Source organism: Streptomyces sp. GbtcB7, assembly GCF_019091445.1.
Classification (GTDB): domain Bacteria; phylum Actinomycetota; class Actinomycetes; order Streptomycetales; family Streptomycetaceae; genus Streptomyces; species Streptomyces mirabilis.
The window spans coordinates 1-55,019 of record NZ_JAGXJM010000008.1 but is presented as its reverse complement, the minus strand read 5'-3'; the positions used below and the strand labels follow the sequence as shown (position 1 = coordinate 55,019).

General features: G+C 69.3%; 55 protein-coding genes and 3 pseudogenes (1 of these 58 running past the window's edge). 29 read left to right on the top strand and 29 right to left on the bottom strand.

The window, feature by feature from the left end; all coding sequences use genetic code 11:
* Positions 1-85, bottom strand: the beginning of a protein-coding gene (ispD, locus tag KVT44_RS15240; protein WP_217567446.1) for a 2-C-methyl-D-erythritol 4-phosphate cytidylyltransferase. It extends 668 nt beyond the left edge of the window; the window shows 85 of its 753 coding nt (coding positions 1-85); its start codon is at positions 83-85; the stop codon falls past the left edge of the window.
* Positions 86-511: 426 nt separating this feature from the next.
* Positions 512-994 carry a CarD family transcriptional regulator gene (locus tag KVT44_RS15235; protein ID WP_003953493.1) on the bottom strand — a complete coding sequence of 161 codons (483 nt, stop codon included), beginning with the start codon at positions 992-994 and terminating at the stop codon, positions 512-514.
* A gap of 646 nt (positions 995-1,640) precedes the next feature.
* Here KVT44_RS15235 and KVT44_RS15230 point away from each other — a divergent pair.
* Complete coding sequence (locus KVT44_RS15230; RefSeq protein WP_217567445.1) at positions 1,641-2,330, top strand: copper chaperone PCu(A)C; 690 nt, start codon at positions 1,641-1,643, stop codon at positions 2,328-2,330.
* A 112-nt stretch (positions 2,331-2,442) separates the two neighbouring features.
* Here the strand turns inward: KVT44_RS15230 and KVT44_RS15225 are convergent, their stop codons facing one another.
* Together KVT44_RS15225 and KVT44_RS15220 are read right to left on the bottom strand one after the other, a co-directional pair.
* Positions 2,443-3,123: a response regulator transcription factor gene (locus KVT44_RS15225; protein WP_009340348.1), complete on the bottom strand. Its 681-nt coding sequence runs from the start codon at positions 3,121-3,123 to the stop codon at positions 2,443-2,445.
* Positions 3,120-4,397, bottom strand: a complete 1,278-nt coding sequence (locus tag KVT44_RS15220; protein WP_099921944.1) for a cell wall metabolism sensor histidine kinase WalK — start codon at positions 4,395-4,397, stop codon at positions 3,120-3,122. Before KVT44_RS15220 ends, KVT44_RS15225 begins: the two co-directional genes overlap by 4 nt.
* 239 nt (positions 4,398-4,636) lie before the next feature.
* Here KVT44_RS15220 and phoU point away from each other — a divergent pair, with 239 nt between their 5' ends.
* Together phoU and KVT44_RS15210 are read left to right on the top strand one after the other, a co-directional pair.
* A complete protein-coding gene (gene phoU, locus KVT44_RS15215) occupies positions 4,637-5,326 on the top strand; it encodes a phosphate signaling complex protein PhoU (protein ID WP_067371613.1) in 690 nt (229 codons plus the stop codon).
* A 188-nt stretch (positions 5,327-5,514) separates the two neighbouring features.
* Positions 5,515-5,667, top strand: a complete 153-nt coding sequence (locus tag KVT44_RS15210; protein WP_167552125.1) for a hypothetical protein — start codon at positions 5,515-5,517, stop codon at positions 5,665-5,667.
* 207 nt (positions 5,668-5,874) lie between these two features.
* On the opposite strand, the gene KVT44_RS15205 is transcribed toward KVT44_RS15210, so the two are convergent.
* Entirely contained in the window at positions 5,875-6,147 is a 273-nt protein-coding gene (locus KVT44_RS15205) for a hypothetical protein (protein WP_217567444.1), read from the bottom strand.
* A gap of 752 nt (positions 6,148-6,899) precedes the next feature.
* Between KVT44_RS15205 and KVT44_RS15200 the strand changes: the two genes are divergently transcribed.
* The 3 genes from KVT44_RS15200 to KVT44_RS15190 all read left to right on the top strand — a co-directional run bounded on the left by KVT44_RS15200 (position 6,900) and on the right by KVT44_RS15190 (position 8,712).
* Positions 6,900-7,310, top strand: coding sequence for a cupin domain-containing protein (locus KVT44_RS15200; RefSeq protein WP_099921942.1), 411 nt, complete (start codon positions 6,900-6,902; stop codon positions 7,308-7,310).
* Positions 7,311-7,503: 193 nt separating this feature from the next.
* On the top strand, positions 7,504-7,800 hold the full coding sequence (locus KVT44_RS15195; protein WP_217567443.1) for a lysine transporter LysE: 297 nt from the start codon (positions 7,504-7,506) through the stop codon (positions 7,798-7,800).
* A gap of 348 nt (positions 7,801-8,148) precedes the next feature.
* Positions 8,149-8,712 carry a hypothetical protein gene (locus KVT44_RS15190; protein WP_217567442.1) on the top strand — a complete coding sequence of 188 codons (564 nt, stop codon included), beginning with the start codon at positions 8,149-8,151 and terminating at the stop codon, positions 8,710-8,712.
* Between the two features lie 263 nt (positions 8,713-8,975).
* Here KVT44_RS15190 and KVT44_RS60570 read toward each other — a convergent pair.
* Positions 8,976-9,164: pseudogene (locus KVT44_RS60570) on the bottom strand (DUF4265 domain-containing protein); the annotation flags it as partial.
* Between the two features lie 357 nt (positions 9,165-9,521).
* Between KVT44_RS60570 and KVT44_RS15180 the strand changes: the two are divergent.
* On the top strand, positions 9,522-9,908 hold the full coding sequence (locus tag KVT44_RS15180) for a VOC family protein (protein ID WP_099921939.1): 387 nt from the start codon (positions 9,522-9,524) through the stop codon (positions 9,906-9,908).
* Positions 9,909-10,919: 1,011 nt separating this feature from the next.
* Here the strand turns inward: KVT44_RS15180 and KVT44_RS15175 are convergent.
* Complete coding sequence (locus KVT44_RS15175; protein ID WP_217567441.1) at positions 10,920-11,417, bottom strand: hypothetical protein; 498 nt, start codon at positions 11,415-11,417, stop codon at positions 10,920-10,922.
* A gap of 90 nt (positions 11,418-11,507) precedes the next feature.
* On the opposite strand from KVT44_RS15175, the gene KVT44_RS15170 reads away from it, so the two are divergent.
* Complete coding sequence (locus tag KVT44_RS15170) at positions 11,508-11,933, top strand: hypothetical protein (protein WP_217567440.1); 426 nt, start codon at positions 11,508-11,510, stop codon at positions 11,931-11,933.
* Positions 11,934-12,129: 196 nt separating this feature from the next.
* Here KVT44_RS15170 and KVT44_RS15165 read toward each other — a convergent pair whose 3' ends face one another.
* Complete coding sequence (locus tag KVT44_RS15165) at positions 12,130-12,375, bottom strand: transposase (protein ID WP_217567439.1); 246 nt, start codon at positions 12,373-12,375, stop codon at positions 12,130-12,132.
* Between the two features lie 236 nt (positions 12,376-12,611).
* Between KVT44_RS15165 and KVT44_RS15160 the strand changes: the two genes are divergently transcribed.
* Complete coding sequence (locus KVT44_RS15160; protein ID WP_217567438.1) at positions 12,612-13,310, top strand: SDR family oxidoreductase; 699 nt, start codon at positions 12,612-12,614, stop codon at positions 13,308-13,310.
* A gap of 354 nt (positions 13,311-13,664) precedes the next feature.
* Here KVT44_RS15160 and KVT44_RS58045 read toward each other — a convergent pair whose 3' ends face one another.
* Together KVT44_RS58045 and KVT44_RS60565 are read right to left on the bottom strand one after the other, a co-directional pair.
* Positions 13,665-14,042, bottom strand: coding sequence for a hypothetical protein (locus tag KVT44_RS58045; protein ID WP_308314010.1), 378 nt, complete (start codon positions 14,040-14,042; stop codon positions 13,665-13,667).
* The gene (locus tag KVT44_RS60565; protein ID WP_308314009.1) at positions 14,039-14,197 is read right to left on the bottom strand and encodes a hypothetical protein; all 159 of its coding nucleotides are present in this window, start codon (positions 14,195-14,197) and stop codon (positions 14,039-14,041) included. The genes KVT44_RS58045 and KVT44_RS60565 overlap by 4 nt, the downstream gene beginning before the upstream one ends.
* Before the next feature lie 151 nt (positions 14,198-14,348).
* On the opposite strand from KVT44_RS60565, the pseudogene KVT44_RS15150 reads away from it, so the two are divergent.
* Both KVT44_RS15150 and KVT44_RS15145 read left to right on the top strand, forming a co-directional pair.
* A pseudogene (locus KVT44_RS15150) lies at positions 14,349-15,419 on the top strand (tyrosine-type recombinase/integrase); the annotation flags it as partial.
* 487 nt (positions 15,420-15,906) lie between these two features.
* Positions 15,907-16,086, top strand: coding sequence for a hypothetical protein (locus KVT44_RS15145; protein WP_190170855.1), 180 nt, complete (start codon positions 15,907-15,909; stop codon positions 16,084-16,086).
* 100 nt (positions 16,087-16,186) lie between these two features.
* Here KVT44_RS15145 and KVT44_RS15140 read toward each other — a convergent pair whose 3' ends face one another.
* Complete coding sequence (locus KVT44_RS15140; protein WP_217567437.1) at positions 16,187-16,948, bottom strand: phosphoglyceromutase; 762 nt, start codon at positions 16,946-16,948, stop codon at positions 16,187-16,189.
* 152 nt (positions 16,949-17,100) lie between these two features.
* On the opposite strand from KVT44_RS15140, the gene KVT44_RS15135 reads away from it, so the two are divergent.
* Entirely contained in the window at positions 17,101-18,354 is a 1,254-nt protein-coding gene (locus KVT44_RS15135; RefSeq protein WP_217567436.1) for an MFS transporter, read from the top strand.
* Positions 18,355-18,512: 158 nt separating this feature from the next.
* On the opposite strand, the gene KVT44_RS15130 is transcribed toward KVT44_RS15135, so the two are convergent.
* Positions 18,513-18,938, bottom strand: coding sequence for a DUF2000 domain-containing protein (locus KVT44_RS15130; RefSeq protein ID WP_254649426.1), 426 nt, complete (start codon positions 18,936-18,938; stop codon positions 18,513-18,515).
* 49 nt (positions 18,939-18,987) lie between these two features.
* On the opposite strand from KVT44_RS15130, the gene KVT44_RS15125 reads away from it, so the two are divergent.
* On the top strand, positions 18,988-19,788 hold the full coding sequence (locus KVT44_RS15125; protein WP_217567434.1) for an AraC family transcriptional regulator: 801 nt from the start codon (positions 18,988-18,990) through the stop codon (positions 19,786-19,788).
* 64 nt (positions 19,789-19,852) lie between these two features.
* Here the strand turns inward: KVT44_RS15125 and KVT44_RS15120 are convergent, their stop codons facing one another.
* From KVT44_RS15120 to mshA, 3 genes are all read right to left on the bottom strand, one after another.
* Complete coding sequence (locus tag KVT44_RS15120; RefSeq protein WP_217567433.1) at positions 19,853-21,535, bottom strand: glycoside hydrolase family 55 protein; 1,683 nt, start codon at positions 21,533-21,535, stop codon at positions 19,853-19,855.
* 138 nt (positions 21,536-21,673) lie between these two features.
* A complete protein-coding gene (locus KVT44_RS15115; protein ID WP_054232421.1) occupies positions 21,674-22,165 on the bottom strand; it encodes a YbjN domain-containing protein in 492 nt (163 codons plus the stop codon).
* Positions 22,166-22,218: 53 nt separating this feature from the next.
* Positions 22,219-23,556, bottom strand: a complete 1,338-nt coding sequence (gene mshA, locus KVT44_RS15110; protein ID WP_190170861.1) for a D-inositol-3-phosphate glycosyltransferase — start codon at positions 23,554-23,556, stop codon at positions 22,219-22,221.
* A 267-nt stretch (positions 23,557-23,823) separates the two neighbouring features.
* Here mshA and KVT44_RS15105 point away from each other — a divergent pair, with 267 nt between their 5' ends.
* The 3 genes from KVT44_RS15105 to KVT44_RS15095 all read left to right on the top strand — a co-directional run bounded on the left by KVT44_RS15105 (position 23,824) and on the right by KVT44_RS15095 (position 27,818).
* Complete coding sequence (locus KVT44_RS15105) at positions 23,824-24,645, top strand: class I SAM-dependent methyltransferase (protein WP_190170862.1); 822 nt, start codon at positions 23,824-23,826, stop codon at positions 24,643-24,645.
* A gap of 409 nt (positions 24,646-25,054) precedes the next feature.
* Complete coding sequence (locus KVT44_RS15100) at positions 25,055-26,137, top strand: C40 family peptidase (RefSeq protein ID WP_217567432.1); 1,083 nt, start codon at positions 25,055-25,057, stop codon at positions 26,135-26,137.
* A 346-nt stretch (positions 26,138-26,483) separates the two neighbouring features.
* Positions 26,484-27,818 (top strand): PP2C family protein-serine/threonine phosphatase, encoded by a 1,335-nt coding sequence (locus tag KVT44_RS15095; protein WP_099921924.1) that lies wholly within the window; start codon positions 26,484-26,486, stop codon positions 27,816-27,818.
* Between the two features lie 158 nt (positions 27,819-27,976).
* On the opposite strand, the gene KVT44_RS15090 is transcribed toward KVT44_RS15095, so the two are convergent.
* From KVT44_RS15090 to KVT44_RS15080, 3 genes are all read right to left on the bottom strand, one after another.
* Positions 27,977-28,312: a DUF2516 family protein gene (locus tag KVT44_RS15090; RefSeq protein WP_075026970.1), complete on the bottom strand. Its 336-nt coding sequence runs from the start codon at positions 28,310-28,312 to the stop codon at positions 27,977-27,979.
* 138 nt (positions 28,313-28,450) lie between these two features.
* Entirely contained in the window at positions 28,451-29,041 is a 591-nt protein-coding gene (locus tag KVT44_RS15085) for a hypothetical protein (protein ID WP_217567431.1), read from the bottom strand.
* A 99-nt stretch (positions 29,042-29,140) separates the two neighbouring features.
* The gene (locus tag KVT44_RS15080; RefSeq protein ID WP_099921922.1) at positions 29,141-29,668 is read right to left on the bottom strand and encodes a helix-turn-helix domain-containing protein; all 528 of its coding nucleotides are present in this window, start codon (positions 29,666-29,668) and stop codon (positions 29,141-29,143) included.
* Positions 29,669-29,925: 257 nt separating this feature from the next.
* Here KVT44_RS15080 and KVT44_RS15075 point away from each other — a divergent pair, with 257 nt between their 5' ends.
* Genes KVT44_RS15075 through KVT44_RS15055 form a run of 5 tightly spaced genes read left to right on the top strand, consistent with a single transcriptional unit; the run spans position 29,926 to position 35,667 of the window.
* Positions 29,926-30,717, top strand: a complete 792-nt coding sequence (locus KVT44_RS15075) for a TnsA-like heteromeric transposase endonuclease subunit (protein ID WP_308314008.1) — start codon at positions 29,926-29,928, stop codon at positions 30,715-30,717.
* Entirely contained in the window at positions 30,683-32,785 is a 2,103-nt protein-coding gene (locus KVT44_RS15070) for a transposase family protein (RefSeq protein WP_254649424.1), read from the top strand. The genes KVT44_RS15075 and KVT44_RS15070 overlap by 35 nt, the downstream gene beginning before the upstream one ends.
* A complete protein-coding gene (locus KVT44_RS15065; RefSeq protein ID WP_217567430.1) occupies positions 32,751-33,806 on the top strand; it encodes a TniB family NTP-binding protein in 1,056 nt (351 codons plus the stop codon). The genes KVT44_RS15070 and KVT44_RS15065 overlap by 35 nt, the downstream gene beginning before the upstream one ends.
* Positions 33,803-34,774 carry a hypothetical protein gene (locus KVT44_RS15060; protein WP_217567429.1) on the top strand — a complete coding sequence of 324 codons (972 nt, stop codon included), beginning with the start codon at positions 33,803-33,805 and terminating at the stop codon, positions 34,772-34,774. The genes KVT44_RS15065 and KVT44_RS15060 overlap by 4 nt, the downstream gene beginning before the upstream one ends.
* Positions 34,771-35,667, top strand: coding sequence for an aminoglycoside phosphotransferase family protein (locus tag KVT44_RS15055; RefSeq protein ID WP_217567428.1), 897 nt, complete (start codon positions 34,771-34,773; stop codon positions 35,665-35,667). The genes KVT44_RS15060 and KVT44_RS15055 overlap by 4 nt, the downstream gene beginning before the upstream one ends.
* Before the next feature lie 315 nt (positions 35,668-35,982).
* Here the strand turns inward: KVT44_RS15055 and rox are convergent, their stop codons facing one another.
* A complete protein-coding gene (gene rox / locus KVT44_RS15050; protein WP_217567427.1) occupies positions 35,983-37,422 on the bottom strand; it encodes a rifampin monooxygenase in 1,440 nt (479 codons plus the stop codon).
* A gap of 322 nt (positions 37,423-37,744) precedes the next feature.
* Positions 37,745-38,521: an SDR family oxidoreductase gene (locus KVT44_RS15045; RefSeq protein ID WP_217567426.1), complete on the bottom strand. Its 777-nt coding sequence runs from the start codon at positions 38,519-38,521 to the stop codon at positions 37,745-37,747.
* 72 nt (positions 38,522-38,593) lie between these two features.
* Between KVT44_RS15045 and KVT44_RS15040 the strand changes: the two genes are divergently transcribed.
* The 4 genes and pseudogenes from KVT44_RS15040 to KVT44_RS15025 form a co-directional block, all read left to right on the top strand.
* A complete protein-coding gene (locus KVT44_RS15040; RefSeq protein ID WP_217567571.1) occupies positions 38,594-39,490 on the top strand; it encodes a sigma-70 family RNA polymerase sigma factor in 897 nt (298 codons plus the stop codon).
* Positions 39,491-39,811: 321 nt separating this feature from the next.
* Positions 39,812-40,660 (top strand): nitroreductase/quinone reductase family protein, encoded by an 849-nt coding sequence (locus tag KVT44_RS15035; protein ID WP_217567425.1) that lies wholly within the window; start codon positions 39,812-39,814, stop codon positions 40,658-40,660.
* Between the two features lie 134 nt (positions 40,661-40,794).
* Positions 40,795-41,190: an SDR family NAD(P)-dependent oxidoreductase gene (locus tag KVT44_RS15030; RefSeq protein WP_217567424.1), complete on the top strand. Its 396-nt coding sequence runs from the start codon at positions 40,795-40,797 to the stop codon at positions 41,188-41,190.
* A 218-nt stretch (positions 41,191-41,408) separates the two neighbouring features.
* Positions 41,409-41,716, top strand: a pseudogene (locus tag KVT44_RS15025) (SDR family NAD(P)-dependent oxidoreductase); the annotation flags it as partial.
* A gap of 43 nt (positions 41,717-41,759) precedes the next feature.
* Here the strand turns inward: KVT44_RS15025 and KVT44_RS15020 are convergent.
* Together KVT44_RS15020 and KVT44_RS15015 are read right to left on the bottom strand one after the other, a co-directional pair.
* Positions 41,760-43,823 (bottom strand): AAA family ATPase, encoded by a 2,064-nt coding sequence (locus KVT44_RS15020; protein WP_217567423.1) that lies wholly within the window; start codon positions 43,821-43,823, stop codon positions 41,760-41,762.
* An 83-nt stretch (positions 43,824-43,906) separates the two neighbouring features.
* Positions 43,907-44,512 carry a TetR family transcriptional regulator gene (locus KVT44_RS15015; protein WP_099921912.1) on the bottom strand — a complete coding sequence of 202 codons (606 nt, stop codon included), beginning with the start codon at positions 44,510-44,512 and terminating at the stop codon, positions 43,907-43,909.
* Positions 44,513-44,650: 138 nt separating this feature from the next.
* On the opposite strand from KVT44_RS15015, the gene KVT44_RS15010 reads away from it, so the two are divergent.
* Positions 44,651-45,631 carry a zinc-binding dehydrogenase gene (locus KVT44_RS15010; RefSeq protein ID WP_217567422.1) on the top strand — a complete coding sequence of 327 codons (981 nt, stop codon included), beginning with the start codon at positions 44,651-44,653 and terminating at the stop codon, positions 45,629-45,631.
* On the opposite strand, the gene KVT44_RS15005 is transcribed toward KVT44_RS15010, so the two are convergent.
* From KVT44_RS15005 to KVT44_RS14995, 3 genes are all read right to left on the bottom strand, one after another.
* On the bottom strand, positions 45,576-45,947 hold the full coding sequence (locus tag KVT44_RS15005) for a hypothetical protein (protein ID WP_217567421.1): 372 nt from the start codon (positions 45,945-45,947) through the stop codon (positions 45,576-45,578). The two genes, KVT44_RS15010 and KVT44_RS15005, sit on opposite strands and share 56 nt — an antisense overlap.
* 26 nt (positions 45,948-45,973) lie before the next feature.
* Complete coding sequence (locus KVT44_RS15000; RefSeq protein ID WP_229889096.1) at positions 45,974-48,118, bottom strand: aminoglycoside phosphotransferase family protein; 2,145 nt, start codon at positions 48,116-48,118, stop codon at positions 45,974-45,976.
* A gap of 317 nt (positions 48,119-48,435) precedes the next feature.
* The gene (locus tag KVT44_RS14995; RefSeq protein ID WP_190170869.1) at positions 48,436-49,350 is read right to left on the bottom strand and encodes a GntR family transcriptional regulator; all 915 of its coding nucleotides are present in this window, start codon (positions 49,348-49,350) and stop codon (positions 48,436-48,438) included.
* 193 nt (positions 49,351-49,543) lie between these two features.
* On the opposite strand from KVT44_RS14995, the gene KVT44_RS14990 reads away from it, so the two are divergent.
* A complete protein-coding gene (locus tag KVT44_RS14990; protein WP_190170870.1) occupies positions 49,544-49,744 on the top strand; it encodes a hypothetical protein in 201 nt (66 codons plus the stop codon).
* A 63-nt stretch (positions 49,745-49,807) separates the two neighbouring features.
* Here the strand turns inward: KVT44_RS14990 and KVT44_RS14985 are convergent, their stop codons facing one another.
* Both KVT44_RS14985 and KVT44_RS14980 read right to left on the bottom strand, forming a co-directional pair.
* A complete protein-coding gene (locus tag KVT44_RS14985; protein ID WP_099921908.1) occupies positions 49,808-50,596 on the bottom strand; it encodes an HAD family hydrolase in 789 nt (262 codons plus the stop codon).
* Entirely contained in the window at positions 50,545-51,426 is an 882-nt protein-coding gene (locus KVT44_RS14980; protein ID WP_099921907.1) for a GntR family transcriptional regulator, read from the bottom strand. The genes KVT44_RS14985 and KVT44_RS14980 overlap by 52 nt, the downstream gene beginning before the upstream one ends.
* Positions 51,427-51,641: 215 nt before the next feature.
* Between KVT44_RS14980 and KVT44_RS14975 the strand changes: the two genes are divergently transcribed.
* The gene (locus KVT44_RS14975) at positions 51,642-51,830 is read left to right on the top strand and encodes a hypothetical protein (protein ID WP_054232404.1); all 189 of its coding nucleotides are present in this window, start codon (positions 51,642-51,644) and stop codon (positions 51,828-51,830) included.
* Positions 51,831-51,848: 18 nt separating this feature from the next.
* Here KVT44_RS14975 and KVT44_RS14970 read toward each other — a convergent pair whose 3' ends face one another.
* Positions 51,849-52,769 carry a winged helix-turn-helix domain-containing protein gene (locus KVT44_RS14970; protein ID WP_099921906.1) on the bottom strand — a complete coding sequence of 307 codons (921 nt, stop codon included), beginning with the start codon at positions 52,767-52,769 and terminating at the stop codon, positions 51,849-51,851.
* A gap of 170 nt (positions 52,770-52,939) precedes the next feature.
* Between KVT44_RS14970 and KVT44_RS14965 the strand changes: the two genes are divergently transcribed.
* A complete protein-coding gene (locus KVT44_RS14965; protein WP_217567420.1) occupies positions 52,940-53,125 on the top strand; it encodes a hypothetical protein in 186 nt (61 codons plus the stop codon).
* Between the two features lie 219 nt (positions 53,126-53,344).
* Here the strand turns inward: KVT44_RS14965 and KVT44_RS14960 are convergent, their stop codons facing one another.
* Positions 53,345-54,601 carry a GNAT family N-acetyltransferase gene (locus KVT44_RS14960; protein WP_217567419.1) on the bottom strand — a complete coding sequence of 419 codons (1,257 nt, stop codon included), beginning with the start codon at positions 54,599-54,601 and terminating at the stop codon, positions 53,345-53,347.
* Positions 54,602-55,019 lie beyond the last annotated feature (418 nt).

Below are 55,019 nucleotides of genomic sequence, written 5' to 3'. Positions count from 1 at the left end.
GACCGAGGCGCACGCCCCGTCCGGCGGCCGGAATCACGGCCGCCGTGCGGCCTCCGGACAGCGAGGAGCGCGAATCGTCAGACATCGGTTCCTGTCAGGTTTGTGTACTCGGCGTGCTTGGGTATGGCCTGGGCGTGCCCCTTGCTCGAGCGAAGCCGAGAGCTCGGGGCAGTGCCGGGCGCGAGCCCTGACCGGACCCTTCCGTGACATCCGGTCGAGCAAGCTGTCCGGGCCCGGCACGCCAAGTATCGGGGACGCGGGTATCGACGCGGCATCGGGGACGCAGGCGCATGGGACACAGGTGTATTCCATGGGACGCAGGTGTATTCGGGGCCACGCGTTTCCGAAATCGCGCGGGTACGAACATGCCGCAGCGCCCGGCGACAGCCATCGTGTGGAGCGACAGCAATTACGTCATCGGGCACCGCGGCATTTCATTGCGCAGCTGTGCGGCCTTGTGTGGACGCCGGGACGACCGCCGGGTGAGCGGCCACCGTCTCGACTGTCTGCGTCAGGACGCGAGAACCTCGTCGAGCAGGGCCTCGGCCTTGTCCTCGTTGGTGTTCTCCGCGAGGGCGAGCTCGCTCACCAGGATCTGGCGGGCCTTGGCGAGCATGCGCTTCTCTCCGGCGGAGAGTCCGCGTTCGCGCTCACGACGCCACAGGTCACGCACGACTTCCGCGACCTTGATGACATCGCCGGAGGCGAGCTTCTCCAGATTTGCCTTGTAACGACGAGACCAGTTCGTGGGCTCCTCGGCGTACGGCGCGCGCAGCACCTCGAAGACCCGGTCCAGCCCATCCTGACCGACCACATCACGCACGCCGACGAACTCCGCATTGTCCGCTGGCACACGCACCGTCAGGTCGCCCTGGGCGACCTTCAGCACCAAGTAGGTCTTGTCCACGCCTTTGATCTGGCGAGTTTCGATGGCCTCGATCAGCGCGGCCCCGTGATGGGGATAGACCACGGTGTCGCCAACCTTGAACGTCATGTGACAGGTACCCCTTCCGTGGCTATCCAGGGTAACACGGAAACGGCGTCTTCTGAATGGCGTTTTCGCAGGTCAGGGCATATCTCGGGGCTTGACAACCGCGACAGGAACGTGCTGCGAAGGGGGAGCGGAAGAGGGTATTCGCAGGTGGGAGCGGCTGTCCAGGGCAAGAGAAACGCGTACGTTACACACACCGGACGTTCCTGACCAGGGTCTGAACATCCCGGTTTGTCCCGCTCCAGGAGCTCGACTTCCGCTACTCCGTTCGGTGAGCGGAGTCGGGTACGAGACGAATCCGGAATTGATCACGGACCGCGCCGATCTACCGATGATCAATTTTCCGGACCGCCGTGGATTCCTTACCGGAAAACCCCAAGCGGATCTCGTCACTACTCTCGCGGCAACACGTACAGCCGCTTATGTGAATGGCAGACGAACGGAAGCTCAAAGTAGCTGATGAGGCGGACCGGAACCACTCGAGGACCGGGGCGCACGAGCGGCGCAACGGGGCTCGCGGGCGTCAAGGGGCGGGTCGGGTGCGGCGGCGTGGGAACGGCTCGGTAACCTAAGGCCGCTGACAGACCCTTAGGGCGGCTTTACACCGGAGCCGCTCTGCTTCGCCCACGTTCAAGGAGTTGCCGCCGCCGTGAGCAGCAGCCTTCGACGCGGCGCTCTCGCCGCCGCCGCCATTGCGTTCTCGATCGCCTCGCTCGCCGCATGCGGCGCCGGCAACAACGCACAGACGCTGGAGGTCAAGCCGGACAACGCGGCGACCAGCGTCGGCGACATCAAGATCCAGAACGCCCTCGTCATCACCCAGCCCGACACGACGTCCACGGGCCCGGCGGTGGTCTCCGCGACCGTCTTCAACAACGGCCGCACCCCGCAGACCCTCGACTCGGTCAAGATCGGCGGCGACGGCGTCGCCCAGATCACGCCCGCCAAGGGCGGCGGCAAGCTGACCATCCCCGCCGGCGGCCACGTCATCCTGGGCGGCGAGGGCAACGCCTCCGCGGCCCTCAGCAACCCCGGCGCGGCCGTAAAGGACGGCAACGCCCAGCCGATCACCTTCACCTTCAGCAAGACCGGTGACGTGAAGCTGCGCGCGTTCGTCGTCCCGGCCGAGAGCTACTTCACCAAGTGGGGCCCCACCACCATCCCCGCGGCGCCCGGCGCGGCGGCCACCGGCTCCGCGACCTCCTCGAAGTCGCCGAAGACCTCGAAGTCACCGAAGGCCTCGACCTCGCCGTCCGACTCCGTCTCGGGCACGCCCACCGACGCGGCCTCGGCGAGCGCGACGGCCACCGCGACGGCCTCCTCGTCGGCCGGCAACTGATCCAGCACGCACGAAGGGCGGTACCCCGAAGGGTGCCGCCCTTTGTCGTACGTGCCGCCCTTTGTCGTACGGGTGGGTCGCGTCGTACGTGCCGCCGTGAGACGGGTTCGGTTTACGGCTCGAACTTGTATCCGAGGCCACGCACCGTGACCAGGTACCGCGGGGCGCCCGGGTCCGGCTCGATCTTGGCGCGCAGACGCTTCACGTGGACGTCCAGCGTCTTGGTGTCGCCCACGTAGTCGGCCCCCCACACCCGGTCGATGAGCTGCATACGGGTCAGCACACGGCCCGCGTTCCTGAGCAGCATCTCCAGGAGGTCGAACTCCTTCAGGGGCAGGTCGACCTTGGAGCCGGAGACGGTCACCACGTGGCGGTCGACGTCCATCCGGACGGGACCCGCCTCGAGAGCGGCCGGGGTGACCTCCTCCGGCTCCCCGCGGCGACGCAGGACGGCCCGGATGCGGGCGACCAGTTCGCGGGAGGAGAAGGGCTTGGTGACGTAGTCGTCGGCTCCTATTTCCAGCCCGACGACCTTGTCGATCTCGCTGTCCTTGGCGGTGACCATGATCACCGGGACGTTGGAGCGGCCGCGCAGCTGGCGGCAGACCTCCGTGCCGGGCAGCCCCGGCAGCATCAGGTCGAGGAGGACGAGGTCGGCGCCGTTGCGCTCGAACTCGTCGAGTCCGTCGGGCCCGGTGGTCGCGATGGCGACCTCGAAGCCCTCCTTGCGGAGCATGTACGACAGGGCGTCGGAGAAGGACTCCTCGTCCTCGACGACGAGCACACGGGTCACGGAAGGACCTCCGGAGCGGGAAGCGGTTCATACGGGGATGTGACGGTGGTCGTCCCGTCGGGCTGCCCGTTCTCGTCCTCATCGTCGAGTCCGGGCATGTCGTGGTCGATCCCGCGGTCGCGGGCCGCGGCCGCCTCAGGCAGCCGCAGGGTGAACGTGGAGCCCTGACCCTCGGAGCTCCACACGGTGACCTCCCCGCCGTGCGAGGCGGCCACGTGCTTGACGATCGCGAGACCGAGACCCGTACCGCCGGTCTGGCGGGAACGGGCCGGGTCGACGCGGTAGAAGCGCTCGAAGACGCGCTCCCGGTCCTTCTCCGAGATGCCGATGCCCTGGTCGGTCACAGCGATCTCGATGAGTTCTCCGCCGGGCGCGGTCACCCGGCGCGCGGCTATGCCCACCCGGGTGCGGGCGGGCGAGTAGTTGACGGCGTTCTCGACGAGGTTGCCGAGGGCGGCGGCCAGCTGGCCCCGGTTCCCCCAGATGCTCAGGTCGGCGGTGCCGCCGGCGGCCATGGTGATCTGCTTGGTGCCGGCCTGGTGGCGGCACCGGTCGATGGCCTCGGCGACCAGCTCGTCCACGCGGACCGGCTCGGCGTCCTCCAGGGGATCGTCGTTCTGCACCCTCGACAGGTCGATGAGCTCCTGCACGAGGTTGGTGAGCCGGGTGGCCTCTATCTGCATACGTCCGGCGAAGCGCTCGACGGCCTCCGGATCGTCCGAGGCGTCCATGACGGCCTCGGAGAGGAGGGAGAGCGCGCCGACGGGCGTCTTGAGCTCGTGGCTGACGTTCGCGACGAAGTCGCGCCGTACCGCTTCGATCCGCCGGGCCTCGGTGAGGTCCTCGACGAGGAGCAGCACGAGCCGGGAGCCCAGCGGGGCGACTCTCGCGGAGACCGCCAGGGCCTCCCCCCGTCCGGTCCCCCGCCTCGGCAGATCCAGCTCGACCTGGCGTATTTCCCCGTCGCGACGGGTGTCGCGGGCCATCTGCATCATCGGCTCGACGGCGAGCTTGCCGCCGCGCACCAGCCCGAGGGCGTACGCGGCTGAGCTGGCCTTGACCACGGCGTCGGCCTCGTCGAGGACGACGGCCGAGGACCGGAGCACGGAGAGCACCGTGTCGACGCCCGGCGGAAGCACCGGGTCCGTGTGCAGGGATGTGCGGGTGGGGCGTTTCTGGTCGCGCTCGCTCCAGCGGAACGCCAGCATGGCGATGACACCGGTGAGCACTCCGGCGATCGCTGCCGCTGCGGCGACCGCCGCGTTCACGTCCATGCCCCCAGGTTAGGCACGTCGTCACGCCAGGCCACAGCCATCGGAGTGCGACCTCGAACACTCGTCGCCCAGAGTTCACCCAGGAGCCAGGGATGGTTCATTTGGGATGCCGGAAACGGACGCGTACGGGCCGGAACGTGGGAGCGTGGGGTTCACGGGGCCCGTCCGGCGGTCCGTCCGGCGGTCAGGGCAGCCCGGCCCCCCGGGCCCCAAGGTGACGTAAGAGAGGGACAAACCAGATGCGTGACGCGTACCACGAGGAACTTGACTCGATCGGCGACGGCCTGGTCGAGATGGCCCGGCTCGTCGGGTCGGCGATCGGGCGCGCCACCACGGCCATCCTCGACGCCGATCTGAAGCTCGCCGAGAGCGTGATCGCGGCCGACCAGAAGGTCGACGATCTCCAGCACGAGCTCGAAGCCCGCGCGATAGCCCTGCTGGCCCGCCAGCAGCCGGTGGCGACGGACCTGCGTATCGTCGTCACCTCGCTCCGCATGTCCGCCGACCTGGAGCGCTCCGGCGACCTGGCCCAGCACGTGGCGAAGCTGGCCCGGCTGCGCTTCCCCGAGCGTGCGATCCCGCACGACCTGCACGCCACGATCCTGGAGATGGGCCAGCTCGCGCAGCGCCTGATGGCGAAGGCGGCCGAGGTGATCATCACGAAGGACGTCGACCTGGCGCTCCAGCTGGAGCAGGACGACGACGAGATGGACCTGCTGCACCGCACGCTCTTCCAGCACCTGCTGGACGACCGCTGGAAGCACGGCATCGAGACCGCCGTCGACGTCACCCTGCTGGGCCGTTACTACGAGCGCTTCGCCGACCACGCGGTGTCGGTGGCCAAGCGCGTGGTGTACCTGGTGACGGGTGAGCACGCGGACGAGCTCCAGCCCGACATTCAGCCGGTCACGGGGGCCGAGGGCGTCTGAGGTCCGGGAGCGCCCGGGGCTGCCGTCTCACTCCGGGGGCGCGGGCGAGCCTCAGTGCGCCGTTGATGCGCCCAGGGGAGCGGGCATGCAATGGGGGTAGGCACCCGCGCCTACGCCCAGGCGCCTAGGCATACAGGCGTAGGCACCCGGCCTCGATGCCTCATTGAGGCCTCATTGAGGAGGACACCATGGCCGATTCTCCCGCCACGCCCGACCCGACCCTGGACCGCGACACCGACCAGCCCGCCGACATCAAAAGTCTCCCGCTGTTCGGCGCCTGCGGCTGCGGCTCCGGCTGCGGGTGCGGGTGCCAGTCGGGCAACCCGTGCCAGTGCGGCTGATCGCGTAGCCCCACCCAGAGGGGCCCCGTCACCACGACAGGGCCCCTTCTGCATGCGGTCACCAGGCCGGGACCCCGCCAGGACCCATGGCACTGGGTCGCAAGGGATCACGGCGCATCGTCGTCGACGGCACGGCGTACCGGTGGCGGCTTCGCCGACGACCGACCTATGTCCCGGCTCTTTCCCGGACGCCCGGCATGTTCGCCGTCACGGGGGGTTGGCCGCCATTCGGCAGGCACCGTTCGCGGCGCCGCCCGGCGTGCCGGCCTGGGTCAAGGCGCTCACACAGCCCCGCAGGTCACCGTGCACACCTTGGGTGCACGCCGTTCTGACGGCGTCTGAGACTTCGACGCCCGATTGACGGACCATGTTCGTGCAGGCCGGGATGTCCGCGTGGGCGGCGGGGGCGGCGAAGGCCACGCCGCCGAGTGTGAGGGTCAAACCGGTGAGGACACCGGCGATACGGGCCGCCGTGTGCATGGGAGGCACCTGTCTCTCCGGGGCTGGTCGGGGATTCGCGGATTCAAGGCGCCGAGCAGCGGACCCGGCCGGTGTACGACCGTGGCCTCGGGCCCCCGCACCCGTCGGCTCGGCAGGATTGCCCCTCCTCTGTTCGACGCTAGAACAACCCGCCGCCGCGCGCACTGCGGCCCGACGGCGGGACACTCCTGACCGGCTCGTTCCGCTCGGCCGGGCGGTCCCACCGGTGCGGGGCAAGCGCGTCGGCCCAGGCGCCGCCCCGACGCCGTGCTCGGCGACCGCGGGTAGGACCACGACCAGTACCGCCGTCTCGCCTTGGTCCCTCGGCGTGAAGCCGTCGATTGCCCGACGCACTACTGACCACGGCTCCGGACTGGGCACCCAACGCCGGGTTGTCGAGAGGACCTTCGCCCCCTGCACTGGCTCCGTCGTCCGCGGATCCGCTGGGAGATCCGCTACGACATCCACGCGGCCTTCCTCACCTCGGCCTGTGCGCTCGTCTGTTGGCGACGGCTGAAGGCGTCCCGCCGCGTTCCGGCAACCGGCAGGACGGATGGCGCGAGCAGCTTCGGCCCCGCCAACTGCCGAACCGGCGCCCATGGCGAGGAGGCCCAACTCGAGCGTCCATGGCTCCGGGTGCTCCAGCAGGCACCCGAGGGTGAACCGCCCCGGGCAGGTTCGCCGCGTAGGGCTGTCACAAACGAGGAGGCCGTCTTGTCCTCTCTGTGGACAGTCCCTGTTTGGAGGAATGCATGAGCGCTGAGCACACACACCTGCCCCCAGGCGTTGAGGTGATCACGACCCTGTCGGAGGCGGCGGCCCGGATCCCGACCGGCGCCGAGGCCAGGACCATCCGGGTCACCCTGCTGCCCGGTGACCCAGGCGCGCCGCCGCACCGGCACCCCGGGCCGCTCTTCGGCTACGTGACCCAGGGCGAGATCCTCTTCGAGCTGGAGGGGCAGCCGCCCCGGGTGCTCAAGGCCGGTGACGCCCTGTTCGAGCCTGGGGGCGACGTGATCCACTACCAGGGCGCCAACAACCTTTCGGACGCGCAGTCGCAGCTGGTGGTGACCATGTTCGCGCCGCCGGGTACCCCGGTTCTGACCGTGGTCAGCGCGGAGGAACTGGCCGAACGACGACACCTGCGAGTTACCCAGCCCTGATGACGCCCCGGCTGCGGCCGTGGGCTGACGCGACGGCCGGGCAGAGTCGCTGGTGTACGTCCCCGTCCGGCGTCGTTGCGGATGGCGTTGAGCACTCTTCCCCGACACCTCGCGATTTCGTAGGGTCCGATCATTCGGGACTGGGTCTGGGGGGCGTGTGGTTGTTCCTGCGGCTCGGAGTCGTGTCCTACGCGTGATCCGCGGCATTGGCTCGTTCTTGAAAGAACTCCTGGAGGAGCTCGCCGGAGAGGTAGTGCTGACGGTGGTCGCCTGCCTTGCCGTGGCGGGTCTGGCTCTGGCGTTCGTCCGGGGATGGGAGCGCAGCCCGCTTGTCACCGGGGGTGTCGGTGGCGCCTTGCTGGTCTTCCTCTGCCATGGCGGCTGGGAGCTGCTTCGTCCCGCCAGGCCAGGGCGGCGCGGGCGACTGGCCGGCGTGGCGGCCGCCACGTTCGCCGTGGTCGCCTACGCCTGGTCTTGCACTTGCTCCTGAACGGTCGGGCTGGACACCGGCTTGGCAACCGTCGTGGAGGTCGGGGCGCGGACTTCTTCGTCCCGAAGCAACTTGGGTGAGCGCTTCACCTCAGGCCGGAGTGCCTCGCACCTGCTGCGATGGTCCGCCCTCGTACGTGGTTGTCAGCCGCTGCGCGTGGGCGTTGTCACGCAGTTGGACACTCACCTTGTCCGGCGCTCTTCGCTGCTGTGCTACCGCCTGCGACCACTCGGCTCAGCACAAGAGTTGAACGTGTTCAGAAATGGTGCCAGCATGACGGGGCCTTGATCGGTGAGCGGTTGAGTCGCAGTCGCCTGTGGTGCGGCTTCTTTTGGGGAGGGAGGTGCCGTGCTGACCCACTCATCCGGCCTCGCCAGGGGGTGGCATGCGGTGTTCGTCGCCTGTCTGCTCGCGCTCGCGGGATGCAATCCCCGTATGTACGACGAAGTGCCCGCGCTGCACGACGCGAAGCGGGCAGAAGTATCGGGGTCATGGATCGGCTACGACCGGACGAACGTCGTCTTCTGGCCTGGCGGGAAGGCCAACATCCGTCTCTTGGACGGACAGGAATGGGACTTCGACGACAGGTGGCGCCTGTCGGGCACGGGAACCTGGAAGCTGACTGACAAGCGGACCGGATGGAACGACGGTCAGCATGTCCAACTGACTCTCACCTCACGTACCGCGGTCGCGACTCGTGCGCCGGAGCCGAACGAGCCGCTCGACCCGCCGGCGGACCGCCCCCAGCCACCCAAGACCTACACGTGGACCTTCGAGTTGCGGCGCGACGACAAGGAAGCACTGAAGCTCTACTTCTTCTTCGGCGACCCGGACTCGCGCAGCACATACATCCTGCAGAGAGGTGAGCCACAGTCCGTTGCAACATCACCTCCACAGCCCCCACCTCCGTGACTCGCTTGCGGCCCCCAACAAAAAGAGCCCCCTACCCGCGGGGAATCCGCAGATAGGGGGCTTGATCAATTCAGGTTACTTCTTCTTGGCCTGGGTCTTGTCGGGGATCTTGGGGAGCTGGTGCTTGCTGGTCAGGGCCCTAGTCCGCCCCTTCACAGAGGTCGCCATTGGTCGTCGTTGGCCGCCGCCGATCGGCCTCGGACGGCCCAGGGACGGCCCAGCCGTGGCCCACCTGAACGGCGTCAGCCGGCGGAAGCGGCCGGTCAACGCGCGGTGATGCACCCCTCTTCCATGTCCCACCACTCCTCGGATACACCGTGGTTGAGCAGCCTTCGCACCTTGGCGAGATCAGCGGCGGGCGGGACGTCCAGGGCGACCATGCCGAACCGTTCTATGCCCTCGCCGTCGACTCCGAGTTCCTGAAACGCGTTGATCACGCTCTGCCGCGCAGCTCCAGGGAGGAAGAAGTGCTCGTCCCCGCAGTAGTCGCAGCCCCAGGAGATGAGACCGCCGGGTTGAGAGTGGAACGGGTATGGGAAGCCATCCGGACGACCGGGGCGAGTCACGTCGAAGGTCCCTTGGATCCGCTGCATGCGCTCCAGGAGCGGGGTGTGCCCTTTCGGGTGGAAGACAACGAGCTCATCGGTGATGACCCCGGTCCATAGGAGTCCAGGAAGGGTCCTCGTTCCCCTGGTTCTCGGTCTCGGTCGCAGGTCGGAGCTGGACGGGACCAGAGACGGATGGCGCCGGCCCGGGCGGTTGCTAGCGTGGAAAGTGGTTCTGGCACCCAGGGGGAAGGAGGCCGACCGATGGCAGTCGAACTCAACCACACGATCGTCGCCGCGCACGACAAGATGGCGTCCGCACGGTTCCTCGCGGATCTGCTGGGTTTGGAGGTGGCACCGGAGTACGGTCCGTTCGTCCCGGTGCAGATACCGAACGGCGTGACGCTGGACTACATGGACACGGCCGAGTCGATCAGCCCACAGCACTATGCGTTCCTCGTCTCCGAGGACGACTTCGACGCGATCTTCGCCCGTGTCCGCGAGGCGGGCCTGACCTACTGGGCGGACCCGCATCACCACCACCCCGGCGAGATCAACCACAACGATGGCGGCCGCGGGGCGTACTTCGACGACCCCAACGGACACAACCTGGAGATTCTGACCAGGCCGTACGGCAGCGGCGAGGACTGATACCCCGGAGGGGTGCCGGGAGCAGGAGGCCCCTCGGCGACCGTGTGCCCAGGGCACCGTTCGGACCACGACTCCACTAACACAGACCCGAGTTCCCGTCCCGGTGCGCGGTGATCTCGCCTGGCGTTTGTCTGGGGATGGGGCGCGGCCCGCTCGTCACCGGGGGTGTAGGCGGTGCCGTGCTGGCTTCCTTCGGCTATGGCGGCTGGGAGCTGCTTCTCCCGCCAGGCGAGGGCGGCGTTGCCGGTTGGCTGGTGTAGCGGGAGCACGCTTGCCGTGGCAGCTGTATTCGTCGCCTACGCCTTGTCCTGCGGCTGCTCCTGAGCGGTCAGGCTGGCCACAAGCTTGCAAACCGTCGTGGCGCGAGTCACCGTGGGTTCAAATCCCACACCCACCGCCAGGTGAAGCGGCCCCTGACCAGCCAAGCTGGTCAGGGGCCGTACTCACGCTCAGACGCTGCGACTGTCCGGTGCTCCCCCTGGTTCCCCGCTCGATCGGGCACGGCTGGGGCACAGTGACCCGGCGACCTTCGAGCCGTTTTACGCCAACGCAAAAATGGCTATTACCGCCCAGTACCCCTCTACCCTGTGGCGCACGGCGCGGGGCGGGGAGCCCGCAGATGAGGGGTGGGGTCGTGGTGCTTGTCATTCTTGTCGGCCTGGCCGTGGGTGCTGCATACGTGTGCCGTGGCACACCGCTGTCATCCCAGCGGTGATCGTTGCGATTTGTTCCTTCTGCTCCAACGGCGTCATGTCCAACTTCCGTCGCACACATGAGGTACCGCGCGTCGCAACGCTCGTGAGTCTGGTCTGCTTTGTCCTGGGGCCGGCCTGTGCTCTCAGCTTGGGAAACTGCGGTGATCTACGACTGAATGGGCTGCTGACCTGGGGCGAAGTGCTCACGGTGCCTGGTCGGCCGCTACTGCGTTGCCCGCTGTTCTCCGTGGTTCCCCGCACGCTCTGGCATGCGTCTGACACGACCCCAGCAGCGGGCTACCGGCCTTACGGGGCTTCATAGGCTGCATCGGCAGTAAAGGTGGGCGCCCGCCATCCGCGCGCGGCAGGCGAGGGCCATGAACGTGGCAACCGCATCCTTGGCATGGAGGTAGTCGGCGAAATCGACCTCCTCGATCTCGTACCACTGAGCCGCCACCATCGGGACTGCGTCATCAGGGAGGGTGGCGAGGATGTCCCGCCAGCGATCGGGGAGTTGTTCGAGAATCAGGCCTGTGTTCCAGGGGGAGTCGGGGTCGGTGGGCTCACCCTGGGGGTACGGCGGTTCGGGCCAGATCAGTTCCGGCGCATCCTGCTGATCGGTGAAGGAGACGCCCTCGGCGTAGGTGACCAGTTGGGCCAGTACGACGTTCGGGTCCAGGCCCTTGGCGTCGATCCAGTCTGCGCCCGTCTCCTCCAGTGACGTCCCGCGGAGCCAGTCGCCGTCAGGGCCGATGGCCTGGTTCACCGCTGTGGTGCGGTCGGTCGCGTGGAAGTAGTCGTACAGCACGCCCATGTCGGTCTCCGTCGTTCACCGATCCTGTCCTGTGCCGAAGTAGAGCAGGCGGCACTGACATCGGGCCGGCGGAGTCGTTCCTCTTCGCCTGTGCCCTGGTTGAGGAGCAGGAGTGCTGAGTCCAAGCTTTGCTGTGCGGCGTCAGTTCAGCCACAACTGATCATCGGCGGCCGTGACCTGCGGCCACCTAATCGATCAACGCGTTTCTCCCAGATCGTCGCGGACGCCCTCCCGCGCGTCACCCAGTTGGCGGGCTCGACCGACGACCCAGCCGCCTACGCACAGCGTGTGGTGGAGCGCCTGTTCCCGACCACTTTGCCTTATGTCCTCGATTCGGCGGCCTCGTTCTGTTTCGCAGGCTTCAACGGCCGCGCTAGGACCGACAACGTGATGAACGTGATGCTCTCACTGCAGACCAATACTCCTATCGACAACGGCGCGACTGTTGCTACGACGAACATCCTCGATGAGTTCCCCTATTTCGGCGCACCGTACGCCGATCCCTTCGTCGATTGATCCGCGTTGGCCTCGTGAATCTTGGATCGGACCGAGCGAGCCGAGAAGTCCATCCACGCTGGTCATCATCTGGACCTGCGACCCCGACGACATCCACGCCCTCGCCGAGGAATCCGTGCGCACCGCACCACGCCGCTTGACCAGGCCCGCAGCCACCAGGTGGTTGACCATCGCGGCCAGCAGCCGATCCGCCAGATCACCTTGGCCATGCGGTCCCGAACTCGCTGAGCACGGAATAGTCAAAGCCTGAATCATCCAGCTCAAGGCCCAGACAGTACTTCCAGTCCAACCGGCAGCGGACCGCCTCGGCGACCTGCCGGTCAGTGAGGTTCTCCGCGCACTGCGGCACCGACACCATCGCCAGCCGAGCCGGCGACAACCCCCGCCGCCCATCAACCGGATACCAATCGGCGAAGTGCTCATCGGTGAACAGCTCGTCCAACCGGTCACGCATCCACATGGCCGTCGTTCCCCGTGGGTCCCCGCCGCATCCCGTTGGATCGGGCACGCGGCAGGCACAGAGCCTCTTCGTCCCTGAGATTCGATCAGCCGGGTCCGCCATCGAGTGCGCAAAGGCACCGACACAGGTGCAGTCAGGTTGCGGGTGGACCAGCCGCCGTCCGGGGCCTAGCGTCAGAAGAAAGGAGTCCTCCGCATCCGCAGGCAAGGAGGGTGATCATGGACATCAAGGGTTCGGTAGCCCTTGTCACCGGAGCCAACCGTGGCATCGGGTCGGCCTTCGCCCAGGCACTGCTCGCTCACGGCGCCGCCAAGGTCTACGCCGGTGTCCGGGAACCGGAGACCATCCGGGGCCCTGGGCTTGTTTCGCTGCGACTGGACGTCACCGACGAGGAGCAGGTCGCTGCAGCAGCACGTGCCGCCGATGATGTCAGCATCGTCATCAACAACGCCGGGGTCACTGGTGGCCCGTCCCTTCTCGAGGGGGCATTCGACGGTGCCAGGCGCGAGATGGAGGTCAACTACTTCGGCACCTGGGCTGTCTCGCGTGCGTTCGCGCCCGTACTGGCCGCCAATGGCGGCGGAGCGCTGGTCAATATGCTGTCCGTGGCGTCGTGGGTGGCCAACAGGCAGTTTCCGAGCTACGCGGCCTCCAAGTCCGCTCAGTGGTCGCTGACGAATGCCTTCCGACTGGCGCTGCGGGAGCAGGGCACGCTGGTGGTCGGCGTGCATGCCGGCTATGTCGACACCGACTTGGCGGCGGATATCGACTCCCCGAAGATCCTTGCTTCCGAGGTGGCCGACAAGACGATGACGGCGCTGCTCAATGACGAACCCGAAGTGCTCGTCGACGAGGCCACCCGCAACGTACGTGCCGCACTCTCGGGGGAGCTGGAGGCGCTGTACGCCAATCGGTGACGGCCCAAGCCCGCCGTCGTCAGTGGAACGGGTGGGCCCGCTGACGCTGACCAGGAGGGTCGAATCTCAGCCCGTTCTCGTCGAGGGCATTGAAGACGGTGGCCCCGCTCGTCTTGTGCGTCAAGCCGCACCCGCCCGCTTTTCCTCAGCCGCCACTCACCCCCGCTCCCATCCCGGTGCTGGCCGATTCCCGCCGAAGGCATGTCTTTGGCCGCGGGTGACTTCCTTGCTTCTGCACGCAGCGCGCCGCCGGGCGCGGCCAGCCGGGGCGGAGACAGGAGGCAGGCCGCGCCGCAGAGGCGGCGCGCGCCCGCGCCGTGCGCGGGCCTTGGACCCGTAGAGAGAAGTTGTAACTCAGGACCTGATGTAGGGCGTGGAGTCGTATGCGCAGGACGGAAGTTCAAGGCTTCGACGGTGTGCCAGGGATGGGAAGAGCGCTGGTCGGGCTGTCCAAGTGATGCGTGTGCCGCCTTGGTTGATGGTGACCGTGCAGGGTTCCGAGCACAGGAGGGCTCTTCTCGTTTCGATGCGGCCCTCGTACAGCCACTCCCAGGCTTCGTCGGAGGCTCTGGAGTCCAGTGCTGGTGTGATGGTGCGCAGTGCGATCGCTATCCAGCGGTCTGCCTGTCCGGCCGAGTGTGCGTCGAAGGAGCCGCGGAGGGTCGGCTGTCGCCTTTCGGTGAGGTCTTCGGTCCAGCATTCGCACCAGAAGCCGCGGGTGTATCCGTTCACGAGGTCGCTCCCGGCGGGTGGGCCACGAGGACGTAGGGCGTGTTCTCGTCGTGCAGGGTGCGTTGGTAGGCGGTGCCCGTGGTCAGGTAGACGAGGGCTCGTTCGTGCTCGGTCTCGTCCTGCAGCCAGTAGCGGCCCGGCTGGGGGTATGCCATGTCGAGCTGGTCCGTGACGTTCCTTGTGCGCTCGCGAAGCCATCGCAGGGCCAGGCGTGGGCTCGTTGCATCGTGTGATCCCAAGGAGGTCGAGTCCCTGATGGAAGGGGCTGCTGCCTAATGGCCGGACACGTCCAAGATCGCTGGTACTGCTGATCAGTGGCTCGCCCACATCGAGGCGGACATGGCTCGCGGGCAGTACATCGACCCTCGCGCGGCCCGGATCACCTTCCAGCAGTACGCCGAAAGCTGGGTTGCCACCCAGGGAGCTGACCCGAACACTCAGGCCTCGATGGAGTCGCAGCTTCGGCTGCATGCCTTCCCGTACCTGGGTTCGCGCCCGCTCGGGTCTTTCCAGCCTGTCCACATCCGGGACTGGGTGCGGCAGCTACAGGAGAACGGCATCCGGGGCTCCTACGCCCGGACGATCTACTCCAACGTGCGCGCCGCACTGAGCGCGGCCGTGGATGACGGGCATCACCCCCGCAACCCGTGTGCGGCTCGCTCGGTCCGGCCGCCGACCGTCGACACCAAGCGCGTCGTCCCGTGGACGCCGGAACGGGTCTTCGCTGTTCGTGCGGCCATGCCCGAGCGCTTCCGAGCGATGGTCGATCTGGGCGGTGGCTGCGGGCTCCGCCAGGGCGAGATTCTCGGCGTCGCCGTCGACGCGATCGACTTCGAATCGGACACGCTTCACGTGGTCCAGCAGCTCAAGCTGAGCCGCAGCAAGGCCGTGTTCGCCCCGCCGAAGGGGGGCAAGCTCCGGGACGTGCCCCTCCCCGGGCCCGTCGCAGACGCCCTCCGGACGCACATGAAGGAGTTCCCGCCGGTCGAGATCACGTTGCCGTGGAAGGTCGCGGACGGTCCCCCGGTGACCAAGCGACTGATCTTCACCGGACCGCGCGGGGGTCATGTCTGGCGCACGTCGCTTAACGAGGAGGCATGGAAGCGGGCGCTGGCCGGCGCCGGAGTGATCCCGGTCCCCGAGCATGGACAGCCGTACGCCGAGTCTCGCGAGAACGGCATGCACGCGCTGCGGCACTTCTACGCCTCGGTGCTCCTGGACGCCGGGGAGAACATCAAGGCCCTCGCCGAGTACCTGGGCCACTCGGACCCAGGACTGACGCTCCGCGTGTACGCGCACCTCATGCCGTCCAGCCAGGAGCGTACGCGGAAAGCAATTGCGAGCACCTACGAGAAGAGCGATGCGCTCGCAGACTAGAAACCCGTAAAGCCTAATCCGTAAAGCCGAAGCGGTAATGCCTAACCGATAAAGACAAACCGGTAAAGCCGCTAAGCCGAACCGGCCGACCAGTACGGCTTAGCGACTACTCGAATACCCGCCCCTCGCCAGGAGCGGGGATCCCTAGCTAGAGCGTAAACATCGGCGACGGCCTGGAGGACACGAGGCAGCACCAGGCGGCACAGGACGGCAGGGGGCCACGCGGGGCGGCACGACGCGACTTCTGGAAAGATTGGAAAGTTTTGGAAAGTTTCCAAGAAATATTGGAGCGCTCCGACTGTCCACGATCGTGGACAATCCGTCTCCCCAAAGAGACAGGGCGGCATCTAGCTGTACGTTTGGTTCACGCGTGACGACTATGGGAAAGTCTCCGCAGCATGCGAATGCCGCCCGTGCTGGGGCGGCATTCGCTTCCATTTCTGCGCTCGGAAACCCTAGCCAGGAACCGATCACACATGGAGGACCCATGGTCCCACGCACAGGCGTCACCGTCGACATCCATCCTCGCGACTTGCCCATGGCGCTCATCGGCACGGCTGGCGGCACCCTCGCCCTCTGGGCGAACGCCCCCGCCGGGATCGCCATCCCCACGGCCCTGCTGATCGTCCTCGACATCCGCATCCGCCGCTCGCGTCGACACACCTGACGGCCCGACCAAGCACCTGACGACCCAGAGACGGCCCAGCACCACCAAAAAGCCCCCGCCCTGCCAAGAAACAGCAAGTCGGGGGCTTGTAGGTATCGCGTTACTTCTTCTTGCCCTGATTCTTGACCGCCTCGATCGCGGCCGCGGCCGCGTCCGGGTCGAGGTACGTGCCGCCGGGGTTGAGCGGCTTGAAGTCGGCGTCGAGCTCGTAGGCGAGCGGGATGCCGGTCGGGATGTTCAGGCCCGCGATGTCGGCGTCGGAGATGCCGTCGAGGTGCTTGACGAGGGCGCGCAGCGAGTTGCCGTGGGCGGCGACCAGGACCGTGCGGCCGGTGAGGAGGTCGGGGACGATGCCGTCGTACCAGTACGGCAGCATGCGGAAGACGACGTCCTTCAGGCACTCCGTGCGGGGGCGCAGCTCCGGCGGGATCGACGCGTAGCGCGGGTCGTTCGCCTGCGAGAACTCGCTGTCCTCGGAGAGGGGCGGCGGCGGGGTGTCGTACGAGCGGCGCCACAGCATGAACTGCTCCTCGCCGAACTCGGCGAGGGTCTGGGCCTTGTCCTTGCCCTGGAGAGCGCCGTAGTGCCGCTCGTTCAGGCGCCAGGAGCGGTGGACGGGGATCCAGTGGCGGTCGGCGGCCTCCAGCGCGAGCTGGGCGGTGCGGATCGCGCGCTTCTGGAGCGAGGTGTGCACGACGTCGGGCAGCAGGCCGGCGTCCTTCAGCAGCTCACCGCCGCGGACTGCCTCCTTCTCGCCCTTCTCGTTGAGGTTGACGTCCACCCATCCGGTGAACAGGTTCTTCGCGTTCCATTCGCTCTCGCCGTGGCGGAGGAGGATCAGCTTGTACGGTGCGTCGGCCATACGTCCGAGCGTAATGGAAGCCTTCGTCCCCTCGCGCCCCTGCCCGGAAGGCGGACAGTTGACGGCATCTGTTAATTGAGTGGCCCCCGGAGACCTCCCGCTCGTAAGTTGCCATCAGTACATGAGCCGCTTACATCCGTGGGGGACGACCGATGCCACTCGCCGTCATGCGACGCGCCGCCCGAGAGACCGTCTCGGGGCTCCCCCGCGAGTTCTGGTGGCTGTGGACCAGCACCCTGGTCAACCGACTCGGTGCTTTTGTCGCCACTTTCATGGCTCTGTACCTGACGCTCGACCGCGGCTACTCCGCCTCGTACGCGGGTCTCGTGGCGTCCCTGCACGGCCTCGGCGGTGTCGTCTCCTCGCTCGGCGCGGGCGTGATGACCGACCGGCTCGGGCGCCGGCCCACGCTCCTCGTCGCACAGACCTCCACGGCCGCCTCCGTCGCGCTGCTCGGCTTTATGCACGACCCGGTGAGCATCGCCGCGGTCGCCTTCCTGGTCGGAATGGCCAGCAACGCCTCCCGGCCCGCCGTCCAGGCGATGATGGCCGACATCGTGCGACCCGAGGACCGCGTCCGGGCGTTCTCCCTCAACTACTGGGCGATCAACCTCGGCTTCGCCGTCTCCTCCATGGCCGCCGGTTTCATCGCCGAGTTCAGCTACCTCGCGGGCTTCCTCATCGAGGCCGGCATGACCCTGGCCTGCGCGCTCCTCGTCTTCGCGAAGCTGCCGGAGTCCCGGCCGGTGCAGAACGCCAAGGAGGCGAAGGACGACGTCGGCCTCGGGACCGTGCTGCGCGACCAGCGCTTCATGAGCGTCGTCGGCCTGTCCTTCCTCGTCGCCCTGGTCTTCCAGCAGGGCTCCGTGGGACTCCCCGTCGCGATGGGCGAGGCGGGCTTCACCCCGGCCGACTACGGCATGGCGATCGCCGTCAACGGCGTCCTCATCGTCGCGCTGCAGATCCCGGTCACCCGTTTCATCCAGCACCGGGATCCGCGCCGGCTGCTCGTGATCTCCTCGGTCCTCGCCGGGTACGGCTTCGGGCTCACCGCCTTCGCCGGGTCGGTGGGCGTCTTCGCGCTCACCGTGTGCGTGTGGACCCTGGCCGAGATCGTCAACGCGCCCACCCAGACGGGCCTGGTCGTCCAGCTTTCCCCGACCCACGGCCGGGGCCGCTACCAGGGCATGTACACCCTCTCCTGGTCACTCGCCGCGCTGATCGCTCCCCTGATGTCCGGCGTGGTCATCGACCGGTTCGGGGCCGAGTGGCTGTGGGGGCTGTGCGCGCTGGTGGGCACGGTGGCCGGGCTCGGGTACGGCCTGCTGATGCGGCGGCTGCCCACGGAGGAACCGGCGGTGGAGGCCGGTCCGGCGGTGGCGAAGCCCGAGGTCAGCGCGGCCTGACGTCGACTCGCTGCTCCACCCGCACTCCACCCGGTATTACAAGGGGGTGCGGTACCGCGTCTCCGAGTCCTACGACATGTCGGCGGACATCGCGCAGCGACACTGCTGCGAGCCTCTCGCAAGCGCAGGAGCTCCCCGAAAAAACGCCCCCGCCGACCTCACGGATGCATCCGCGCCCCCTTCACCACCTTGTCCACCGCGTTCCGAGGCCCGTACACAGCCAGCCCCACCACATCCAGTCCAGCCGTGGCGACAGCCCGCACCGCCGCCCGGTTGTCCCGGTCGTTGCCGGTGCCGAAGAGATCCGACGTGAAGACGGCCCGGGGCAGCGCACGGCTGAGCGCCCTGCCGTGTGCCGCCACAAGGACCTCCTTCGTCCCCTCGAAGACCAGCACGGGCTGCCGGAACATCGGCAGATACGGCACCCCGTCCGCGTCCTCGTAGGGCTCCCCGATCACCTCGGGGACCTGCGTGACCAGGCCGCTGACCAGGAAGGACGTGACGTTCAGACGCTGCCAGGGCTCAAGGTCGTCCCGCAGCAGGACGACGATCTTCGTATCGAAGCGGATCGGTTCGCTGTTCATGGATCGAGACTGCCGACCGCCGTACGACGCCGTCTTGTACGTTCTTTGCATGGTCGCTCAGCCGGAGGTCTCCGCCTGGCGCTCGCGCGTTCCGGGTGTCGTGGAGATCTTCCACGCCCACTTCACCGAGTACGCCTATCCGATGCACGTGCACGAGGCCTGGACGCTGCTCATCGTCGACGACGGGGCCGTACGGTACGACCTGGACCGGCACGAACACGGCACCCCGCACGACACGGTGTCCCTGTTGCCGCCGCACGTCCCGCACAACGGCTCCCCGGCCACCGCGCACGGCTTCCGCAAGCGCGTCGTCTATCTCGACGGCACGCATCTGGGCGAGGACCTCATCGGGTCCGCGGTGGACAGGCCCGACCTGCGTGACCCCGTGCTGCGACTGCGCGTCGGCCAGTTGCACACCGCGCTCGGTCACCCCGGTGACGAACTGGAGGCCGAGAGCAGACTGACGCTCATCGCCGAGCGGCTGCGCACACATCTGCGGCCCAGCACTCCCGCCGCCACCCCGCGCGACTCCCCCACCCTCGCTCGCACCCTGCGCGAACTCCTCGACGGACACCTCACCCAGGGCATCGGCCTCGACGAGGCCGCGCGGCTCGTGCACGCCCATCCCGCCCATCTGGTACGGGCGTTCAGTGGCGCCTACGGCATCGCACCCCACCAGTACCTGATGTCCCGCCGTGTCGACCGGGCCCGCCGTCTCCTCCTCGATGGCCGGCCGCCGGGCGAGGTGGCGTCGGCGACCGGCTTCTACGACCAGTCCCATCTCACCCGGCACTTCAAGAAGTTGGTCGGGGTGACTCCGGGACGCTACGCACGCTCGAGGCCGGCGTGACCCCCGTGGGTACGCTCGGCACCCCTCACGGTCACCTTCGTCGGGTACGACACGCTCGGCCGAGTCAGAGGTCCCGCTGGGCCTCGTACAGATTGCGCGGGCGTACGACGTCCGTGGTCCCGTACAGCTCCAGGCGGGAGTGCAGGTCGCCGGTGAAGTCGGGGACGTCGATCTGGTCGAACTCGGTCACCTCGTTGAGGCCGACGGTGGCGGAGTAGGGCGCCAGACCGTCGATCTTCATCAACCCCGCGCGGCCGTTCGTGACACGTATGTTCCAGTGGGTGAAGCGTGCGCCGAAGAGCGGACCGGCGCTCGCGTCGCCGCCGTGCCGGCCGTTGTTGTCGACGGTGATGTCGGTACGGACGTTGGCGAAGGGCAGGCCCCGGTGGGAATCGAAGGTGCCCATCCGGAGCTCGCCGCGCGACCAGACGTTGTAGGAGGAGAGGCCTTCCACGTTGATGCCGTGGAGCTGGGTGTTCGGCGGGGCCGGGACGGTGCGCTGTTCGATGGTGAAGTCCTCGACGAGGTTGTCGTGCGAGCCCTCGCGGCAGAAGTACGGGTGGTGCGAGCCGCGGCCCGCCACACGGGTGCGGCGCAGGGTGCAGGCGGAGGCGGCGACGAAGCCGAAGCCGTTGTCGACGTGGCGGACCGTCACATCGTCGACCCAGCAGTCGTACGCGCACTGGAGGACGACCCCGTTGTAGCCCTTGTCGAGGAGGTGCGGGGACTGGGGCGTCTCGACGGCCTCCAGGGTGAGGCCTTCAACGCCGGAGCCGGTCAGCGGTTCGACGTGGGTGGTCAGACGCGGGTCCCACTCGGGGCGTACGTCGAGGGGCAGCGGGCGCTCCAGGGTGACTTTTCTGCCCCGCACACGCGTGATGCGTACGGGCCACTCGTAGGGGACGTAACTCGTGAGCTTGGTCTTGTCGTCCCAGTAGTACGCCTCAGGACCCGGACCGCCGCCCGCCATGTGCTCCAGGAGGGTGTGGTCGGCGTCGTCGGCGAGCCGCAGGAGGACGAGCCGGCCCGGCTTCAGCGGGCGGGGGTCGGCGACCGTCACCGACCAGGAGCCGCGGGTGGCGGGGGCCACGGTCGTCAGGGTCTCCCACTCGTCGCGCTTGTTGCCGGTCCAGCCCTCGAAGGGCCAGGCCTTGTCCTTGATGGCGGCGACGAGGGAGTCCCAACGGGCCGTGGGCGCCAGCCAGATGAGGCCGCCCGCCCAGGACCAGGACGACTTGTCGCCGCCGTAGCGGGAGCCGTAGACGCCGATCAGCTCGGTGAGGTTCCTGGTCGCGTACAGCTTCGTACGGTCGCTGCCGGCGCCGCGCAGCACGACGTTCGAGTGGCCGATGCGGATCAGGTCGTCGATGCGGAAGGTGCCGGGCGGGATGAGAACCGTGCCACCGCCGGCCCTCCCGGCAGCGGCGATGGCACGGTTGATCGCGGGCGCGCAGTCCGTGGTGCCGTCCGCGACGGCACCGTAGGCGCGGACGTCGGCCACGACGGGGCGGCGGGGGAAGCGCGCCGACCCGCCACGGTGGCCGGCCCTGCCGACGTACGGGATCTGCGGGTGGGTGAAGGGGGTACGGGTGAACTCCCGCCAGATGGTGGGGACTTGACCTGGGTCATGGGGGCGTGCGGCAGCGGTCGCGGCCGTCGCCGGTCCGCCGGTCACCGTGGCGGCCGCCACGGCCACGGCGCTGCCGAGCAGGCCCCGTCTGGTGATGCTCACGTACTCCTTGCTCATACCCGCCCGCCTTCCGTCGCATTCCATCGGCTTCCATGGATGTGAATGACGTTCAGATCCGCGTCGGCGGTGAGCATGCCACTGAGACCCCTGGCCCGGAAGGGGTCATGCACTACTTAGTTGGACTGGACCTGGAATTCAGCCAGCGGGACGCTGAGTCAGGTGAGTGAACGCGTCCAGATTGCGGGTCGATTCGCCGCGGGACACCCGCCAGGCGTACTCCTTGCGGATCGCGGAGGCGAAACCGAGCTCAAGGAGAGTGTTGAAAGCGCCGTCGGCGGCCTCCAGGACCGAGCCGAGCAGCCGGTCGACCTCGTCCGGCGTGACCGCCCCGAGCGGCAGTTTGCCGACCAGATACACGTCCCCCAGGGGGTCGACCGCGTAGCTCACGCCATAGAGCTTGAGATTGCGCTCCAGGAGCCAGCGGTGGACGCCTTCGTGGTTCTCGTCGGGGTGGCGGATCACGAAGGCGTTCAGCGACAGGGAGTGCTTGCCGACGATCAGCGAGACGGTCGTCGAGAGCTTGCGGGTGCCGGGCAGTTTCACGACGTACGAGCCCGCCTTGGGACTCTCCCACTCCAGCTCGGCCTCGGTGAGGACCTGCTCGATGATCGACGCTGCGTCAGCCATGGAGGGAGCGTACGTCAGGCGTCCGGCGGACCGGCCCTCGGGCGGTGCGCGCGTCAGCCCTGGTGGGCGCGCACCCTGCGGCGGTGGGCCTGTACGGCCGCCGTGTACACGTCCGCCGTGGCGGCGGCCGCGGTGTCCCAGCCGAAGCGCTGCGCGTGCCGGGCGGCGGCCTCGCCCATCCGCGCCGACAGCGCCTGGTCGTCGGCGAAATCGCGGAGCACGCGCGCGTAGGCGACGGGATCGTGCCCGGGGATCAGGAATCCGGTCTCCTGGTGGCGCACGGCGACGGGCAGCCCGCCGACCTCGGCCGCCAGGACCGGCGTGCCGGCCGCCTGCGCCTCGATGGCGACCAGCCCGAAGGACTCGCTGTAGGAGGGCATGACCAGCACCGACGCGGCCCGGAACCAGTCCGCGAGCTGCTCCTGGTCGACGGGCGGCCTGAAGCGCACGACATCGGCGATCCCGAGCCGGGCGGCGAGCTTCTGCAGCCCCTCGGGCTTGGCGAGACCGGTACCGCTGGGGCCGCCCACCACGGGGACGACGATGTTGGCGCGCAGCTCGGGACGCTCGTCCAGGAGGACGGCGACCGCGCGCAGCAGCACGTCGGGGGCCTTCAGGGGCTGTATGCGGCCCGCGAAGAGCGGGATCAGCGCGTCCTGCGGGAGCCCGAGGCGGGCGCGGGCGGCGGCGCGCCCGTCGGCCGGGCGGAAGCGGTCGAGGTTGACGCCCGGGTGGACGACGGCCACCTTGCCGGGCTCGGCCTCGTAGTGGCGGGCGAGCTCGTCGGCCTCTTCGGAGGTGTTGGCGATGAGACGGTCGGCGGCGCGCACGATCTGGGTCTCGCCGATGACACGGGCGGCGGGCTCGGGGGTGTCACCCTCGGCGAGCGCGGCGTTCTTGACCTTGGCCATGGTGTGCATCGCGTGCACCAGGGGCGCGCCCCAGCGCTCGGCGGCGAGCCAGCCGACGTGGCCGGAGAGCCAGTAGTGCGAGTGCACGAGATCGTAGTAACCGGGTCGGTGCCCCGCCCAGGCCTGCATGACGCCGTGTGTGAAGGCACACAGCTGGGCGGGCAGGTCCTCCTTGGCGAGGCCCTCGTACGGGCCCGCGTCGACGTGCCGGACGAGGACGCCGGGGGCCAGTTCGACGGTCGGCGGGAGGGCGGCCGTGGTGGCCCGGGTGAAGATCTCGACCTCGATGTTGATCGCGGCGAGGCGCTGGGCGAGTTCCACGATGTAGACGTTCATGCCGCCGGCGTCGCCGGTGCCGGGCTGGTGCAGCGGCGAGGTGTGGACGGAGAGCATCGCGACGCGACGGGGCCTGCGGTGCAGCCTGAGCCGTGAGGGCGTCGCCGGGGAGCGCCGCCCGAGCCTGCTGACGTACTGGCTCACGTGGCGTTCCTCCTTGCTGCGGGCATGCCGGTCGGAGGACGCACGGCACCCTCCAAAGAGCGCCAACGCCGGAGCGGTCCGCTCCATTTCCCCTCCGCGTTCCCTCCCGCGCCCCTTTGCCGAATCATTACCGAGAGTCGCTCAACCGTTCGAGGGCGAGTTGCGTGCGAGGCCCTCCTCCCCTCTTTTCCACAGGTTGGCGGAGGGCTGCCGGATGTTATCCACAGGCCCGCACGGGCTTCCCCCCGGCCGCCTACTCTCGTACGCATGACAACCCGCGCCGCGTCCCGCCCCGTGGGTACGGTGACGCGCGGGACCACCAACCCCAACCGACTGCGCCGCATGGACCGCTGGATCGCGGCCACCCACGGCGCCGAGCTGCGCAGAAACGCCGACCCGGTGGCGGTCGACCTCGGATACGGGGCGGCTCCCTGGACCGCGGTCGAGCTGCTGACCCGCCTGCGCACGGCCGCCCCCCGCACCCGCGTGGTGGGCGTGGAGATCGAGCCGGCGAGGGTCGCGGCGGCCCGGCCGTACGAGCGCGAGGGACTCGTCTTCCGGCACGGCGGCTTCGAGGTCCCGGTGCAGGGCAGCCCCTCGCTCATCCGCGCGGCGAACGTGCTGCGCCAGTACGACGAGGAGCAGGTCGCCGAGGTCTGGCAGCGTCTGTGCGCACGCCTCGCACCGGCGGGCCCCGGCTCCCGGGGCGGGCTGCTCGTCGAGGGCACCTGCGACGAGATCGGCCGGCGGCACGTCTGGGTCGCCCTGGGCCCCGAGGGCCCGCGCACGGTCACCTTCGCCACCCGCCTGGGCTCCCTGGACCGCCCGTCCGACCTCGCCGAGCGCCTGCCCAAGGCGCTGATCCACCGCAACATCCCGGGCGAGCCCGTGCACGCGTTCCTCCGCGACTTCGACCGCGCCTGGGCCGCGGCCGCGCCGTACGCCTCGTACGGCGCGCGGCAGCGCTGGATACGCACGGCCGGCGACCTGACGGCGGACTGGCCGGTGACGGACGGAATATCCCGCTGGCGCCAGGGCGAAGTCACGGTGCGCTGGGAGGCGCTGGCTCCCCGCGGTCCCTTCGCGTAAGAGCGGGACGCGGGGCGCGAGGGTGCCGGACAGGCGTGCGACGCCTGGATGACGCACGGGCGTCGAGCGCCGCACAGACATCGGACACCCGGGCGAGGCACGGGCGTTGAAGGCTGGGGCCCGACGAACCGGGACGCACGGGTGTGCGAGGTCGGAGTGTCGCGCGGGCGGTTGACGCCGGGGGTCGCGCGGGCGTGCCGCGTCGGTGGAGGGGTGACCACCGCACGCCCGTGAGCTGCACGGAACGAACTTCGTGACTGGCTCGTCACACAGGCGGGGAGATCGTTTTGCGGAGGCGGGCCGGGGGGAAGGGAGTTCTTGCCCACCTCTGTCGCATTGCGCGCCGACATGGCACGATCCCCCAGGCGTCCGTAAGTTACTGACGGTAAATCAGTTTGGGGGCGGAGCAATGGGATCCGGCAAGCGGAGCCTGACCACGACGGCCATGGTTCTGGCCTGCGCCTGCGCGGTGCTGTCAGCACCGGGTGTGGCGTACGCGAGCCCGACACCAGCGCCCACGCGCACACCGACACCGACACCGACAACGCCTCCCACCGGCAAGGACCTTGAGGCGATCCGCAAGAAGCTGGACGCTCTCTACCACGACGCGGCGGTCGCCACGGACGCGTACAACGCCGCCGAGGAGCAGGCCAAGCAGCAGTCGGCCGAGATCGTCGACCTGGCCCGCGTGATCGTCAAGGGCCAGGACAAGCTGGACGAGTTGAAGGACCGCGCGGGCGCCGCGGCCCGGGCGCAGTACCGGGGCGGCGGTCTGCCGCCCGAGATGCGGCTGTGGCTGAGCGACAACCCCCAGCAGTACCTGGACGGCGCGGGGCGGGTGCTCCAGGGCGAGCACGCGACCAAGGGACTGCTCGCCGAGATGACCCGCACACAGCAGGACTTGCAGCAGTACGCGAAGGACGCCTCCGCGCAGTGGCAGAAGCTGGAGGCCAACCGCCAGGCCAAGGCCACGGCGCAGAAGGAGATCAAGAAGCAGATCGCCGCCGCCGAGAAGCTGGAGTCCCAGCTCGAGAAGAAGGAGAAGGAGCGGCTGGCGAAGCTCGAGGAGGAGGCCGCGTACAAGGCGCAGACGGCCTGGCTGAGTTCCGGCGTCCTCGCCGAGATCAGCGGCAAGGCGTCCGAGCAGGGCAAGAAGGCGGTGAAGTTCGCCACCGACCAGATCGGCAAGCCGTACGAGTGGGGCGCCGAGGGCCCGGGCTCGTACGACTGCTCGGGGCTGACCTCACAGGCCTGGGCCGCCGCCGGCCACGGCATTCCGCGCACCTCGCAGGAGCAGTGGAAGCAGCTTCCCCATGTCGACGTCAAGGACATGCGCCCCGGCGACCTGATCATCTACTTCGACGACGCCAGCCATGTCGCGATGTACATCGGCGACGGCGCGATCGTGCACGCACCGCGGCCGGGCCGGACGGTGACGATCGCGGGGGCCGGGTCCATGCCGATACTCGGGGTCGTACGACCGGACGCGTGACGGGGCGGGGCGTAGGGAGCCGGGGCGGATCGGGCCGACCGATCGGGCTGGGCGGCCAAACCGCCACCAACCCCGAAAAAACGCCCTGCCCCTCGTGATGCACCGCACGTGACCCACCCCACGGTTGTACATACCCCTCAACCCCGTGGACGTGACGTTCGTCATCCCGGGCACAACCGCATCCTGTCCAAGTGCGGTACAGGATGCGGCATATGACGGTGGCCGCCTGCCGGACGTCACGACGCACACCATTCCGTTGCGGCGTCCGCTACCGCTATGGTCCCCGTCGGTGGGTCGAGGACCTTCGCCCCACCACGCCCTCGGGGGGAGGGAAGGAACCCACACGATGCCCGTACCCATACCGCGGCAGAGAGCGATCCCGGCCGCGGAGAGCGGTCAGGCTCAAGGCGCGTTCTCACCCGGCGGCCCATCCGGAGAAGCGACCGGCGGCCCGGCCGGGGCAGTACCGGCGCCCCATGCCGCCACGACCCCGGTCGACAGCACCACCAATCTGACCCTGCTGGTCATCGAGGACGACCCGGCGGGTTCGCTCAGCGTGCCCGAGATGCTCGACGCGGCCGGCAAGCCGATCCGCATCCGCACCGCCCGCAACCTCACCGAGGCCGAGCGGCTGCTCACCGACGACGTCCACTGCATCCTGCTCGACCTCGCGCTGCCCGCCCCCGGCCGGGCGGCCGCCGAGAGCGACGACGAGCTGACCACGCTCAAGCACGTGCTGCGGCTCGCGCCCCGGCACGCCGTCCTCGCGCTCACCGCCTCCGGTGACGCCGAGCGCGGCGCGGAGGCGGTGCGCGTCGGCGCCCAGGACTATCTGTTCCGCGACGAGCTGGACGGACGGCTGCTGAGCCGCGCGATCCGGTACGCGGTGGAGCGGAAACGTTCCGACAAGGCCGAGCGGCGACTCACCGAGTCCAGGCTGCGCGCCCAGGAGAACGCCCGCCTGGAGCGCGGTCTGCTGCCGACCCCTCTCCTGGAGGGCTCCTCGCTCCGCTTCGCCGCGCGCTACCGCCCGGGACGCTCCCGCGCCCTGCTCGGCGGCGACTTCTACGACACGGTCCGTACGCCCGACGGCACGGTGCACGCCATGATCGGCGATGTCTGCGGACACGGGCCCGACGAGGCCGCGCTCGGCGTGGAGCTGCGCATCGCCTGGCGGGCGCTGACGTTCGCGGGCCTGTGCGGCGACGAACTCCTGTCCACCCTCCAGCAGGTCCTGGAGCACGAGCGCGAGAACGACGAGATCTTCGCGACGCTGTGCACGGTGGACATCGCGCCGGACGGGCGCCGCGCCGGGCTCTGCCTGGCGGGCCACCCGTCCCCGCTGATCTCCCGCCCCGGCCGGCCCGCCGAGCTACTGCCGTACGAGAACGGCGGCCCGGCGCTCGGCCTGCTGCACGGTGCCCGCTGGCCGCGCCAGCAGGTGGAGCTGGGCGGCGAGTGGAGTCTGATGCTCTACACCGACGGCCTGATCGAGGGTCACATCGGCGAGGGCAAGGAGCGGCTGGGCCAGGACGGCATGGTGGACCTGGTACGCCGCCGGCTCGCCGAGGGCCTGGCGGGCGAGGAGCTGCTGCGGGCGACGGTGAACGAGGTCAGGGACCTCAACGGCGGAGAGCTGACGGACGACGTGGCGGTACTCCTGCTGGACCGGACGCCGTGACCGCCGTACGACCGCGTGACGGTCACACCGTGCGACCGCGTGACGGGCGGGCCTGCCCGACGGCCCGGCCTGCGTAACCCTCAGGCCCGCAGGACTGACCGCCGGTGGTCGACTTGAACTTGACCGCCGGTGGTCAGCTTGAACTTGACCGCCGGTGGTCAGCGGCCTCCGTTGTAGGGGCCGTACGGACCGTCGCTGCTGCTTCCGCCGCGGCCCCGGCCACCGCCGGAGACCTGACGGAGCGCGGGGCGTACGTCCACGAAGAAGACGATCGTGGCGACCAGCCCCGCGATCTGCAGGAAGATGATCGGGACCAGCAGGTTCACGGCCACCGTGATGCCCAGGATGATCAGCCAGAACATCTTGTTCTGCTTGTCGGCCGCGCGGTACGCGTCTTCGCGGGCCACCGCTGCCATCACCAGTGCCACCACGGCGAGCACCAGCATGGCGAGGAAGATCAGCGACAAGAAGCCGCCGAATGCCGTCAACAGCACTATGCCCACCGCCCGAGTCGATTCATCTCTACGGCCACCGTACCCGCAGAACGGGCCGGGAACTCTGAGAGTGCCCGGCCCGTCGTCCTGACCCTTCGTCCGGACCTTTCGTCCTGAGACGAGGAGTCCCGTCGTCCGCTACTTCACGGGCGGCGTCGGCTTCTTGGCCGTGACCTTGCGGGCCGGGGCCTTCTTCGCCACGGGCTTCTTGGCCGGACCGGGCACGGCGGCGGTCGCGGCTGGCTTCTCCTCGGACCTGACCTCGACCGGCTCGGCCTTCGGCTCGACGGCGATGGCCAGTTCCTCGATCTCCTCGGCGGCCTCGCCACGCCAGGTCTTCACGGTCTGCTCGCCGTGCTCGGCGACCTTCTCGTACGTCTCCTTGGCCTTCACGGCGTACTCGGCGGCGACGCCGACACCGCGCAGGGCGAGGTCCTGAGCGGACTCACCGAGCTTCTTCAGGTCGGTGTCGAGGGTGCTGATGAACTCCGTCACCTTGGCCTGGATGGTCTCCTGCGCTTCCTTCGCGCGGGTGGCGGCCTTCTCCTGGACGGTGTTCGCGTCGATGTTCTTCACGGTCTCGATGCGCGCCGGGGCCTCGGTGCGGATCTGCTCCACGAGGCCGGGGACCTTCTTCGCCTGCTGGACGGCCAGGTCGGCGGTGCCGGCCAGGAAGTACAGCGGGGTGGGGTCCGTGGCGGCCTTGCGGATGTCGTCGGTGATGGCCATGGTGATGGTCCTCCGGTCGCTTTCAGCTGAGGGTTTTGGTGTTCCGCGGCAAGACCGGCAGGCCCGCGTGGGGGCCGGCGGTGCTGCACGTCGTTGTCGTCAACTGGCGGTCTGCTGCGGATCGGCATCGCTGCCGTCGGCCGTGCGGGGGCCCCGGACGGCGGTGTCCGGCGCTTGCTGGGTGCCCGATATGTGCTCTGCCATGCCCTGTGCCTCGTCCTGCGCCATGTCCTGGGTCACGTTCTGGGCCATTCCCTGGGCCAGGTCCGGCGTGATCTCGAATCCGTTCTCCTTGCGGAAGGACTCGTAGATCTGGAGCAGCACCTGCTTCTGCCGCTCGTTCAGCGTGGGATCGGCGAGGATGACGGCACGTGTCTCCACCTCGTCCCGGTCCCGCTCGGCGTCGAGGATGCCGGCTCGCACGTACAGCGTCTCGGCGGAGATCCGCAGCGCCTTCGCGACCTGCTGCAACACCTCCGCGCTCGGCTTGCGCAGCCCGCGCTCGATCTGGCTCAGATACGGGTTGGACACCCCGGCGGCGTCGGCGAGCTGCCGCAGCGACAGCTGCGCGTTGCGCCGCTGCTCGCGCAGGTACTCACCGAGATTGCCGACGTTGAGTGATGCCATGACTCCACCTTGCCGCACCTCCGCTAACAATTGCAAGCACCCGCTTGCAAAAGTGCGCTGCGCCACGAAGAGGGTGCCTGCGCGCCGTGTCCTGTCTCTGTGATGTCCGGGCAGTCTCGGAGATCTCCGGGCATGTGAAGCGTCGTCTCGGTCATGTCCGGGCAAGTTGCGGGGTGTCTCGGTCTTCTCCGGGTACGACGGACCCGGGCCTTCTACGGTCGTAGCGGCTGGGCAGCGACGTCGTAGCGGAGGCCGGGGTGGCGGGACATGAGGGTGTACCCGAGTCCGCGGAGGGATTCGAGGTCGAGTACGTCACGGGGGCGGGGGTCCGGCGGCGGGGCACGCTGAGCGAGCTGTGGCCGGTCCGGTTCGAGGATGTCGCGCCTGAGCGGCGGTTTCCGTCTTTTCGCGGGCAGGGCAACTGGTGCGGCTGGTACTGGTCGGCGACCTGCGGCGATCACGTGGGCTACGAATCGTGGCTGGAGCGGGACCGGCTGGTGCTCCTCGACTTCGATCCGCTGGTGACGGGCATGGCTTCGCAGCCGTTCCGGCTGTCGTGGACAGGGTCGGCAGGCAAGCGGATCCGGCACACGCCGGACTTCTTCGTACGCCGAGCGGACGGCACGGGTGTGGTGGTCGATGTCCGCCCCGATGACCGGATCGAGCCGCGTGACGCGGTGAAGTTCGCTGCGACAGCGGCAGCCTGTTCGCTGGTGGGCTGGGACTTCTGGCGGGTGGGGACCCCGGATGCGGTGCTGATGGCGAATGCGCGATGGCTGGCCGGCTACCGGCATCCGCGGGTGCACCGCCCGGACGTCGCGGCCCGTCTGGTGGAGGTGTTCGCCGAGGAGACCGCGCTGCTGGCCGGGGTCCGCCGGGTCGGCGACCCGATCGTGGTGCTGCCCGTGCTCTATCACCTCCTCTGGCGCCGGATTCTGGCCGTCGACCTCGAAACGGCGCTGCTGGCCATGGGGGCGACGGTCTGTCTGGCCGACGCGACGGCGGGAGGTGGAGATGCCGACGCGTTCGCGACTGCTGCGGGTGGGTGACACGGTCCGGTTCGACGGGCGCCTGCATACGGTGGTGGCTTTGGAGGGGACTGCGGTCCGGCTTGTCGACGAGGCTGCGTCGGCGAGCGTGGTGTTGTTGCCGCACATGCTGATGTCCGACGGATTCGAGGTGGTCACGGCCGCCTCGCCCCGCATGACGGTTCCCGCCTCCGGAGTGCTGGAGGGCCTTCCGCCCAAGGCGGTTGAGCGGGCGGAGTGGTGGCAGCGGCACCTGGTGGAAGTGCTCACCGGCCGGCCCGCCCATGCCCCGGACGGGCTGGTGAAGACCGAGTACGACCCGCAGGTGAGGTCGCTGCGGCAGCGGGAGCTGACCAAGGCCGCCGAGCTCGCGGCGTCCGGGACGGCAGTGTCGCTCACGGTGCTGCAGGACATGCGGGCCCGCTTCGAGCGGGAAGGGATCCTCGGCCTGGTCGATCCGCGGCTGCTCACGGTCCCGGACGGCACGGGCCGGGCCGACCGGCGGGTCGTCGCGGCCCTGCGGCAGGTGGTGGACGGGCAGACCGGCAAGTCCACGGTGTCCGCTCAGGTGCTGCGGCGGCGGATGGAACGGCTCGTGGAGGCCGAGCACGGACCTGGAGTGCCGCTGCCGTCGCGAGCGACGTTTTACCGGCTGCTGGCTGCGGTCACGGCCGGCCGGCACACCCTGGGCTCGGCCCGCACCCGCCGTTCCCTGGCCAAACAGCCGGACGGCATGTTCGGGCAACTCGCCGCCTCCAGGCCAGGCGAGGTCATGGAGATCGACTCAACTCCGCTGGATGTTCTGGTCGTTCACGAGGACGGCACGGTGGACACCGTCGAGATGACCGGCCTCGTGGACATCGCGACCAGGACGCTGGCGGCAGCCGTCCTGCGGCCGTCGACGAAAGCGGTGGATGCCGCTCTGCTGCTGGCGCGGGCGATGACGCCGGAACCGATGCGGCCGGGCTGGGCGGAGGCACTGCGCATGTCACGGTCGGTGCTGCCGCACGCCTCGCTCATGGCAGTCGATGAGCGTCTGTCCAAGGCCGCCGCCATTCCGGTGATCACGCCGGAGACGATCGTCTGCGACCGCGGCAAGGCCTACCTCTCCGACACGTTCCGGGCGGCCTGCAGGTCACTGGGCCTGAGTTTTCAGCCCTGTCACCCCGACACCCCTACGGACAAGCCGCACATCGAGTCGACACTGGGCTCAGTGGCCACGATGTTCACTCAGTACCTCCCCGGCCACAAGGGACGCAGCACCGAGCACCGGGGCACTGATCCCGCGTCCCAGCCGCTGTGGTCGATCCACCAGCTCCAGGAGCTGCTGCAGGAGTGGATCGTCATCTGGCAGAACCGCCCGCACGACGGGCTGCGGGACCCGTTCATGCCCGAGCGGGCGATGAGCCCGAACGAGAAGTACGCCGCCCTCGTCGCCGCTTCCGGCTACGTCCCGGTCCCGCTCGGCCCGCAGGAATACATCGGTCTGCTGCCCCGGGAGTTCAGGACGATCAACTCCTACGGTGTCCGCATCCGGCACCGCACCTACGACAGCCCCGAGCTGACGCCGTTTCGACGGCAGCCGTCGGGCACCGGACCGGGTGGCAGGCGGTGGGAAGTCCGCTACGACCCCTACGACATCTCCCGCGTCTGGGTACGCAATCACCGCGACGGCGGTTGGATCACCGCGCTCTGGCGGCACCTTCGCACCACACCGACCCCGATGGGCGAGCTGGCCTGGGATCACACCCGCCGCGTCCTCGCCGAGCGCGGCACCGATCCGGTCACCGAGCAGGAGATCGCCCAGGCCGCGGTCGACCTGCTGGACCGGGCCGCCGACGGACCCCAGGAATCGCCGGCCAAGCCCTCCCCGCGCAGCCGCAAGGACCGCAGGGTCGCCGCCCGCACCCGCACCACCAGCGCTAATCCTGGCCCCGGCCCGCACCCGGACCGGACACCGAGGAAGCCGAGACGGAGCCGGAGAACGACAGCCAGGAGACCCTTGCGGACGTCGTCCCACTGGGAATCTTCGACGCCCGCAAGGAGGCCGAGACATGGTGGTGAACACGCCGGAGCCCGAGGGCCGTGACGTCGCGGACTTGGCGGGGCCCCGTCGTGATCCCACCACGCAGCTCACCGGCTGGCGGCAGTTCGTCGAGGCCGATCCGACGGCCTTCGAGCTGCTGTCCGAACAGCGGTGGCGTTCGCTCGGCCCTGCGGATCAGGAGTTCTATGACGACGCCCGGGTCCTCTATCACTCCGAACTTCAAGTCGTACGCACCTCGGCCGTCCGGGAGATCGCCCACCAGGGACGGCTGCTGACCCTGCTCAACCAGCGCGAGTCCGGCGCCCGGCGCGGACTGATCGTCTCCGGGCGGCAGACGACGGGCAAGACCACCGCGCTCAAGCAGCTCGGGCGCCTGCACGAACTCCGGGTCCACCAGCGCTACCCGGGGGACGACCGGATCCCTGTCGTCTATCTGACCGCCCCGCCCAAGGGCTCACCCCGCAAACTCGCCATCGAGTTCGCCCGCTTCCTAGGCCTGCCCTCCGTCTCGGCCCGGCATAACACCATCGACATCACCAACGTCGTCTGCCAAGTCATGATCGAGGCACGCACGGACCTCGTGCTGGTCGACGAAATCCACCTGATGAATCACGGCACCGTCGCCGGCGAGGACCTCTCCGACCACCTGAAGTACTTCACCGAACACCTCCCGGCGACCTTCGTCTATGCGGGCATCGACGTCGAACAGTCCGGGGTCTTCACCGGAGTCCGCGGCCGGCAGATGGGCGGCCGCTGCGTCCTGGTCCGCACGGGACCATTCCCCCGCAATACGAAGTGGCGGTCGCTCGTCGCCACCATGGAAGGCACCCTGCGGCTCCACCGGCATCAGCCGAAGACCCTGGTGAACCTGTCCGACTACCTCCACAAACGCACCGGCGGAATGATCGGAAGCCTCTCCCACCTGATCCGCGCTGCCGCGATCTCCGCCATCCTCGACGGAAGCGAGCGCATCACCCAGGACCTGCTGAAGGACACCCGGATCGATCACAACAGCGAGTCCGTGTCCCGTTCCGGAACCTCCTCCCGCCGGAAGGCCGGATGAGAGAGCCGACCGGCTACTGGCTGACTAGGCCCCTTCCCCGCCCCCTCCCGCCGTTCCCGCACGAAAGCGAACGGTCCTATCTGGAACGGCTGGGCGCCACGAACGGAATCCGGGCCGAAAGGGTACTGGCACAGAGCTCCTGGCTGGAGTCCCGGCAGGACTACATCGAGCGGCTCGCCATCGTCAGCGGCCAGTCCCGCGAAACCCTCCTGCACGCGATCCCCCAACTCGGCCAGGAACACCGGCCGTTCCTCGCCGATCGCCCGGACTTCTCCGTGAACGCCCCTTGCCGACTCTGCGTCGCCCGCCGGACCGGGAGCTATTCCCACTTCTCAAGGGTCTCGGTCTGGAGCTCTCGTTTCCACGATCAGGTCTGCCTCCGGCACAAGATCTGGACCGGACGATCAGCCGAGAACTACATGCAACAGGTCGACGTCACCGACCTCCCTGACGTGATCCAGGCGCAACGGCGGCACTACCGGCTCCTGCGCAGGCACGGACACATCGTGCTCAGCGCCTGCTTCGAGCACTGCTCCGACCTCTGGGACGCCGTCGTCCGACGCGGATACCGCCCCAGCGACCGCCGCCGGCGTCTCGACACCCTGGGCATCAGCCACCCCGAAATCTGGGACCCCCGCCGCTACATCGCCGTCTATCCCGAGGTCGTCGCGGCCACCGCGCTCTACGCCTCCCCTCACTGGAGGAAGCTCGCACGCTCCGAGGACAGCGGATACCTCCGCTTCCGGGCCGAGTTCATCCGTCAGCTGCCACAGGAACGGATCCTTCGCAGGAGCAGCAAGCCGTGGTTCCTCAAGGAACTGGGAGACACCGCTCTACGCATCGAGGACGCCATAGCGGCAGCGCTTGCCTGCGGGTCTTCAGAGAGCTCGGGAGATCCAGCCGGGGAGCTGGATCTCCCAAAGCGCAAGGTGGCCTCCGCCTACCTCAAGTACGGTGACTCGGCATGATCGAATCCGAGATTGAGATCAGCGAGGATCTGGTCCGCGACCTGCTTCGGGAACAGCATCCAGACCTGGCCGAGCTGCCCATCCGCGAAGTGGCGGGCGGCTGGGGCAACCAAATGTGGCGCCTCGGTAACGAGCTGGCCGTCCGGATGCAGCGGATGGACACGAGCCCCGATCTGCAGCTCAAGGAGCGCCGGTGGCTGCCGACTCTCGCAGCGCGCCTGCCGCTGCCGATTCCTGTCCCCCTGCGGGACGGTGCACCGTCCGAGCGCTTCCCCAAGATCTGGACCGTCATGACATGGGTCGACGGCACGCCGCTGGACCACGGCTCGATCACTCGCGGCGACCACGCGGCCGAGACGCTGTCGGACTTCCTCAGGGCGCTGCACGTGGAAGCGCCCACCGACGCACCTACCGCTTCGGACTTCGGCGCTCACCCCAAGGACTGCACGGACGGCTTCGAGCACTTCTTCCAGGACGTTGCCCCTGCCGACCTCGCCGACGAGATCCGTGAAGTCTGGGGTGAAGCGGTGGCGGCCCCGGGGTGGGAGGGCCCACCGGTGTGGGTGCACGGCGACCTGCATCCCGCGAACGTCGTCGTCGCGGACGGGACATTGGCGGGTGTCGTCGACTTCGGCGCGCTGGTCGCCGGCGACCCGGCGTGGGACCTCGCGGCCGCCTGGCTGCTACTCCCCGCGGGCGGCGCCGCACGGTTTTTCAACAGCTACGCACAGGCGGACGAGGCAGCGGTGCAACGGGCGCGCGGACTGGCCGCGATGAGGAGCCTGTTCCTGATGGCGATGGGCCAAGCCGGGGATCGCGGCCTGCCTGGCGGCAAGCCGAACTGGGGGCCCGCAGGCCGGTCCGCACTTGATCGTGTCCTGAAGGGCCTTTGACGTCGACATGGATCGACTGGGCCTCCCCGGCAGCCATGCACTCGCTGACAGGAATCGATGCAGCCCGGCCATTGGGACCGCGGTCTGAGAATCTCGGCGACGGTCCGGACTGTCTCGAAGTCGAGCAAGTTACAGATGCCGCCACAGTAGGACAGCTACCCGGAGCAAACTGAGACGATCCCAGATCCGGACGTCTCAGAGTTCTCCGGGCACCCCAGGTCAGAGGGCCCCAGATGCCCGGACCTAGCTGAGACAGGACACGCCGCGCCAAGAAGGGGGTGCCTCTGCCCCGCGCCACGAAGGGGTGCCCGCGCGTCAGCCGACGGCGACGCCGAACCACTCGGACAGTCGGCCGTCCAGATCCCGCTGGTCTCCACCGACCCACGCCACATGGCCGTCCGGCCGCAGCAGCACCGCGGGCACGTCCAGTTCCTCGCTGACGTCGACGACGTGGTCGACCCGGTCCGCCCAGCCCGCCACCGAGAGCCGGCCTGTCTGGTCGAGGAGCAGCCCGCGACCGCCGTGCATCAGCTCATAGAGGCGCCCCCGCTTCAGCTCCACGTCCCGCAGCCGCCGGCCGAGCAGTTCATGGCCCTCGCCGAAGTCGTAGCGGACCCCGACCGCGGTGATCATCCCGGTCAGGTACCGGTTCACCTCCTCGAAGTCCATCAGCTTCGACAACAGCTCCCGCAGCGCGGTCGCACCCGGATCGGTCCCCAGCAGCGTGATCTGCGCGCGGGTGTTGTCCAGCACGCGGGCGCCCACCGGGTGCCGTTCGGCGTGGTAGCTGTCGAGGAGCCCCTCCGGTGCCCAGCCGTTGACCTCGGCGGCCAGCTTCCAGCCGAGGTTGAACGCGTCCTGCACGCCGAGGTTAAGGCCCTGCCCGCCGGTCGGCGGGTGGATGTGCGCCGCGTCGCCGGCCAGCAGCACCCGGCCGACCCGGTAGCGCTCGGCCTGCCGGGTGGCGTCGCCGAACCGGGACAGCCAGCGCGGCGAGTGCACGCCGAAGTCGGTGCCCGCGACGGCCCGCAGCCGCTGTTTGAACTCCTCGAGGGTCGGCGCGGTCGTACGGTCCTCGGACACGCCCTCGGCGGGCACGATCACGCGGTACGTCCCGTCCCCGTTGGGGATGGTGCCGAACCGCATGTGGGTCTTGCGGACTTCCTCGACGACGGCGGCGACCGTCGCCTGATCCTCGGTCATCTCCATGTCGCCCAGCAGCGTCTCGACCGTGGCGGGCTCACCGGGGAAACCGACACCGAGCTCCTTGCGCACCACACTGCGGCCGCCGTCGCATCCGACGAGGTAGCGCGAGCGCAGGTGCGTGCCGTCCGCCAGCTCGACGGTCACCCCGGACCCGGCCCCGTCGTCGGACTGACTCAGCCCGACCACTTCGCAGCCACGCCGGATCTCGGCGCCGAGTTCGAGGGCACGCTCGTTGAGCAGCCGCTCGGTGGCCGGCTGCAGGGTGGAGAGACCGTACGGGTGAGCCGTGTCCAACCTGTCCGGCCACGGCTTGAGGATGCCGCCGAAGAAACCGCCGACCTGGAACTTCTCACTGACCGCGAGGAACCGGTCCAGCAGACCGCGCTGATCCATCATCTCGACGCTGCGCGTGTGCAGGCCGCGCCCGCGGGACTCCTTGGTCGGTTCGGTCAACTTGTCCAGCACGACCACGTGCACGCCGTGCAGCCGCAACTCTCCGGCCAGCATCAAGCCGGTCGGTCCGCCGCCGACCACGATCACGTCAATCATCAAACGCCCATTCAACGAGATTGGATTTCGGCCGACCGCACCACGGGTCCCACCGGCGGTGCGACATTCCCGCGCCACCCATACGCCGACACCACCGCACGCACTTCGTGAATCCGCCATTTCCGCAGGTACTGGCCTTGGCCGGCCATTCTGCGGCACGCCCCGGGCCTTGCCGCAAGCCCCCCTGTGCGCTATACGTTGAGAGTGGAAAGGAGTGGGTAACCCCTCTTGGGTGGTCCCCTTTCCGTAGCCGGCGACAGCGGCCAGGCTTTCAGCAGATCTCCCTCGCTTCTCCCTCGATTCCCCTTCGGTTCCCCCTCGATCAACCCACCCGCTCCGCGAGGAACTTCTCCCACGTGCGCTTGCCGGTGTCGGCGTCGGTGAGGGAGAGGTTGTCGCCGGCCCGGTAGGCGCGGCCGGCCTTTCCGGGCATCCGCAGGGGGAGCAGCGGGCGGCGTCTGCCGTCGGCCTCGAGGTAACCGCGAACGAGGTCGCCGAGGCCGTACACCGTCGGGCCGGCCAGGTCGGGGACGAGACCGGCCGGGTCCCCGAGCGTCAGCTCGACCAGCCGGGCCGCCACCTCGCGCGAGTCCACCGGCTGGAACCGCAGTCCGCCCGGGACCGGGACGACCGGCAGCTTCGCCATCTTCTCCGCCATCGTCAGGACGAGGTCGTGGAACTGGGCCGCGCGCAGCATCGTCCACGCAATGCCGGACTCCGTGACCTCCCGCTCGGCCGCCAGCTGGGTCCTGAACCAGCCGATCGGCATCGTGTCCGCGCCGATGACCGAGATGTGCACGAGGTGCCGTACACCGGCGTTCGTCGCGGCCCGCACCAGATTCCGCGTCGCCCTGTCGTCGCCCTTGTTGCCTCCCGCCAGGTGCAGGACGGTGTCCACCCCCGCCAGCGCGGACTCGATCCCCTCGCCCGTGAGCAGGTCGACCGCGACGTACTCGATGCCGGGGTCCGCCACGGACTCACGGCTGTGGCGGCTGAGGATCCGCACCTCGCGACCGGCCGCCCGCAGCAGCGGGACGACATGGCTCCCGAGGGTGCCCGTGCCCCCGGTGACCAGGATGGGTGTCGTCAAAATCGTCATGGCCTCTCCAATCTCGATGGTCTACTGCTCTGACACCCGGCGAGGAAGGAACGTGACACGGTGGGGGACACGGTGGGGGAGAACGTGTTGGCGGCGGAACACTTCGAGGAACACCGGTCCCATCTGCGCGCGGTGGCCTACCGCATGCTCGGCTCGCTGAGCGAGGCCGACGACGCCCTCCAGGAGGCCTGGCTGCGCGTCGTCCGCGCCGACACGAGCGGCGTCGAGAACCTCGCCGGATGGCTGACCACGGTCGTGGCCCGGGTCTGTCTGAACCTGCTCCGCACGCGCGAACGACAGCGCGAGGAGTCCCTCGACGTCCACGTCGACGCACGGGTCGCCGATGCCGTCGTCGGCCCGGCGGGTGGCCGGGACCCCGAAGAGGAGGCGGTGCTCGCCGACTCCGTGGGCGTGGCCCTGCTCGTCGTACTCGACACGCTGGGGCCCGCCGAACGGCTCGCCTTCGTACTGCACGACATGTTCGCCGTGCCCTTCGACGAGATCGGCCCGATGCTCGAACGGTCCCCCACCGCCGTGCGCCAGCTCGCCAGCCGGGCCCGGCGTCGGGTCAAGGGCGCCTCACCGCTGCCCGAGGCCGATCTGGCACGGCGGCACCGGGTCGTGGACGCGTTCCTCGCCGCCACCCGGGGCGGGAACTTCGACGCGCTGGTCGCCCTGCTCCACCCCGACGTGGTCCTGCACGCCGACAAGGCGGTCATCCCCACCCCCGAACCTGTCGTGGTCCGCGGGGCGCACACCGTGGCCAAGGGCGCGATGGCCGCGACCGGCCGCGCCGCGTTCACCGGGGTCGCGCTCGTGGGCGAGACGGTCGGCCTGGCGATGGCTCCGCGCGGCCGGCTTTCCGTGGTACTCGTCTTCGCGTTCGCGGACGGTCTGATCACCGAAATCGACGTGATCGCGGAGCCGGAACGACTGGGCCGACTCGAAATCGCCGTTCTCGACAACTGACAGCAAGGAAAGCCACCGAGGCAATCCCGTATTTCACTCGATACGGGATTGCCTCGACGGGCGTACGGCATTACCGTTGCGCCCATGACTGCCGGGTCGGCCTTGTGCCGTGAGCGAGTTGGTTGCCCGGCCTCCGAGTGAGGCCGAGGCGGGGTAGAGCCCCGCCCACCCCGACCACCCTCTTCTTCGCATCACCTCTTCACCTCACCGCGCGTCCGCTTCTTCCGGAATTCCGCGCGCTCTCCCGCACCCTCTTACCGTGCCGCGTCGCAAAACGCCCCACGGCAATTCACCCTGCCCGAAAACAAAAGAAAGCGACGCATGCCCAACCCCTTCAATCAGCAAGTCATCGAAGAGTTCCGCGCCCACCACGGGAAAGTCGGCGGATATTTCGAGGGAGCCCGGCTCCTTCTGCTCACCACCACCGGCGCCCGCACCGGAACCCCGCACACCACCCCCGTCGGCTACTACCCCGACGGCGGCGACCGCGTCATCGTCATCGCCTCAGCCGGGGGCGCGCACCGGCACCCGGACTGGTACCGCAACCTCGTCGCCCACCCGCGTGTGCGGGTCGAGAGCGGCGTCTTCACCTACGACGCCGAGGCCGTCGTCCTCGGGGGCGCCGAGCGCGACCGGCTCTTCGCCCGCGCGGTGGAGGCCGACCAGGGATGGGCGGAGTACCAGGCGAAGACGGACCGGGTGATCCCCGTCGTCGCGCTCCGCGAGATCCCCCGGGACGGTCCGCCGCACGTCGACGCGGGCTCGCCGGGCGAGGCGCTGAGGGTCATCCACGACGCCTTCCGGCGCGAACTGGCGCTCATCCGCGACGAGTTCGCCGCCTCGGGCAGTTCCCTCGGCGCCCAGCTCCGGGTCAACTGCCTCTCCCTCTGCCGGGGCCTGCACCGGCACCACACCGGCGAGGACCTCGGTGTCTTCCGTGTCCTCGCCGACCGCCACCCCGGCCTCACCCCGGTCCTGGACCGGCTGCGCGTCGAACACGAGCGGATCGCGGTGCTGATCGAGGAGTTGCGCCGGGTGGTCGGCGAGCGGCCCGCGGACCCGACCCGCGTACTCCCCGAGGTGGTGCGCCTGACGGAGGAGCTGGAAGCCCATCTCGCCTACGAGGAGGAACAGTTGACCCCGGCCCTGGAGGCAGTGGCCACCCCCTGACCCACTCCTGAGCCCGGCCGACCCCGGCCCCTGGCTCGCTCCTGAGCCCGGCCGGCCTTCGCCGAGTGGCGGGGCGGTGACCGGACCCCCGTACGCCTACCGTGGTCCGGTCACCGCCCCGAGGAGCACCTCACATGATCGCGCTCGTCACCGGCGCCAACCGCGGCATCGGCCGCGAGGTCGCCCGGCAACTGGCCGTCGCGGGCCACACCGTGTTTCTGACGGCCAGATGTGCCGAGGCCGCCGCCGAAGCGGCCCGCGCCGCCGGGCCCGACGCGCACCCGCTGCGCCTGGACGTCACGTCCGAGGCGGACATCACCGCGGTCGCCCGGGAGCTCACCGCCCTGGACGTGCTGGTCAACAACGCGGCGATCACGTACGACACCTGGCAGCGCGCGACCGACGCCGACCTGGACGTCGTACGGGAGGCGGCCGAGACGAATCTCTACGGGCCCTGGCGGCTGACGCAGGCGCTGCTGCCGCTCCTGCGGGCTAGGGCCTGTCCGGCGGATCAGGTTGGAGGAAAGTAACGGCGCCTCATCAGCGCAGGTGAGCGGGGTCTGGTGCGTGCAGCTGCAAGGCGGAGGAGGGCGTCGACGCGATGGGGGTCCCCCTACTCGAGCGAAGCCGAGAGCTCGGGGGAGTCGGCAACCGACGACAACGCCGCTGGGGGCACCCCCTGCTCGAAGAGCTCGGGGGAGGGCGTGCCAGACCCCGCGTCTCCGGCATGATCCGCCGGACAGGCCCTAGCGCGCACCCGCGGGTCGTCAACGTCTCCAGCGAGGTCGCGTCCCTCACGTCGATGGGTGGCGGCACCCCCGCGTACACGTCGACCAAGGCGGCCCTCAACGCCCTCACCCGCATGTCGCCGCCGAACTGCGTCCCGACCGGGTCCTCGTGAACGCCGTCTGCCCCGGCTGGGTCGCCACCGACATGGGCGGTCCCGGCGGGCGCCCGGTCGCGGAGGGCGCCGCGAGCGTCGTATGGGCGGCGACCCTCCCGGACGACGGCCCGACCGGCGGCTTCTTCCGCGACGGGCAGCCCCTGCCGTGGTAGCCACCGGGTCACACGGCCGGTCCTGACCCCGGTAGCGGCCGGGTCACCAGGGCAGGGGCCGCGCGTGCACGACCTCCAGCCGCGACACGGCCCGGGTGAGCACCACGTACAGCCGGTGCAGGCCGCGCGCCTCCGCCTCGGCGACGGCCGCCGGTTCGACGGCCACCACATGGTCGTACTCAAGTCCCTTGGCGAGGGTGGCGGGCACCACCGCGACACGTGCGCCCAGTTCCTCGGGCCCCGCGGCCTCGACCCCCGCGGCGCGCAACGCCTCGCGCACCCCCCCGACGTCCGGGTCGGCCGCGATGACGCCGATGGACCCCTCGTGCGCGAGCGCGCCTCGCACCGCGTCGACGGTGGCGGGCAGTACGTCCCGTGCGTCGGGAACCGCGCGGACCGTCAGCTTCCCGTCCCGGCGCAGTGACCGAGCCGGCGGTACGCGCACGTCGAGTCGTGCCAGCAGCCGGTTGGCGAGCCCGACGACGGCTTCCGGCACCCGGAACCCGATCGTCAGTGGCACCACGGCCGCATCCGGCTTCCCGAGATGCCCGAGCAGCTCGCCCCACTCCCGGGCCGCCCAGGGCGTCGTGCCCTGGGCGAGATCCCCGAGCACCGTGAGCGACCCGAAAGGAGCCCGGCGCGCGATCGCCCGGCACTCCATCGGTGACAGGTCCTGCGCCTCGTCGACGACCACGTGGCCGTAGCCTTCCGGGTGTTCGACCAGCCCGGCGACCTCGTCGAGAAGGACGAGGTCGGCGGCCGACCACCGGGCCGACTTGTACGAGCGGGGCGGCTTCGCCCACAGGATCGCCTTCTGCTCGTCGGCGTCCAGCAACCCGTCCGCCGCGTCGGCCAGCGCCTCGGCGTCGGTGAGGAGCCGGGCGAGGACCTCCTCGGGCCGCATCCGGGGCCAGACCGCGTCGACGTACGCGCCGACCGGCCGGGACCCGGAGACCTTCCGCGCCCAGGCGTTCGTCTGGGGTCCGGCGCGCCATTCGGCCTGTTCCCGCAGACGCCGCACGGCCCGCGTCCGTACCCGCTCGCGCCCGATGCCGTACGGGGGTTCTTCCGCCCGTACGCCGTCCACGATGCGGTTCAGTTCCTCGGCCGACACGCGCCACCGGTACGAACCGTCCGGGACGACGAGGGGGTCGGCGTACGTGCCGATGTTCCCGTACAGGGCCCGGCGCAGGACCTCCGCCATCCGTGCGTCGTGTTTGACGGCGGCGGCACGCTCGTCGTCGCGCGCCGTGACGGGGTGGCGGGCGATCTCGTCCCCGAGCGTCGACTGCCGTACGCCGGACTCGCCGAGGGCGGGCAGCACCTCGGCGATGTACGCGAGGAAGGTGGGGTTGGGACCGAGGATCAGCAGTCCACCGCGGCGGATGCGCTGGGGGTGGGTGTAGAGGAGGTAGGCGGCCCGGTGCAGGCCGACGGCCGTCTTGCCGGTGCCGGGGGCGCCCTGTACGCACACGGACGTGGCGAGGTCCCCGCGGACGAGGTGGTCCTGCTCGGGTTGGATGGTCGCGGCGATGTCCCTCATGGGGCCGACGCGAGGGCGTTCGATCTCGCCCGTGAGAATGCGGCTCTCCGGAACCGAGGTGCCTTCAGGGCCCCGATCCGGTCGGCCCCCTCCGATGTGTTCGTCCTCCAGGCCGGTGAGGTCCGCCGAGTCCCCCTTGCTCCCCGGCGCCCAGCCGAAGCGCCGGCGCACGGCCACGCCCTGGGGGTCGCGGGCGCTCGCCTGGTAGAAGGCGCGTGAGACGGGGGCGCGCCAGTCGACGACGAGGGGTGGGGCGGCGGGGTGTTCGGTGATGCGCAGGCGGCCGATGTGGTAGCTCTGCCCGGCGTGTTCACCACCGCCGGGGGCGAAGTCCAGCTTGCCGAAGAACAGCGGGCCTTCGGGGAGTTCGCGCAGATCCCTGGCCTGGCCGCGCAGCTGCCGGCCGAGCACTTCGGCGTCGGCACCGGAGGCGGAGACGTCCTCGCCGGTGACGACCTGCTCCTCGGCGCCGTCGACCATCGCGGCGAGGCCGGCCCGGCAGGCGTCGTGGTGGGCGCGTTCATGGGTGAGGGAGCGGGCGAGGGCGGGGTCGGTTGACGTCACCCGGCCAAGGATACCGAATAACGTTACCAAGTAACATTCTTTACTCGGTAACCCTCTTTGCCCGGTTACTCATCCGCATGGATCTACGCATAGCGCGGAAGACCCGCCTCCAGCTGCGCGAACGCCTCCTCGGCCGCGGCGACCGCGTCGGGCCGCACCTGCTCGACGGCTTCACCGTCGGCGATCCGCCGCCAGTTCTCCAGGGCGAGGACGCGCTGTACGGCGATGATCTGTCCGGCGGCGAGCCGGGCGCCGAGGTCGCCGCCGAGCGCCCCGGCGAGCGCGGCTTCGGACCGCTCCAGGTAGCTGAACATCCCGGCGGCCAGGGAGGGCGTCCCGTAGAGGAGACGGTGATATGCCAGGACCTGCGGGGCGTCGTTGAGGCCGGTGACGGGGTCGCGGCGCTCCAGCCCGTCGAGGAAGTGCCGGCGCAGCGCCGTCAACGGGGACGGCCCGCGTGCGGCCACGCGCGCGGGTTCGTCCTCGTGATCGGCGAACCGGTGCAGGACCAGGTCCTCCTTGGTCGGGAAGTACCGGAAGAGCGTCGGCTTGGAGATCTCGGCGGCGGCGGCCACCTCCGCGACGGACACGGCGTCGAACCCCTTCTCCAGGAAGAGTCCGATCGCGATGTCGGAGACAGCCTGGTACATCCGCTGCTTCTTGCGCTCGCGCAGTCCGATCTCACCCATGCCCCGAGCCTACGCACGCCCCGGCACCTCCTTGCCCCTCCCTGACCCTCCTTGGCCCTCCTTGACCTCAACCAGGCTTCAGGTCGAAGACTGTCCGGCGTTCGGCCATGCCTGTCTTCGGCTTTGAGGAGCGTTGCGATGCGTGCAGTGCAGGTGAAGGAGTTCGGCGGCCCCGAGGTCCTGGTTCCCGTGGAGCTTCCCGATCCGGTTCCGGGGCCGGGGGAGGTCGTGATCGACGTGGCGTACGTGGACACGATCTTCGTCGAGACGCAGGTGCGGGCGGGGTGGGGGCGGGAATGGTTCCAGGTGGCTCCGCCGTACGTCCCCGGGGGCGGCGTGTCCGGTGTCGTCGGTGCCGTGGGGGCGGGCGTTCCCGGCGAGTGGCTGGGGCGCCGGGTCACGTCCTATGTCACGGGCGGCTATGCGGAGCGGGCCGTGGCGGCGGTGTCGGCGCTGACGGTGGTACCCGACGGCCTGGACCTGCGCAGCGCGGCGGCCCTGGTGCACGACGGCGTCACCGCCAACGGCCTGCTCGATCTGACCGCCGTGGGCCCCGGCGACCGCGTACTGATCCTCGGCGCCTCCGGTGGCATGGGCACGCTGCTCGTCCAACTGGCCCACGAGCGCGAGGCGCGGGTGGTCGCGGTGGCCCGCGGGGACGCCAAACTCGCCCTGGTACGGGACCTCGGGGCGGACGACGTGGTGGACGCCACCCGGGACGACTGGGTGTCCGCCGCCCGCAAGGCGCTCGGCGGGGCCGTCGAGGGGGCGGACGTCGTCCTGGACGGTGTGGGCGGCGACCTGGGGGCCGCGGCCCTGCCCCTGACGGTCGACGGCGGCCGGTTCTCCGCCCACGGGGCGCCGTCGGGCGGCTTCTCTCCCCTCGACACGGAGGAGGCCACCCGCCGGGGGATCGAGCTCTTCGGCATCGCCGACGTCCAGTTCAGCCCCACCGACCTGGGCCGCTTCACCTCCGACGCCTATGCCGAGGCAGCGGCGGGGCGGCTACGGCCGGTGATCGGGGAGGTGTTTCCACTGGAACGGGCGGCTCAGGCCCATGCGGCTATTGAGGGGCGGGGGTTGGTGGGGAAGGTGGTGCTGGGGGTGGCCCAGGTGTGAGAGAGCTCCAGCTCGGGGCCGACGCCAGACTCCACAGGTCGTCGAGATGCTTGTTCCAGGTGGCGACGACGGACTTGGAGTCCTCGTCACCCTCCCGGGACCAGACATTGAGGTCGGTGCGGTAGCCCTTGGGGTCGTAGAACTCGGGCTCCGAACTGCGCTGCACGGTCCGGGCGACCACGTCGTAGAGACCGTGCAGCGCCAACTCCCGGTTGAAGACGCAGATCTTGTCCCGCGGTAAGCCCGGGTAGAGGCGGTACTCGCACTCCGCCGTCACCCGCCCACCCGAGGTCAGCCGCTCCGCGATCGCCGACAACCGCCGAGTCGGACGTTCCCGGAGGGTCAGAAGTCCGCGGAGACCCCGGCTGTCCGTCGGCCTCCATGGTCCCCGTGCGGCAGTGCGCGGGCAAGATAGGGATTCGCCGTCAATTTCCCCGACAGTCCCAGCGCCGCCGTGGCCTCGGCCAAGGTCATCGCGTAGGTGTCCACCGCCCGGCGGACGTTGGGGGCGTCCAGACTGTCGCCGGTCACCAGACGGTCGAGGTCCACGTAGGCCGAGCGGACGACCTCCATCCAGCGGTACACACGCCAGTCCTCGCGCCAGCCCTTGGTGCACTCTTCCGGCAGCAGCCGATCCCAGCGGGAGAACAGCCGCTCGCGGATCTCGGGACGTGTGGGGGTGAGGTGCATGTGACGGACCAGGTCGTACAGCGGGTCACCGACGATCGCCATCTCCCAGTCGATGAGGATCAGACCGCCGTTGTCCTGGCGCACGAGGTTCCATGGGTTGAGATCCCCGTGCAGCAGCACGGGCCGGCGCGGGGCCAGGGTGTGGCGGTCCAGGATCTCACCGAGTCGGTAGCCGTTGGGCAGACCCAGTTCCCGCGCCAGGTCACCGGTGGCCTTGGGGAGGTGGTTCACCATGCGGACCAGTTCGTCGCGAAGGCCCCGGTAGAAGTCCCACCCCTGCAGCTCGGGGTCCAGCTGCTCGCAGTCGACGAAGGTGAGCGCCAGGAGCTGATCCACGAGGTCGTCCGCCTCGTACGGCCGGAGTCCGTCCGCCGGGTGCTCCGGTGGCCGGAACTCGTCGGCCGACCCTTCGTACGAATGGATGGTGAACTGTTCCTTCAGTCCACTGATACCCAGGGCCAGCACGCGCGGGGCACGTACCCGCGGGGCACGCACCCGCGGACTCTCACCCGGGACCTGCGGGGAAACGTTTGACCGCTCGATGGCCTCAAGGACGGCGTGCTCATTGAGGAACCGGCGCTCCCGGGCGTTCGCCGCGCCGACCTTTCGGCGGACCATGACGGGAAACGCCACTTCTGACACCCGCACGGCCGTGTTGAGATGAGCCGTGCCCTTGAACACGCGGTCCGCGGCCGCCGCCCCCTCCTCGAACAGTGCCTTGCTGACAGCCGAAGCGGGGAACTCCGGATGCGGGGGGACCCGGTGGTCGCGTTCCCAGACGATCTCCGAGACCGACCGGTCGCGGTTGTGCAGGCCTCCGTGGGACTCGTTCCAGCGGAAGAGGGTGCGCTCGATCTCGCTCTCGTCCGGCACGCCCATGAGCCGCAGTGGCTCCTCGGCCTTCAGCAGCGCCCGGTGCACCGCACGGGTCGCGGCGTCCAGCCTCTGCTGGTCGAAGGAGTCGCCGAGCGAGGAGGCGGCCCGCATCACATCCGGGTAGACGGACTGGGCGCGCTCGAAGGCCAGATAGTGCTTGAGGTCGCGGTCGAGACCGTGCACGGCTTTGGGGCGCCGCCGTCCCATGGCCTCGCGCCACGCCTCGATCACCGCGGGCCACTGGTGATCGGGATACTCCATCCGCACCAGATGCGTGGCGAGGTCGTGCAGCGGGTCCCCGTAGGTCGCCAGCTCCCAGTCGACGCAGATCAAGGGGGGATCACCGGCGTACGAGACGATCACATTGTCCCGGTGCAGGTCCGTGTGAAGGAGGCTGAAGGGACGGCTGATGAGCGCCGGCAGCCGTTCCGCGAAGCGCACCATCGCGTCTTCCGGGATGCCCAGCATCGCGAAGAGCCCGCCGAATTCGGCCCGGTTGCGCTGCCGGATCTGCTCCTCCGCCGCGAAGGCCAACGCTCGCAGAAAGGCTCTGCTGTCCCGGCTGGACCGGGGCCAGGACGCCGGCAGCGGAGGGAGGTGCTGCCTGCGCACCTGCGTCATGTCCGCGAGGAGCTCCGCGAGCGCGGCGACCAGGTCCGAGTCCACGTGGTTGCCGTTGGGACAGACCCTCGACAGCGGAACACCGTCCACATAACTGAGGATGGTCACGTCTCCGTGCTTGACCAGGCACCGCGGAACGTGTGGCAGCACACCGCAGATCGTGTTGAGGATCTCCGCCTCGTCCTGCCACGTCCTGATGACCACGGGCAGCGCCGAGGGAATCCGCACCCGCACCGTCACCGGCGCCCCGTCGTCGCACGCCACCAGACGGGACTCGTCCTCGGTGAGCGGGCGCACCATGTAGTTCAGGTTGTGGTGTCCTCGGCCGAACGAGCCGAGCGCCCTGGCGTAGCGCACGAAGTCGTCGTACGCCGCGTCCGCCGCCCTTTCCAGAGCCGGTGGGCCAGGCGGTCCCGGCATCGGCGGAACGCCCACGGGTCACTCCTGAATAACTGTGCGTCATAGCAGATGTTCATGCGCCCCGACCGGGGTGAGCACACCTTAGTGCCCACCCGCGGGTACCGCAGAGCCGACTGCGGAATCTGTGCCTACTTGGAAGAGAGTTGTATATCTCCACGCCGTTACTCCGTTGGAGGCCCGGTGGAATGCGAGTCGCCTCAGGGCGCTTCCGCGAGCAGGCTCCAGCAGGAGTCGAACCAGGCCTGCATGCTCTCCATGAACACAGAACCTGGGGAGTCCGGATCACCCTCGTCGTTGACGTGCCGGGTCAGGGTCGCCCCCAGACCCAGTACGTCCGTGGCGTCGAGCTCCGTGCCGTCGTCCAGCAGGACAGCCCGCCGCACTATTTCGTACGGCCCGAACAATGCCTCTGCTCCGGGGCGCAGATAGAGCTTGAATGCCGGGGCCAGCGGTACGTGCCGGATCTCCACCTGAACGGACGGCACCAGACCTTCGCCCTGGAGATCACGCAGGGCGGCACGCAGCGACATCGTGTGTCGGCGGGTGATGGCGTGCAACCGTTCCTGGAGCTGCCCGTGCAGGCGTTCCAATTGGCCGGGATCCTGCGGCTCCGCACCGTCCTCCGGCTCCTTGGCGCGCGGATACGGAAGCGCAAGGGACTCCGAGGGCAGCAGCATCCGCAGTTCGATGCGGTCGGGCCGCACCATGCCGAGGCGGATACTCTCGGCCTGCAAGCGGATATGGGTGTCCAGGGACTCGGACGTGAGGGTGAACACGTCCAACCGAACGACGGGTTGGGCGAAGGCCCGCGCGATGAAGGGACCCAGGGCCGCACGCACCCTGGGTGCCTCCATCTGCGGCGCTCCCAGGTGTATCGGGCTCTTCACCACCCGCGTTCCGCTGCCCTGACGGGACTTGATCCAGCCTTCGCTGTTCATCTCCCGCACCACGCGCTGCACGGTGTCGCGTGAGACCCCGAGTTCCTCGGCGAGTTCACGTTGGGGGGGCAACTGGGATCCCACCGCGTACGTGCCGTCGGCGATCCGGACGCGCAGCGTCTCCAGGACGCGCACGAACTCCGTTCCCCCTCCATCGCCGCGTTCTTCCGTCACACCGCGACCGTACCTCGCTCACCTCACGGACAAACCGCTTCCAGTCACATTGGCGGCTGGATTTGGCCGCCGAAAGCTGGAAGTGGACTGACTTGTTAAGGGATCAAAGAGATAGGGCAGACCAGATTCAAGGCAACCAGTCCAATTGGACAGTTAGTTGATCGATTCACTGAAGTGGACGGGGGTGGGAACCATGATCTTCTTTCAACTGGTGGGCGTAGGGGTCCAATTCTGCGTGTCCCAGCTGGTGCAGACGCGACTCGGGTTCGCAGGTCTGGTCGTGTTCACGGTGGCCCTGGTGGGCGTACAGGCGGAGCATCCCCGCCTGGTCCGCTGGTCGGCCGGAGTCCTGGCCGGTCTCTTCTTCCTGTTGACTCTTCAGCTTCAGACCTGACCTCCTCCGGCCCGAACCCTCCGGGCCCGACACTCCAGGCCCGACGCTCAAAGGCCCGACACTTCAGGCCGACCCCCGAAGCACCCTCAGCACCGGCTCCAGTGAGCTCACCACGTCCTCGGCGCCCGCTTCGCGCAGGAGCTTCTCCTTGTAGGCGGTGCGGGCGTAACCGAGGAAGGGGACGCCGGCCTGGCGGGCGGCCTCGTAGTCCGAGGGGGCGTCGCCGATCATCAGGGCGGCGGCGGGGGCCGCGCCGAGGGCGTTCAGGGCGCGGTTGAGGCAGTGCGGGTCCGGCTTGAGGTGGTGCAGGTCCTGGCCCCGGCCGTAGACGTTGGGGGCGAAGCAGTTGGTGAGATCCCGGCTCGCGAGGTAACTGGCGGCCGTGCGAGCCGAGTTGTTGGTCGCGATGGCCAGCCGTGCGCCTACGGCACTCCAGGTCCGGATCAGCGGGTCCGCGTACGCGGTGGGCCAGGCGGACGGCACCGCCTTGAGTTCCTGCTGGGTGAGACGTTCCTCCAGCTCGCTCACCAGATCGCTGTGCGGATGGCGGCGGTGGACGGCGTAGAGGACGACCATCGGGTCAGGGTGGACCTGTTCGTCCTCGGTGAGCAGTCCCCGCAGCCCCTGCCGCTCCAGCCACTCCACCAGGTCCTTCGCCACATCCTCCGCGGAGTGCCCCGCGAACAGCCGACAGATCGGCCCGTCGAAGTCGAAGAGCACAAAGCGAGCGCGTTCGATCACTTCCCGCAAGTTCTCGGTCTCTGCTGCCACAGGTTCAGTCTGCGCCGTATCAGAAGTCACTAGGAGAGTGTCAGGTCCGTGGTGATGGTTTCCCAGAGGGCGTCGAACCACTTCTGGGATTGGTCCACGAACGCGGCGTCCCGCTGGCCGGTCCGCTTCTCGAAGGAGAAGAGGAGGGAGTCCGAGCCGAGGGCGTCGTACATGTCCAGCGTCACGTCGGCCATCTCCTCCTCGCGCCGGGTGACCATGTAGTAGGCGATTAAAGCCTCGGCGCCGTTGAGCAGGTACAGCTTGATGGGCGGGGTGAAGGGCAGGGCCCGGAACGCCACGCGCACGTCGATGCCGTGCGAGGAGCGCAGGGCGCGCAGGTTGTGCTGGAGGACGTGGACCTGGGCGTTGCGCTGGGCGAGCCAGCGTCCGTGGACCGGGTCGTCGTCACCGCGGCCGTCGACGGGGACCGGGAAGGCGAGGTTGATGTCCCGGGACGGAAGCAGGATGCGGACGTCGATCGACTCCGGGCGGATACGGCCCTCGTGGATCAGCCGGACCGGTTCGCCGAGCGCCAGCATCAGGGTCTCGGCGGTCAGGCAGGCCGCGTCGACCCGGACGTGCGGCGCGGAGAACGCGTCCGCCAGCCGGGGAGCCAGTCCGACCATCGTCGTCTGCGGCTCGTTCCGGGCCGAGGCCGGCGGCTCCGCGATCCGCGGGGGGCTGCCCTTGCTGACGTTGCTCAGCAGTCCGTCGTCCTGGAGCGCGCGCAGGGCCTGTCGAACGGTGCCCCGCTCGACACCGAACTCCTCTGCCAACTCGGCCTGAGTTGGCAGGCGGTCGCCCGCCTTGAGGTCACCGGCTCGGATCCGATCCCGCAGGACGTCGGCGATCTCCTGGGGCGAGAGCCTTCTGCTGCCGTTCACTGCAACGTTCTCCTGGGTCACGACCAAACGCTACAACTCTCGTCCATCTACGGGGAGTTGTTTGAAAGTTGTTTATGGATAGTAGCCAAGTGGGGACAACTTAATCAGAGTTGGTCACCAACTTAGCCAAGTTGGCGGAAGTTTTGCCTCCCCCACCCGAGTCCGTTCACCGACTCACCCGGCCTCACCCTCGCACACCCCAGAGGAACCACCACGCCACAGTAGAAGCAGGAGAACCGCCCATGCCCGCCATAGCCCTTCTCTCCGCCCTCTTCGTCGTCGGCTTCGACCAGTTCGTGCAGTGGCAGTACGGCACGACAGGCGTCATCGGCCTGCTGCTCCTCACCATCGGGATCAAGGCCAAGAGCCCCACCTGCAGCTCCATCGGCGCGGTCGTCCTCGCCCTGATGGTCGCGGGTCCTGCCCTGTGACGTGCGGGGGAGAGTCGGTCAGCTCGACAGCAGCAGCTTCGAGCTGATGGTCTCCCACAGTGCGTTGAACCAGAGGTGGGACTGCTCCACGAACGTGGTGTCCCGCAGCCCGGTCCCCTGCGCGAAGGGGAACAGCATGGACTGAGTGCCCTGGACGTCGTACATCTCCAGGTACTCATGGTCCACTTCCTCCTCGCGCCTGGTCAGGGTGTAGTAGGCGAAGAGCGCCTCGACCCCGTTGAGCAGGTACAACTTCACCGGCGGGGTGAAGGGGAGCGCGCGGAAGGTCACGTTGACGTCGATGCCGTGTGTGGCGCGCAGGGCGAGCAGGTTGTGGCGCAGCACCTGGCCCTGGGCGTTGCGGTTGGTCAGCCAGCTGCGCTGGAGCCGGCCGGCCGTCGAGGCGTCCACCGGCGCGTCCACCGGCGCGGGAAAGGCGAGGTCGATGTCACTGCTGGGAAGCAGCACGCGGACGTCCACCCTGGCCGGTTTTATTCGGCCCGCGTGAATTTGCCGGAGGGGTTCGCCCATGGCAAGGGTGAGCGATATCGATGTCAGGCACAGCGCGTCGATCTCCACGTGCGGGGCTTCGAAGGCGGCCGTGATCCGGCCGCCGAGTGCCACCGTGGTGGGCTGCGGTGAGGCTTCCGGGCCGGTCAGAGCCCGTCCCAGGGTGTCGGCGACGGTCGCCGGGCTCCCTTTGGACACGTTGACGAGCAGATGTTCCGACTGCAGGATGCGCAGCGCCTGCCGGACCGCCCCGCGTTCGACTCCGAACTCGTCGGCCAGCTTGGCCTGCGTGGGCATGCGCTGCCCCGGCCGCAGCTGGCCGGACCTGATCCGGCTGCGCAGCTCGTCGGCCACCTCGCGGTGTGACCTCTGTGGCCGTGGTGACCTGTTCCGTCCATTGACGGAGGCGTGTTCCGGTTCCACGACCAAACACTACAACTTCGCGCCATCTTTGGGCAGTTGCGGGATAGGTGGTTATGAGTCGACCCAACGCGGAGATAACTACCAGTGAGTTGGTTGCCAACTTACACAACATGGTCACACTTCCCGAGGGTTGGCCGCCAGAGTCGTCCTCCCCAGGACCCCAAGGAGGGAACGTCATGCCGCTCATCGCCCTCGCCGTCGCCGCCCTCGCCATCGGATTCGAGCAACTCGTCCAGTGGAAGTACGGGCCGCTGGGCATCATCGCGTTCGTCGCGCTGTCCGTCGGCCTCAAGGCCAAGAACACCACCATCAGCGGCATCGGAGCCGTCCTGCTCGTGATGCTGCTCGCCCAGTCCGGCTGATCGGACGCCACCGTCCGGCAGTCCGGCTGACCGGGCTCCCCTCCGGAGGGGAGCCGGGAGCTCGGTCAGTCCGTACCACGCACCACCGCACCATCGAACAACCGCACGGCTACGGATGCAGTGCACCACCACTCGCCGACGGAACCGGAAGGAGCACCACACCAGCCTTACAGGCCGCACCATTCGGAATCGGAATCGGAATCGGAATCAGCATCGGAATCAGAAGATGTCCGGGCACCACGGTCGCCTGGACGTGCGGAGCAGGGCGTCGGCGACGATGGCGGCGCCCTCTCGTTCTTCGCGCACCCGCCCGAGCGCGGCAAGCCGCACCGCCGACTCGTCGCCCAACCACAGGGCCGCCAACTCGCCCACGTTCAGGGTGAGATCGGCGGTCGTCGTGGTCGGCGCGCAGGTCGCCCCGTCGAGTCCGGCCTCCAGGCGGTAGCGCCCGGCGGACAGTCCGTCCCCGTCGGTGACGTCCAGGACCAAGGTCCCGGACCCCGCGTACGTACGCGCCTCCAGAGCCCGTACGACGTCCAGGATCCGCACCCACAGCCAGTCCGCCTGGGTCGTGATGCGGGCGGCGCGCGGATCGGGCAGGAAGTGCGGGAGCAGGTCGTCGGGGGCCCGCCAGCCGGTCTTGACGTGGGCGATCCAGTCGATCGAGCAGAGGTACCGCCACAGGGCGCGTTCGGCCGCCGGGGTCACCGTGATCAGCCAGTTCACCTCGGCCGTGTTCAGCGGTTGCTTGACGTCGCCCCAGTTGTCGTCCGACTCGTACGAGACCAGGCCCTCGACCTCGCCGGTCGCCGAGCGGTACACGGCGTAGAAGGGCTCCTTCCAGGAGTCGCCGCTCAGGCTCAGTGCGCCGGTGTTGATCTGCCACCAGCGCTCGTCGCGGCTGACCGCGCCCGGCTGGGTGCGACGGAGGCGGTCGTGCAGGTCCGGGCCGAGCTTGCGTACGTCCTCGCCGTCCACCAGGTCGATACGGGCGCCGTCGGTCGGCCCGGACCAGCGGGGGTCCAGGCCCGACCTGGAGACGTCGATGGTCCACTCGGTGGCGGTGGTGGCCTGGCCGAAGCCGTACCGCCCGTAGATCGGGTACTCCGCGGCGATCAGGGTGGCGACCACGTCGCCGCGGTCCTTCGCCGCGGTGAGGTCGGTGGCCATCATGCGGGTGAGGAGGCCTCGGCGGCGGTGGGTGGGGGTGACGGAGACGTTGGTGATGGCGTCGGCGGGGACGGGGGTGCCGCCGACGGTGGTGAGCTGCTGCGGGAACGATCGGAAGGTGGCGATGCAGCGGCCAGTGTCGAACGCGCCGAGGGTTCGTTGCGGGAGGATGATCGAACCACGGTTGGTGATCTCCTGGTCCGATACGGCCGGGGAGCGTAGGAACCCCGTGTTCAGCGCGCGGATCCAGGCCGGGATCTCGGTCTCGGTGATCGTTCGTACGTCGATTTCTTCGCGACGGCTCATGGGGGCACGCTAGGGCGCCGGACGCGCCCCTGTCGCACCGTTTTCGCCCCCGGGGCTCCGCCCCGGACCCCGTAAGCCGTCCTTTCGACTGCGGGTGAGTGGGGGCTGATCGCGCAGTTCCCCGCGCCCCTAAGGGGCGCTGCGCGCATCTTCGGCCCGTCCGGCGTTTGAGGACGAGCCCTTCGGGCGATGCGGGGTGCGGGGCGCAGCGATGCGGGGGTGCAGGGGGCGGAGCCCCGCGGGGGTTCGGGGGCGGAGCCCCGGTGGGGTGCAGGGACGAAGCCCCGCGGGCTCCAGAGGCTTTGCCCCCGGCAGGGTGCCGGGGCGGCAGCCCGCCGGGGGCCAGGGGGGGGCAGGCCCCGGTGGGGGGCAGGGGCGGAGCCCCGCGGGGGGGGGGGGGGGGGGGGCGGGGGGGGAG

What these genes read in the sequence shown, in the direction of transcription:
- KVT44_RS15235 (WP_003953493.1), bottom strand. Translation starts at nt 994, where the DNA reads ATGACGTTCAAGGTTGGCGACACCGTGGTCTATCCCCATCACGGGGCC.
- KVT44_RS15220 (WP_099921944.1), bottom strand. Translation starts at nt 4,397, where the DNA reads ATGGACGTGAACGCGGCGGTCGCCGCAGCGGCAGCGATCGCCGGAGTG.
- phoU (WP_067371613.1), top strand. Translation starts at nt 4,637, where the DNA reads ATGCGTGACGCGTACCACGAGGAACTTGACTCGATCGGCGACGGCCTG.
- KVT44_RS15210 (WP_167552125.1), top strand. Translation starts at nt 5,515, where the DNA reads ATGGCCGATTCTCCCGCCACGCCCGACCCGACCCTGGACCGCGACACC.
- KVT44_RS15205 (WP_217567444.1), bottom strand. Translation starts at nt 6,147, where the DNA reads ATGCACACGGCGGCCCGTATCGCCGGTGTCCTCACCGGTTTGACCCTC.
- KVT44_RS15200 (WP_099921942.1), top strand. Translation starts at nt 6,900, where the DNA reads ATGAGCGCTGAGCACACACACCTGCCCCCAGGCGTTGAGGTGATCACG.
- KVT44_RS15180 (WP_099921939.1), top strand. Translation starts at nt 9,522, where the DNA reads ATGGCAGTCGAACTCAACCACACGATCGTCGCCGCGCACGACAAGATG.
- KVT44_RS15175 (WP_217567441.1), bottom strand. Translation starts at nt 11,417, where the DNA reads ATGGGCGTGCTGTACGACTACTTCCACGCGACCGACCGCACCACAGCG.
- KVT44_RS15160 (WP_217567438.1), top strand. Translation starts at nt 12,612, where the DNA reads ATGGACATCAAGGGTTCGGTAGCCCTTGTCACCGGAGCCAACCGTGGC.
- KVT44_RS60565 (WP_308314009.1), bottom strand. Translation starts at nt 14,197, where the DNA reads ATGGCATACCCCCAGCCGGGCCGCTACTGGCTGCAGGACGAGACCGAG.
- KVT44_RS15145 (WP_190170855.1), top strand. Translation starts at nt 15,907, where the DNA reads ATGGTCCCACGCACAGGCGTCACCGTCGACATCCATCCTCGCGACTTG.
- KVT44_RS15140 (WP_217567437.1), bottom strand. Translation starts at nt 16,948, where the DNA reads ATGGCCGACGCACCGTACAAGCTGATCCTCCTCCGCCACGGCGAGAGC.
- KVT44_RS15135 (WP_217567436.1), top strand. Translation starts at nt 17,101, where the DNA reads ATGCCACTCGCCGTCATGCGACGCGCCGCCCGAGAGACCGTCTCGGGG.
- KVT44_RS15130 (WP_254649426.1), bottom strand. Translation starts at nt 18,938, where the DNA reads ATGAACAGCGAACCGATCCGCTTCGATACGAAGATCGTCGTCCTGCTG.
- KVT44_RS15125 (WP_217567434.1), top strand. Translation starts at nt 18,988, where the DNA reads ATGGTCGCTCAGCCGGAGGTCTCCGCCTGGCGCTCGCGCGTTCCGGGT.
- KVT44_RS15120 (WP_217567433.1), bottom strand. Translation starts at nt 21,535, where the DNA reads ATGAGCAAGGAGTACGTGAGCATCACCAGACGGGGCCTGCTCGGCAGC.
- KVT44_RS15115 (WP_054232421.1), bottom strand. Translation starts at nt 22,165, where the DNA reads ATGGCTGACGCAGCGTCGATCATCGAGCAGGTCCTCACCGAGGCCGAG.
- KVT44_RS15105 (WP_190170862.1), top strand. Translation starts at nt 23,824, where the DNA reads ATGACAACCCGCGCCGCGTCCCGCCCCGTGGGTACGGTGACGCGCGGG.
- KVT44_RS15100 (WP_217567432.1), top strand. Translation starts at nt 25,055, where the DNA reads ATGGGATCCGGCAAGCGGAGCCTGACCACGACGGCCATGGTTCTGGCC.
- KVT44_RS15095 (WP_099921924.1), top strand. Translation starts at nt 26,484, where the DNA reads ATGCCCGTACCCATACCGCGGCAGAGAGCGATCCCGGCCGCGGAGAGC.
- KVT44_RS15085 (WP_217567431.1), bottom strand. Translation starts at nt 29,041, where the DNA reads ATGGCCATCACCGACGACATCCGCAAGGCCGCCACGGACCCCACCCCG.
- KVT44_RS15080 (WP_099921922.1), bottom strand. Translation starts at nt 29,668, where the DNA reads ATGGCATCACTCAACGTCGGCAATCTCGGTGAGTACCTGCGCGAGCAG.
- KVT44_RS15070 (WP_254649424.1), top strand. Translation starts at nt 30,683, where the DNA reads ATGCCGACGCGTTCGCGACTGCTGCGGGTGGGTGACACGGTCCGGTTC.
- KVT44_RS15065 (WP_217567430.1), top strand. Translation starts at nt 32,751, where the DNA reads ATGGTGGTGAACACGCCGGAGCCCGAGGGCCGTGACGTCGCGGACTTG.
- KVT44_RS15060 (WP_217567429.1), top strand. Translation starts at nt 33,803, where the DNA reads ATGAGAGAGCCGACCGGCTACTGGCTGACTAGGCCCCTTCCCCGCCCC.
- KVT44_RS15055 (WP_217567428.1), top strand. Translation starts at nt 34,771, where the DNA reads ATGATCGAATCCGAGATTGAGATCAGCGAGGATCTGGTCCGCGACCTG.
- rox (WP_217567427.1), bottom strand. Translation starts at nt 37,422, where the DNA reads ATGATTGACGTGATCGTGGTCGGCGGCGGACCGACCGGCTTGATGCTG.
- KVT44_RS15045 (WP_217567426.1), bottom strand. Translation starts at nt 38,521, where the DNA reads ATGACGATTTTGACGACACCCATCCTGGTCACCGGGGGCACGGGCACC.
- KVT44_RS15035 (WP_217567425.1), top strand. Translation starts at nt 39,812, where the DNA reads ATGCCCAACCCCTTCAATCAGCAAGTCATCGAAGAGTTCCGCGCCCAC.
- KVT44_RS15030 (WP_217567424.1), top strand. Translation starts at nt 40,795, where the DNA reads ATGATCGCGCTCGTCACCGGCGCCAACCGCGGCATCGGCCGCGAGGTC.
- KVT44_RS15015 (WP_099921912.1), bottom strand. Translation starts at nt 44,512, where the DNA reads ATGGGTGAGATCGGACTGCGCGAGCGCAAGAAGCAGCGGATGTACCAG.
- KVT44_RS15010 (WP_217567422.1), top strand. Translation starts at nt 44,651, where the DNA reads ATGCGTGCAGTGCAGGTGAAGGAGTTCGGCGGCCCCGAGGTCCTGGTT.
- KVT44_RS15000 (WP_229889096.1), bottom strand. Translation starts at nt 48,118, where the DNA reads ATGGTGCGCCCGCTCACCGAGGACGAGTCCCGTCTGGTGGCGTGCGAC.
- KVT44_RS14990 (WP_190170870.1), top strand. Translation starts at nt 49,544, where the DNA reads ATGATCTTCTTTCAACTGGTGGGCGTAGGGGTCCAATTCTGCGTGTCC.
- KVT44_RS14975 (WP_054232404.1), top strand. Translation starts at nt 51,642, where the DNA reads ATGCCCGCCATAGCCCTTCTCTCCGCCCTCTTCGTCGTCGGCTTCGAC.
- KVT44_RS14965 (WP_217567420.1), top strand. Translation starts at nt 52,940, where the DNA reads ATGCCGCTCATCGCCCTCGCCGTCGCCGCCCTCGCCATCGGATTCGAG.
- KVT44_RS14960 (WP_217567419.1), bottom strand. Translation starts at nt 54,601, where the DNA reads ATGAGCCGTCGCGAAGAAATCGACGTACGAACGATCACCGAGACCGAG.